The sequence below is a fragment of the uncultured Bradyrhizobium sp. genome (assembly GCF_936943645.1).
Classification (GTDB): domain Bacteria; phylum Pseudomonadota; class Alphaproteobacteria; order Rhizobiales; family Xanthobacteraceae; genus Bradyrhizobium.
Map to the genome: position 1 here is coordinate 1 of NZ_CAKZJO010000103.1, position 56,540 is coordinate 56,540.

Genomic DNA, 56,540 nt, shown 5'->3' on the forward strand with positions numbered 1-56,540 from the left:
GGTTGCCCGCCCTGTCATCATGCGTGTCGCGCCGGCGCTACCGCGTCCACCGCACTCCGGCCCGCATCTCGTGACGATCGCGAAGCGCCCCTTTGGCAAGGCCAGGATGTCGGGTGTATGCCATAAATCCGAAATTCGGTAAAGGAGAATATTTTTGCGGAAAGGACTTGACCCGGTGTTTTGCCCGACGCCTCGCCGGAGGCTAATCATGGCTTTGGCAGCCCTGACCGGATCGGGACCGTTTGCGTTATCCCAATGCGGAGAGCCGCATTTTCGGGAAGACTTGTTGGGTGGGCTTGGCAGATACACCAAAAATTCTGCCCCGAACGGAGGATGACTTTCATGAGAAGACCTGCGAAGACCGAGAGCGAACTGATCGCCATGGCGAAGGCCGAATTGAAGGTCCACGCCGACTGTCCCGATGGAATGATCATTTCCGTCCTGCGCGATGGTCGTTCGTGGGAATTCCGCGCCAGCGCCGATCGGACCACCTCGGACCGGCCGGGCTACCCTGAATGCGTCGCCATGCTGGTGCAGATCGGCGATCATCTCTGCAAGCAGTACGACGTCGAGGGGTAAGCATCCCGTCGCGGGCAGTCCGTTCACGCATCGCGCCGCCGCCAGTCCTGGCAGTCCGACCCGCACTGCGACAATGTTCCAGACGTTGCTGGAGCAGGTCGTCCATTTTCCAGTTGACCCCAAATAGACTGACAGTAAAGGTGCCTTGCTTCACGCGGCGGGCGAGACTGAAGAGGTCTCGCCAAGAACCGACAACAAGAACGGGCGGAAGCATCAGGAGGGTGGACTAGCTCCCGCGCAGAGAATGGCAGGCTGTCGATGCAGCCCCCATGGTGTTGCTCGCTTCGGGAAATAGCACTCAGCGAGCGGGGGAAAAGGCATCGATGCGCCCATTGTTGGCGGTGAGTACGGCTATCGACTGGCTGAACGAAAAAGTCGGCAACGTCTGCAACGTTCTGGTTCTCGCGGCCTGCGTGGTCAGCGCCGTGAATGCGATGATCCGGTATGCCTTCAGCTACAGCTCCAACAGCTGGCTCGAGACGCAGTGGTACATGTTCGCCGTCATCGTGATGTTCGGCTCGTCCTACACCTTCAAACGCAACGAGCATGTCCGAGTCGAAATCCTTTACCTCATGCTGTCCGAGCGCGGCCAGCTCTGGCTCGACCTGATCGGGACATTGGTCTTCCTCGTCCCGGCGTGCCTGCTCCTCAGTTATCTCTCGTGGGGGATGTTCTATAACTCGTTCATCGTCGGCGAGATGTCCAACAATGCCGGCGGTCTGGTGCGGTGGCCGATCAAGTTCGTCCTGACGGCTGGCTTCTTCATGGTGGCCCTGCAAGGCCTCTCGGAGGCAATCAAACGCGCAGCAGCCTTGCGCGGTGAAGTCACCATCGATGCGAAATACGAGCGGCCGACCCAATGATCACGATCGAGATGATGCCGCCGCTGATGTTCGGCGGGCTGGTCCTTGCCATGCTGATCGGATATCCGGTCGCCTTCACGCTTGCCGCCCTCGGGCTTTCGTTCGGCTTTCTCGCGATCCACGAAGGCTTTTTCGGGTTCAGCTTCCTGCAGGCGATCCCCGAGCGCATCTACGGCAGCGTGCTGGCGAACGAGCTGTTGCTGGCGATTCCGTTCTTCACGTTCATGGGGGCGATCCTCGAGAGATGCGGCCTCGCAGAGGACATGCTGGACTCGATGGGGCAGTTGTTCGGCCCCGTTCGCGGCGGTCTCGGCTATTCCGTGATCATCGTCGGCTTCATTCTCGGCGCCATCACGGGCACGGTGGCGGCGCAGGTGATCGCGATGGCGCTGATCTCGATGCCGGTGATGATCCGCTACGGCTACAACATGCGCTACATCACCGGCGTGCTCGCTGCGTCCGGCACCATTACCCAGCTGGTGCCGCCCTCGCTGGTTCTGATCGTGCTCGCGGACCAGCTCGGCAAGTCGGTCGGCGACATGTATCTCGGCGCCTGGGGACCGTCGATCCTCCAGATCGCGCTGTTCGCCGGCTACACGTTTCTCCTGAGCGTGATCAAGCCCGGCCACGTTCCGGCGGTGCCGAAGGAAGCGAGGACGCTCACGGGCTGGGCGCTCTGGCGCAAGTGCCTTCTGGGCATCATCCCGTCCGCCGTTCTGATCTTCGTGGTGCTCGGCACGATGATGCTGGGCCTTGCCACCCCGACCGAAGCGGGCGCGATGGGCGCAGTCGGCGCGATCGTCCTTGCCGTCGTCCACCACAAGGATTTCAGCTCGGCCGGGCACAAGATCCTGCTCGTCGGCGTGGCGGCGGCGGGTGTCGGCACCATCATCGGCATCTACTTCACGCCGAACCTGGTGTTCAAGATCGCCTTCGCGATCGCCTATCTCGCGGTCGCCTGGGTCTGCCTCGAGACGGTCAGGATTCCGGACCTGCGCGACCTGGTCAAGCAAGGCTACCAGACCACCATGCGCATCACCTGCATGGTGACGTTCATCCTGATCGGATCGACCTGCTTCTCGATCGTCTTTCTGGGGTGCAACGGCGGTGTCTGGCTGGAGCACATGCTGACATCGCTGCCGGGAGGCGTCTGGGGCTTCCTGATCTTCATGAACCTGTTCATCTTCTTCATCGCGTTCTTCCTCGACTTCTTCGAGATCGCCTTCATCATCATTCCGATGATCGCGCCGATCGCGCAGAAGCTTCTCGCGCCCGTCGTCGGGGCGGACGCTGCCTTGATCTGGTTCGGGGTCATGCTCTGCGTCAACATGCAGACCTCCTTCCTGCATCCTCCGTTCGGCTTTGCCCTGTTCTACCTGCGGGGCGTGGCGCCGAAGGAGGTCAAGAGCTCGGACATCTATTGGGGCGCGATGCCCTGGATCGGCCTGCAGGCGATCATGGTTGCGGTCGTCATCGCATTCCCGATCACCGTCACCGCGTTGCTGGATGCCCCCAGGAATGTGGACCTCGACAAGATCAAGATCGAGATCCCCGACGTCGAGCTGCCACCACCGATGCTCGATTTCGGCCAGCCGAAGAATTGAGAACGCCTCCGCGCGGCCGCTGCTTTCGAGTTGTGCCGGATGATCCACGCGCGCTACCTTCGCGTTCGTCTTCGCAATCCGGAATCGTATCTCGATGACGCGCATCATCATCGCCGCCAGCCTTCTGCTGTCATCCTCCGCATCTGCCCAGAGCGCCCCGCCGCAGGAGGGGCCCATCACCTGCGCGGCGCCGGTGGCCCCTGACGATACCGAGCGGAGCCTGAAGCAGCGCTACGGCAAGGACGCCGTGGTGCAAAATCTGCCGGGCGCCGAAGGCGAGACCTACAAGGGCATCGTACTATTCCCGAAGGCGAGGGACCGCCGCATCGAGATCGCCTTCACCGACGACAAGGCCGGACGCGCCTCCGGCCTGACCTTGCGCGACGCAGGCAAGACCAGCCTCTGGAATGTCGCCGGCGTCACGATCGGATCAAGCCTCGCCGACGTGCAGAAGGCCAACGGCAAGCCGTTCCGGGTCAGCGGCTTCGAGTGGGACTATGGCGGCTTCGTCACCGACTGGAAGGGCGGCACGCTCGGCCGGCCGCTGCAGGGCGGCTGTCGGGTCACGATCCGTTTCAGTGGCAAGTCCGGTGCGCCGAGATCGCTGTCCGGCGACGGCGTGAAGGTGGCCTCCGACAACGCGGCGCTGGTGAAGTATGCGCCCGTCGTGACCGAGATCGGCGTGAATTTTCCGGACAAGTAGGATTTCGGCGGATTACGCCTTCGGCTAATCCGCCCTACGTAAACCAATCGGTAGGAATTGGTTCGATGCGGTTTTTGCGGATCTGATTTGTTCTTTGAGAACGAAGTGGAGTCAGATGTAGAACGAAAGCTGACGGATGTGATCTGCGAAGATTCGTCTCACATCGTCCGCTCCATCCGTCGCGCGCGATAGGCCTGCGGTGACATCAGGGTGAGCTTCCGGAACGCCTTGCGAAAGCTGCTCTCGTCCTCATAGCCGGTCGTACGCGCGATGGCCTTGATCGGCTGCGTCGTCGTCTCCAGCAGCGTGCGCGCGTGCTCGACGCGGCGGCGCATGATGAAGGCCTGCGGCGGTTCGTGCGTGAGCTCCTGAAATTTCCGGTTCAGCGTACGCTCGCTGAGGCCGAGCGCGCCGGCAAGGCGCTTGACCGTCATCGGGGCCTTGCCGGTACGGCGAACCAGCAGGTCGGCCCTGGTCAGCAGCGGGTCCTGCGACAGCAGATAGCCGACCGGCATGAAGATCGACTGGCTGCGCTGCGCGGTATCGATGACGACGTAGTCCGCGCATAGTTTCGCGATCTCCTTGCTTTCGACCAGCTCGATCAATCGGAGCAGGAGATCGACCCACGACATCGGGCCGGCCGCGCAGACGATGCGGTCCGCAACCGTGACGACGGCGTCGGCGGCGAGGTCGATGGTGGGATGGCGCTGCCGCAGCTCGCTCTGCAGCCACCAGGTGATGGTGGCGCGGCGGTGGTCGAGCAGGCCGGCCCCTGCGAGCAGGAACACGCCGCTGCAGAACGCCCCGATCAGCCGGCCGCTCGCGTGCTGCTGCCGCAGCCAGGCGCCAGCGCGGGCATATTGCGGTTGCAGGCGCTCGGCGGTGACGTGATCGACGAGGTTACCGGGGACCAGGATGGCGTCGAAGCGGGCGCGTTGCCCGACCGCGCCATCGACCCCGACCATCTGGCCGCCGCCGGCGCGTACCGGCTTGCCGTCGAGCGAGAGCGTCTGCCAGCTGAAGCGGGGCTTTGCGCCGCTCTGCTGCATGACGTGATTGGCAAGCGACAGGATGTCGGCGACGCCTGATATCGCCGAATGCATGCAGCCTTCCACGGCCAGAATTGCGAGCTTCATGGGACCTCCAGGCGGGTGCGGCGATCCTAACCGAACGGGCCGGCGGGCGCTTGGCGGAAATTGCCCGATCTCTGTCTTATCCGCCACTGCCGTCGCGGGCTCGTCCAGTCCAATCTTTCGCTGTCGTCACACGACATGATTGGAGAAAGACATGCCTTACGTCACCATTTCCACCGTCCGCGGCATCCTGGATGTCGCGCAGAAGAAGCAGCTGCTCGAACGCGTCACCGACCTGCTGGTCGAGGTCGAAGGGCAGGGCAATGCGGATTTCCGCCGCAACATCTGGGTCCGGATCGAGGAGCAGGATCCCTCGCACTGGTCGCTCGGCGGCATGCAGCCGACAGCCGAGATCATCGCCGGCACGTTCGGCGCGATCGGCGCGGACGGGCTGCGGGTTGCGCGGCCGAAGCCGTAGCGTGGCGTGGCTTAAGTAGAGCGCAGCGAAACCCATCATCGTGCAACAGGCCAGATGATGGGTTTCGCGAGAGCTCTACCCATCCCACGACGCCAAAACGAAAAGGCGCCCCTCGCGGAGCGCCTTTTGCCTGTTGGATAAGGTTCAGGCCGCTTAGCCCGAATAGTACATCTCGAACTCGACCGGGTGCGGGGTCATCTCGAAGCGGGCGACTTCGGTCATCTTCAGCTCGATGTAAGCGTCGATGAAGTCGTCGTCGAACACGCCGCCGGCCTTGAGGAAGCCGCGGTCCTTGTCGAGGTTCTCCAGCGCCTCGCGGAGCGAGCCGCAGACGGTCGGGATCTGCTTCAGCTCTTCCTTCGGCAGGTCGTAGAGGTCCTTGTCCATCGCCGGACCCGGATCGATCTTGTTCTTGATGCCGTCGAGGCCGGCCATCAGCATCGCGGCGAAGCCGAGATAGGGGTTGGCCATCGGATCGGGGAAGCGCACCTCGACGCGCTTGGCCTTCGGCGAAGCGGTGTAGGGGATGCGGCAGGAGGCCGAGCGGTTGCGCGCGGAGTAGGCGAGCAGCACGGGCGCCTCATAGCCCGGGACCAGACGCTTGTAGGAGTTGGTCGAGGGGTTGGTGAAGGCGTTGATCGCCTTGGCGTGCTTGATGATGCCGCCGATGTAGTGCAGGCAGGTCTCCGAGAGGTCGGCATACTTGTTGCCGGCGAACACCGGCTTGCCGTCCTTCCAGATCGACTGGTGCACGTGCATGCCCGAGCCGTTGTCGCCGAAGATCGGCTTCGGCATGAAGGTGGCGGTCTTGCCGTAGATGTGCGCGACCTGGTGGATGCAGTATTTGTAGATCTGCATGTGGTCGGCCATCAGCGTCAGCGTGTCGAACTTCATGCCGAGCTCGTGCTGGGCGGAAGCGACTTCGTGGTGATGCTTCTCGACCTTGACGCCCATCTTGGCCATGGCGCCGAGCATTTCCGAGCGCATGTCCTGCACCGAATCCTGCGGCGGCACCGGGAAGTACCCGCCCTTGGTGCGGATGCGGTGGCCGAGATTGCCGCCTTCATATTCGGTGTCGGAGTTGGTCGGCAGCTCCGAGGAGTCGAGACGGAAGCCGGTCTTGTAGGGCTCGGCCGAATAGCGCACGTCGTCGAACACGAAGAACTCGGCTTCGGGACCGACGAACACGCTGTCGCCCACGCCCATCGACTTCACCATGGCTTCCGCCTTCTTGGCGATGCCGCGGGGGTCGCGGTTGTAGGGCTCGCCGGTGGTCGGCTCGAGCACGTCGCAGGTGATGACCATGGTGGTCTCGGCGAAGAACGGGTCGATCGTCGCGGTGACCGGATCGGGCATCAGGCACATGTCGGACTCGTTGATCGCCTTCCAGCCGGCGATCGAGGAGCCGTCGAACATGGTTCCTTCGGCGAAGATGTCATCGTCGATCATGCTGACGTCGAACGTCACATGCTGCCACTTGCCGCGCGGATCGGTGAAGCGCAGGTCGACGTACTTGACGTCGTTGTCCTTGATCGATTTCAGGACGTCTTTGGCGGTCTTCATGCATACCCCTTTTGGCTCTGCGGGTCGGTTTCCAGATGAGCAAAATTATTCTCGCTCGGGCGAGTTTTGCGCGACCGCACAAACGAAATCAGGCCGCCGAAGCAGCCTTCTTTCTAGTCGGAGTGTCGCAAAATTCGGGATAGCACCCGGCTCAGATAGCGTCCAGCCCGGATTCGCCGGTTCGGATGCGGATCGCCTCTTCGATGTTGGAGACGAAAATCTTACCGTCGCCGATGCGCCCGGTTTGCGCGGCGCGGCGGATCGCGTCGATGGCGCGCTCAACCAGATCGTCGCCGATCACGATCTCGATCTTCACCTTCGGCAGGAAGTCGACGATGTATTCTGCGCCGCGGTAGAGCTCGGCGTGGCCCTTCTGCCGGCCAAAGCCCTTGGCTTCGGTGACGGTGATGCCCTGAAGGCCGACTTCCTGAAGCGCTTCCTTCACCTCGTCGAGCTTGAATGGCTTGATGATGGCTTCGATTTTCTTCACTGCGCGCCTCCCGGCCTTTCGATCAAATAGCAACGTCTTCGTCAGGATGCGCTTTTCTTAACGCACGATCTTGTCTTCGCTATGCCGGAAGTCCTGACCTGACCGGCAACAACGGCCGGCGACACCCTGAAAAATGCCAGTGAGCACGACGAACCGAAGCGGCTTCCTCGAAAGCAGGGTCTATGCCAAATTGCAAAGCCCCTGATTATTGGAGCGTTATCAGCCTTTTAACTGGTCTCTCTGAGTGGTGGCGCCGACTTGCACAAAATACCGAAGACCACGAAATAGGCAAACGGTTCAATTTGTGTGCAGATCGTTGTTCCCCATGGCCGGTCGGCGCGGAAGATGCCTGTTGAAAAGGCGAATGTACTAGGGAAGTGGCATGGAAGTTCTGACCAACGCCGAAATGCAGCGGGCGGACCAGCTCGCCATTGCGGCCGGCACGCCCGGCTTCAAGCTGATGCTGAGCGCGGGCCAGGCAGTCGCCGAGGCCGCTCAGGCCCTGGTGGAGGAGGGGCCGATCCTGATCGTCGCCGGCCCCGGCAACAATGGCGGTGACGGATTTGTCGCAGCCGCCGAGCTCGCCGCGCAGGGGCGCGAGGTCTCGGTGATCCTGATGTGCGAGCGCGATCAGCTCCAGGGCGATGCGGCCTCCGCCGCGCGCGGCTGGAAGCATCCCTTGCTCCCGTTCAATCCGCAGGCGATCGGACGTCCCGCGCTGATCATCGATGCCCTGTTCGGCGCCGGCCTCAGCCGCCCCGTCGACGGCGAGGCGCATGCGATGATCGAGGCGATCAACGCCAACGGTGCTCCCGTGCTCGCAGTCGACCTGCCGAGCGGCATCAACGGCACCAGCGCGGCGGTGATGGGCGCGGCGGTGAACGCCACCGAGACCGTGACCTTCTTCCGCAAGAAGCCGGCACATCTGTTGCTGCCCGGCCGGATGCATTGCGGCCGGGTGCGTGTTGCCGACATCGGCATCGAGGCGCAGGTGCTGGACGAGATCGCGCCGCAGACTTTCGAGAACGATCCGGATGCCTGGGGCACCGCCTTTCCGGTGCCGGGCGTCGACGGCCACAAATACGCGCGCGGGCATGTGCTGGCGGTCTCGGGCGATGCGGCCGCGACCGGCGCTGCGCGGCTCGCCGCGCGCGGCGCGCTGCGGGCAGGGGCGGGCCTCGTCACGCTGGCGAGCCCGCGCGATGCGCTCGCGATCAACGCGGCCGCGCTCACGGCGGTGATGGTTCGGCCCGTCGATACCGCGATCGAGTTCGGCGAGCTGCTCGGCGACAAGCGCTACAACACCTGCATCATCGGCCCCGGCGCGGGCGTCAGTGAGCGCACCTGCGATCTCGTCCACACCGCGCTCACCGCGCAGCGGCATCTGGTGCTCGATGCCGATGCGTTGACGAGCTTTGCCGCAAAGCCCGAGCGGCTATTCGAACAGATCAAGTCGTCGCAGGACAATGCGGTGGTGCTGACACCGCATGAAGGCGAGTTTCCGCGCCTGTTCTCCGACCTCAGCAACAAATTTCCGGGGCGTTCCAAGCTGGAGCGCGTGCGCGCCGCGGCCGAGCGCTCCGGCGCCGTCGTGCTGCTGAAGGGACCCGACACCACCATCGCCGCTCCCGACGGCCGCGCCACCATCGCCGCCAACGCGCCGCGCTGGCTCGCCACCGCCGGTGCCGGCGACGTGCTCTCCGGCATCATCGCAGGGCTCCTGGCGCAGGGCGTGCCGGCGTTCGAAGCGGCCAGTATCGGCGTCTGGATGCATGGCGAGGCGGCAAGCGAAGCGGGGCCGGGGCTGATCGCGGAGGACCTCACCGAGACGCTGCCGGCCGTGCACCGGCGGATCTATGACGCGCTCGGGGTTGAGTACTAGTGCTGAGGCGGCTCGCGCTCGCTGACATGGACGCAGCGGCGCGGGTCCATCGGATCGCATTCGACCAGGCGATGCCCTGGCTCGCCGGGCTGCATACGCCGGACGAGGACCGCTGGTTCTACCGCGAGCGTGTCTTTCCGACGTGCCGCATCTGGGGACGCTTCGACGATGGCGAGTTGATCGGGATCATCGCGTTCCGCGCAGGTTGGGTCGATCAGCTCTACGTGCGTCCCGTAGCCCATGGCCGCGGCATCGGCACCGAACTCCTCGACGTCGCCAAAGCCGCTTGCGATCGACTTGAGCTCTGGACGTTCCAGCGCAACGCGCCGGCGCGACGTTTCTACGAGGCGGGCGGGTTCAGGCTCGTCGAGCGGACTGACGGCGGGCGGAATGAGGAGAGGGAGCCCGATGCTCGGTACTTATGGACGCGTCGAGAACTTGATTCCCGATCGACTGTAGTCTAAAAACTACATGTGGTCGAGCTCAAGCAGACTGAGACTTTTCGGAAGTGGCGATTGCGTCTCCGAGCGGGCCAGAGCGCTGATTGCGTCGCGCCTGGACCGGTTGGCTCAAGGGCACACAGGCGATGTCGAGACGGTCGGCGATGGCGTAAGCGAGCTGCGTATCCACTACGGCCCCGGCTACCGCATCTATTTCCAGAAGCGGGGTAACACGATCATCGTTTTGCTGTGCGGTGGCGACAAGAGTACGCAGGCAAGAGACATCAAGGCCGCCAAGCGCCTTGCCGAGATGTGGAGCGAATGACATGGGCGAGAAGCTGACGACCTACGATCCTGCCGAGGATCTTCAATCCGACGAGGCCATTGCCGTCTTCATGGAAGAAGCGTTCAAGACGGAAAATGCAGCCTATATCGCACATGCGCTTGGCGTCGTTGCACGTGCCAAAGGAATGACACAGATTGCCAAGGATACCGGCCTGTCTCGCGAGCAGCTCTACCGTTCGTTCAGCGCCAATGGCAATCCCACGCTCAAGACGACGATCGCGGTGATGAAGGCGCTTGGAATAGAGCTCACGGCCAAGCCGCACGCCTAGTCGCGGCCTCACTCCACCGCGTACCAGCGCACCAGCCGCGGCGCGGCCCAGTCCGTGACAACCGCCTCGATCAGCCATCGTCCGGGGGAAGTCGCCGCGAAGGCGATGCGCTGGGTCTGGCCGGGCTCGATCGCCAGCGTGTCGAGCCAGTAGGGCTTCCAGCCGTCGTCGAGCCTGTCGAGCAGGCGGAAGGGATGGCCGTGCAGGTGGAAGACGGTCGTGACGGGGGCAGGGTTCTTCAGCGCCAGTACGACGGTGCGGCCGGCCTTGGTGCGGAAGGCGGGGGTGGAGGCCGTGGAGAAGCCGGCCGGCCGGATCCAACCGGCGTCGGGCGCGCCGAGCGCGACATCGAACCGCAGGGCCCTGCGGAGGTCGAGCGTCTCGGGCAAGCCGTTGGACGGGAGAGGCTGTGGCGGCGCCAGCGGTGTGCGCCGCTCCATCCGGTCTGAGATCTTGAGGCTTCCGATCGGACGCGCCTCCTTGCCGTCGTGGAGGAGCAATGGGGCCGATGTGGCCGCATCGACGAACGCGTCAGCGCGTCCTCCTGGGGCCAGCACCAGGGCGCCGTTCCGCGCCGGGAACGGCTCGGCTGGCTGGCCGTCGAGGGCCATCACACGGACGTCGTAACCTTCCAATTTGATTGCGAGAACAGAGCGTTGGGAGCCGTTGATGAAGCGCAGCCGCAGCCGTTGATGGCGCAGGGCTGAGAGCTCGAATGAAGTCTGCCCGTTGATCGTGTAGAGCGGTGTCGTGCCCTTCGGGTCTTGCCCCGGGGGAAGCGCGGTTCCGTCCGGCCGCAGGCGCCATTCCTCGATCAGCAGCACCTCGTCACGGTCGACGACTTCAGGGCTGGTCTCGGCTGCGATGATCGGAAGCGGGCGCGTGGGGTGCTTCATTCCGTCTTCGAACAGGCGAAAGTCGGCCAGCAAGGTTCCTGCATTAGATATTGAAACAATTGATGTTTCGACCGCGTTTGGCGGAGCGGGGGCTCGCCCCCGTAGCGGATCCGTCGCGGCCCCGCTGTGCAGGCCGTACCAGACTGGTGCAAGCGGGACAGGCAGGTCGTTGCGAAACACCACCTGGCAGCGGTCACCGCGCTTGAGACGGACGTCCCCGAGGCGACTTACAGCGGCCAGCTCCCAGATTGGTGTAGCTGGCTGCCCGGACCTGAGAGCCAGGGTGGACGCCTTGGCCTGCAGGGCGAGCTGGGCGGTCACGGGCGGGGTTGCGCCGCCCGCCAACAGCCCGGCCGCGGAAGCGCCGAGGGAAGCAGCAAGGGAAGCGCCGAGCCCGGCCAAAACCTCGCGCCGATCGGGGTCTGAGATCCGCGGTTTCATGGTCCCGATCCGGACCACGCCGCGCTGGATAAGTCCAGCGGTCGTGCCTACTTGAAGCCTGCCTCCATCAGGCCATTTTTTTGCTGCGAACAGTCAGGCGCATGCTATAAGCCCGGCCGCCCGCGGCATCGCGGCCGGTCTTGATGCAAATTCACGCGGGCGTGGCGGAACTGGTAGACGCGCTGGATTTAGGTTCCAGTGACGAAAGTTGTGGGGGTTCGAGTCCCTCCGCCCGCACCAAGCGCTTATCGCGTTTGCACGGATTACGAGACCTGCTTCCGCGCGGATGTCTGTCCGCTGGGAGCCGGTCCGATGAAGCACCGGCAGTGAGGCATTTGCCTCGTGCCGGATCGATTAATGACAGCGTCCCGACGCATGCGCGCCGGGGCCGAACGAGAAGAAGATTGGACGCCATGCAGGTCACAGAGACCCTCTCGGAAGGTTTGAAGCACGAGTTCAAGATCAGCGTTCCCGCGTCTGATCTCGACGCCAAAGCCGGTGCCAAGCTCGTTGACCTCAAGGACAAGGTCCGCATCAACGGCTTCCGTCCCGGCAAGGTGCCGGTCGCGCACCTGAAGAAGGTCTACGGCCGCTCCGTGATGGCCGAGACCATCGACCAGACCATCCGCGACACCAACACGCAGCTGTTCTCCGAGCGCGGCTTCCGCCTTGCGACCGAGCCGAAGATCACCATGCCGAGCGAGCAGGCCGAGGTCGAGGAGCTGCTGAGCGGCAAGACCGACCTGACCTACACGGTCGCGATCGAGGTGGTGCCGGCGATCGCGCTCGCCGACTTCAAGACCTTCCAGGTCGAGAAGCCCGTCGCCGACGTCAGCGAGGCCGACGTCGACGAGGCCATCAAGCGCATCGCCGACACCAACCGCGGCTATGCCGCGAAGGCCGAGGGCGCCAAGGCCGAATCCGGCGACCGCGTCACCATCAACTTCAAGGGCAGCATCAACGGCGAAGTCTTCGAAGGCGGCACCGGTGAGGGCATCCAGGTCGTGATCGGCTCCAACACCTTCATCCCGGGCTTCGAGGAGCAGCTGATCGGCATCGGCGCCGGCGAGACCCGCACGCTGAAAGTGTCGTTCCCGAAGAACTACATGAACGACAAGCTCGCCGGTCAGCCGGCCGAGTTCGAGACCACCGCGACCACGATCGAGGCGCCGCAGGACGTTGCGATCGACGACGAGTTCGCCAAGACGCTCGGCCTGGAATCGCTGGACAAGCTGAAGGAAGCCGCGCGCGAGCGTCTGGTTGCCGAGTTTGCCGGCGCGACGCGCCAGCGCGTCAAGCGCGCACTGCTCGACCGCCTCGACGAGGCGCATCGCTTCGAGGCGCCGCCCTCGCTGGTCGATGAAGAGTTCAATCTGATGTGGAACTCGGTCAACGCGGAGATGGCCTCCGCCGGCAAGACCTTCGCCGACGAGGACACCACCGAAGACAAGGCCAAGGAAGAGTACCGCAAGATCGCCGACCGCCGCGTGCGGCTCGGCCTCGTGCTCTCCGAGATCGGCGAGAAGAACAAGATCACCGTGACCGAGGACGAGGTCGGTCTCGCCGTGATCGAGCGCGCGCGCTCGATGCCCGGCCGCGAGAAGGAGGTCTGGGACTATTACCGCAGCAACGCCCAGGCGCTCGCCCAGCTTCGCGCACCGATCTATGAGGACAAGGTCGTCGACTTCATCCTCGAGCTCGCCAACGTGACCGAGAAGAAGGTTTCGCGCGAGGACCTCTACAAGGACGACGAGGCGGAAAAGACCGCTGCCTGAAGGGTTTGAGGCAGGCATCTATTAAGGATGATCGGCGAAGAGGCCCAGCTAGCCAGATGGCCGGCTGGGCCTCTTTGTGCGAATCAGCTTCAACTGCCCGACGGATTAAGCCTTAATTCGCTGCGCACTTGTCAGAAGCGAATTGGGCTATATCTGTCGGTACGCCCTGTACCCAAGTCTGCGCCTAAAAGTTCTTCCGCCTAAAAGTGCTCTACACCAACAAGTCCTGCATCACGGGACGTCCGTCGGCCTTCCGGCAGATCCAGCCCAGCTGGCAGCCACGACAGGCGATGTCCACGTCCAAAAACCCTAGGTGACTCATGCGCGATCCGGTTGAAACCTACATGAACCTCGTGCCCATGGTGGTCGAGCAGACCAACCGTGGCGAGCGCGCCTACGACATCTTCTCGCGCCTCCTGAAGGAGCGCATCATCTTCGTGACCGGTCCGGTCGAGGACGGCATGTCGACGCTGATCGTCGCGCAGCTGTTGTTCCTCGAGGCGGAAAATCCGAAGAAGGAAATCTCGATGTACATCAACTCGCCGGGCGGCGTGGTGACCTCGGGGCTTGCGATCTACGACACCATGCAGTTCATCCGCCCGCCGGTGTCGACGCTGTGCACGGGGCAGGCCGCCTCGATGGGCTCGCTGCTGCTCTGCGCCGGCGAGAAGGACATGCGCTTCTCGCTGCCGAACGCGCGCATCATGGTGCATCAGCCCTCCGGCGGCTTCCAGGGCCAGGCCACCGACATCATGCTGCACGCCCAGGAAATCCTGAACCTGAAGAAGCGGCTCAACGAGATCTACGTGAAGCACACCGGCCAGACCTACAAGTCGATCGAGGACGCGCTGGAACGCGACAAGTTCCTGACCGCGAACGACGCCAAGGAGTTTGGCCTGGTCGACAAGGTCATCGACAAGCGCGCTGAGGAAGCGACGCCGGCGAAGGCCCCGTAACACTACGGGCGTGCGACGGCGATCCCTCGGCAAATCCTGGGGATCGCCTGTTGCTCCATCAGGGAAGCGTTCACGCTATGGACGCGTGTGCGCGTTGCAAAACGCAGTTTTGCGCCCTGCGACAGGCAGAAAGTTCCGCTTTCGTGCTTGTTTTTCGTGGCAATCCAGCAACGCCGGGGTGATTTCGGTCACTTCGTCCGTGCCAAGGCCGGAAATCACGGTATTGTCACGGGTAGCCGGCGACCCCCGATTAGCGAATTCTTGATAGTCGGGTGACAGCATGGTTGGCTACGAATGATCGGCTATGATCGCGGAGAATCGAGCGACCGTGATTCGCACGGGATGTAATGCGTAGGGTCTTTTTTGGTACGGAATTTGCTCTACTTAAGCTTCATGCTGGCCATCGTGCCGGAATGGAGCGATCGAGCGGAACGGGATCGAACCGCGGACGGAGACATGAATGAGTAAGGTCGGCACGAGCGACTCCAAGAACACGCTATATTGCTCGTTCTGCGGCAAGAGCCAGCACGAAGTCCGCAAACTGATCGCGGGTCCCACGGTCTTCATCTGCGACGAGTGCGTCGAGCTCTGCATGGACATCATCCGCGAGGAGAACAAGTCCTCGCTGGTTAAGTCGCGCGACGGCATTCCGACGCCGAAGGAAATCTGCAAGGTCCTGGACGATTACGTCATCGGCCAGAGCCATGCGAAGAAGGTCCTCTCGGTCGCGGTGCACAACCACTACAAGCGCCTCAACCATCAGACCAAGCACAACGACGTTGAGCTCGCGAAGTCGAACATCCTGCTGATCGGTCCGACCGGTTCGGGCAAGACGCTGCTCGCGCAGACGCTCGCCCGCATCCTGGACGTGCCGTTCACGATGGCGGACGCGACGACGCTGACCGAAGCCGGCTATGTCGGCGAGGACGTCGAGAACATCATCCTGAAGCTGCTCCAGGCCGCCGACTACAACGTCGAGCGCGCCCAGCGCGGCATTGTCTACATCGACGAAATCGACAAGATCAGCCGCAAGTCCGACAATCCCTCGATCACGCGCGACGTGTCGGGCGAGGGCGTGCAGCAGGCGCTGCTGAAGATCATGGAAGGCACGGTGGCTTCGGTCCCGCCGCAGGGCGGCCGCAAGCATCCGCAGCAGGAATTCCTGCAGGTGGACACCACCAACATCCTGTTCATCTGCGGCGGTGCGTTCGCCGGCCTCGAGAAGATCATCTCGGCGCGCGGACGGTCGACCTCGATCGGTTTCGCGGCCCAAGTGATGGCGCCGGAAGACCGCCGGACCGGCGAGATATTCCGTCACGTCGAGCCTGAGGACCTCCTGAAGTACGGCCTCATCCCGGAATTCGTCGGCCGTCTGCCCGTCGTGGCGACGCTCGAGGATCTGGACGAGACCTCGCTGAAGAAGATCCTGACCGAGCCGAAGAACGCGCTGGTGAAACAGTACCAGCGACTGTTCGAGATGGAGAACATCGAGCTGACTTTCGCCGACGAGGCGCTTGGCGCGGTTGCCCGCAAGGCGATCGAGCGCAAGACCGGCGCGCGAGGCCTGCGTTCGATCCTCGAAGCGATCCTGCTCGAGACCATGTTCGACCTGCCGGGCCTGGAAGGTGTGGAAGAAGTCGTGATTTCCCGCGAAGTCGTGGAAGGCACGGCCCGTCCGCTCTACATCTACGCCGATCGGACCGATCGCGCGGTCGAGAACGCCAGCGCCTGACCTTCCGGCGCTGGAACGCTCCAATCGTACCTTTGAGTTGGGGCTGCGGAAATGTTGTTCCGCAGCCGGTGTTGCGTCGCTTATCGCGTTGCGTAAGCGCCTGATGGCGCGCGTTTTTCAATGACTTGACACCCCCCGGGTCGATAGCCACCTAATGTCGGCGGCGAGCAAGAATTCTCTTCAAGATTCGCCTCAGTTCCGATCCGGCAAGGCCGGTCCAACCTTCGACTGGTAGGCCGGTTTCTCGGATCACCTCGGCACCTTGTGGCGGTTGCGCATGAAGACGGCGGACTGCGTGCAAGGGGGCAAAGCAAAAGGAAAAGGCCATGACTAATCCAAAACCGCGGCCAACCATCGTCCATGGCGAGACGCACGCCTATCCCGTGCTGCCGCTGCGCGACATCGTCGTCTTCCCGCACATGATCGTTCCGCTCTTCGTCGGCCGCGAGAAGTCCATTCGCGCGCTCGAAGAGGTGATGAAGAACGACGCGCTGATCATGCTCGCGACGCAGAAGAACGCGTCCGATGATGATCCGGCGCCCGATGCCATTTACGAGACCGGTACGCTTGCCAGCGTGCTGCAGCTCTTGAAGCTCCCTGATGGCACCGTGAAGGTGCTGGTCGAGGGGCTCGAGCGTGCGCGCGTGCAGAAGTACACCGATCGCGCCGACTATTACGAAGCCACCGCAATTGCGCTCGCCGACACCGATGCCAAGTCGGTCGAGGCGGAAGCACTGGCGCGCTCGGTCGTGTCCGACTTCGAGAGCTATGTGAAGCTCAACAAGAAGATCTCGGCCGAGGTCGTCGGCGTCGTGCAGGCGATCACCGATTTCGCCAAGCTCGCCGACACCGTCGCCTCGCATCTCGCGGTCAAGATCGCCGATCGTCAGGGCATCCTGGAGACGCTGTCCGTCACCACGCGCCTGGAGAAGGTGCTGGGCCTGATGGAGAGCGAGATCTCGGTGCTGCAGGTCGAGAAGCGCATCCGCTCGCGTGTCAAGCGCCAGATGGAGAAGACCCAGCGCGAGTATTATCTCAACGAGCAGATGAAGGCGATCCAGAAGGAACTCGGCGACGACGACGGTCGCGACGAGCTCGCCGATCTCGAAGAGAAGATCTCCAAGACCAAGCTCTCCAAGGAAGCGCGCGAAAAGGCGCAGCATGAATTGAAGAAGCTGCGCCAGATGTCGCCGATGTCCGCGGAGGCGACCGTCGTGCGCAACTATCTGGATTGGCTGCTGTCGATTCCGTGGAACAAGAAGTCCAAGGTGAAGAAGGATCTGGAAGCCGCACAGGCCGTGCTGGACTCCGATCACTACGGGCTGGAGAAGGTCAAAGAACGCATCGTCGAGTACCTGGCGGTGCAGTCGCGCGCCAACAAGCTGACGGGCCCGATCCTGTGCCTCGTCGGGCCTCCCGGCGTCGGCAAGACCTCGCTCGGCAAGTCGATCGCGAAGGCGACGGGACGCGAGTTCGTGCGCGTCTCGCTCGGCGGCGTGCGCGACGAGGCCGAGATCCGCGGTCACCGCCGCACCTATATCGGCTCGATGCCCGGCAAGATCATCCAGTCGATGCGGAAGGCGAAGTCGTCCAACCCGCTGTTCCTGCTGGACGAGATCGACAAGATGGGCGCCGACTTCCGCGGCGATCCGTCCTCGGCTTTGCTCGAGGTCCTCGATCCCGAGCAGAACGGGACCTTCAACGACCACTATCTCGAGGTCGACTACGATCTGTCCAACGTGATGTTCATCACCACCGCGAATACGCTCAATATTCCCGGACCGCTGATGGACCGCATGGAGATCATCCGGATCGCGGGCTACACCGAGAACGAGAAGGTCGAGATCGCGCGCAAGCATCTGATCCCGAACGCGGTGTCCAAGCACGGCCTGGACTCCAAGGAGTTCTCGATCGACGACGACGCGCTGCTGCTTCTGATCCGCCGCTACACCCGCGAAGCGGGCGTGCGTAACCTGGAGCGTGAGCTCTCCACACTCGCCCGCAAGGCGGTGAAGGAGCTGATGATCTCCAAGAAGAAGTCGGTCAAGGTCACCGAGAAGACTCTGGAAGAGCTGCTCGGCGTGCCGAAGTACCGCTTCGGCGAGATCGAGAGCGAGCCGCAGGTCGGCATCGTCACCGGCCTTGCCTGGACCGATGTCGGCGGCGAGCTGCTGACCATCGAAGGCGTCATGATGCCTGGCAAGGGCAAGATGACGGTCACGGGCAACCTGCGTGACGTGATGAAGGAGTCGATCTCGGCTGCGGCGTCCTATGTCCGCTCGCGCGCGATCAACTACGGCATCGAGCCGCCGATGTTCGACCGCCGCGACATCCACGTCCACGTGCCTGAGGGCGCAACCCCGAAGGACGGCCCGTCCGCGGGCGTCGCCATGGCCACCGCGATCATCTCGGTCATGACCGGCATCCCGGTTCGCCACGATGTCGCGATGACCGGCGAGATCACGCTGCGCGGCCGCGTGCTGCCGATCGGCGGCCTCAAGGAGAAGCTGCTGGCTGCGGCCCGCGGCGGCATCAAGACGGTGCTGATCCCCGAGGACAACGCCAAGGATCTCACGGAGATTTCCGATGCGATCAAGGGCGGCATGGAGATCATCCCGGTCTCCCGCCTCGACGATGTCATCGCCAAGGCGCTGGTGAAGAAGCCGACGCCGATCGTCTGGGAAGAGGACACCAAGGTGACGGTGAAGCCCGACGGTGACGAAGCCGCCGGCGGCCTGACCGCTCACTGATCTCAAGCAAAAGATGATAAAACGGCGCCTTCGGGCGCCGTTTTTGTTTTGGGGCAGGGAGACGAGGGCGATGCAGATCGACGGGCAATGCCATTGCGGCAAGATCACCTTCGCGGCCGAGGTCGATCCCGAGGCGGTCTCGGTGTGCCACTGCACCGACTGCCAGGCGCTGACCGGCTCGCCGTTCCGGGTGACGGCAATCTGCGCCAAGGCCGATGTCCGCCTGACCGGCGGTACGCCCAAGGTCTATGGCAAGCGCGGCGACAACGGGCGGATGCGCTTCCAGCATTTCTGCGGCGATTGCGGTTCCCCGCTGTTCACCAGCGGCGAGGGCGACCAGGCCGACGATTGGGGCATCCGCTGGGGCTCGATCCGCCAGCGCGACAAATTGCGCCCCGTCAGGCAGATCTGGTGCCAGTCCGCGGCGGTTTGGATCGACGCGGTGCCGCTGCTGCCGGGGCGCCCACAGGACTGAGGTCGGGCTTGTCGGGCCGTAGCTCGCGAAGCGAGCGAAGGCTGGTGGGCGGTCACGGATTCGAACCGCGGACCCTCTCGGTGTAAACGAGATGCTCTAACCAGCTGAGCTAACCGCCCCACGGCGCTCTCTTTAGCCCTCCGGCGGGGGGAGGAGCAAGGGGCGGCAACAGCGCAGATCCGGCTCATTTGACCGCTTGGCTGGTCTCCAACGTGATATGACCGCAAGGCAAAGTTACTGAGGAGCCCAATGCAACAGCCCAGCGGACACGCAGAGAACGCCGACCAGATCGCCTATTGGAACGGCCCCAGCGGGCAGCGCTGGGCCTATCGCCATGCGGCGCAGGAGAGCTTGCTCGGCCCCATTGCCGAGGTGCTGATCGACCGCGCCAAGCCGAAGCCGGGCGAGCGTATCCTCGACGTCGGCTGCGGCTCCGGCGCGACGACGTTCGCGTTTGCGAAGGCAGTGGCGCCTGACGGTTTTGCGCTTGGCCTCGACGTCTCCGAGCCGATGCTGTCGCAGGCACGCACGTTTGCGCCCAAGGGGCTGCCGCTCGATTTCGTGCTGGCGGATGCCACCGTCTACCCATTCGAGCCAGGGAGCTTCGACCTGCTCGCCTCGCGTTTCGGCGTGATGTTCTTTGCCGATCCGATCGCATCCTTCGCCAACCTTCGCCGCGCGCTGAAGCCCTCAGGGCGGCTCGCTTTCGCTTGCTGGCGCGAGCCGAAGGAAAACCCGTGGATGATGGCGCCGCTGATGGCGGTCTACAAGCACGTGCCCAAGATGCCGCCGGTGGGGCCGGAGGAGCCAGGCCCGTTCGCCTTCGCCTCGGAAGAGCGCGTGACGCGCATCCTCAAGGGCGCGGGCTTCGTTGACGTGGCGATGGAGCCGCATAATCTGCCGATGGATGTTGCGATCGGCGGCGGCCTCGACGCGGCGGTCGACGGCGCCCTTCAGATCGGCCCCGCCAGCCGCGCGCTGCAGGGCCATCCGCCGGAGACCTATGCCGCCGCCAAGGCGTCGATCCGCGAGATGCTCGCGCCGTTCCTGAAGGGGCAGAGCGTGGCGCTTCAGGGCGCGATCTGGATCGTGACGGCGAAGGCGAGGTAGGGCGCAGAGTTCTCTCCGCGTCATTGCGAGGAGCACTTGCGACCAAGCAATCCAGAACTGCCTCCGTGGTGGGAGTCTGGATTGCTTCGCTTCGCTCGCAATGGCGGGGGTAGATGCGAGTGTCCCCTCACACCACATCATCCGGCGCCAGCGCGCAGCCGTTGTCGGGATGCGTCTCGACCTGAAGCGTGGTGTGGCCGATGCGGAAGGTCGTCTTCAACAGCTGCGCGGTCTGCATCAGAAAGGCGTCGTCCGTGCTGGCGGGCATCACGAGGTGGCAGGTCAGCGCCGTCTCGGTGGTCGAGATCGGCCAGACATGGAGGTCGTGAATCGCCGAAACGCCGGGACGCGCGAGCAAGAACGTCCTGATCGCGGCAAGGTCGGTGCCCTTGGGCGCCGCGGCCATCGACATGTCGATGGAGCCGCGCAAGAGGCTGGTCGTGCTCCAGAGGATGGTGGCGCAGATGACGAGGCTGGTGATGGGATCGAGCCAGAGCCAGCCGGTCCAGATGATCAGCGCCGCGGAGATCACGACGCCGAGCGAGACCGCGGCGTCGGCGGCCATGTGCAGGTAAGCGCCTTCGATGTTGATGTCGTCCTTGCGCCCGCTCGCAAACAGCATCGCGGCGAAGCCGTTGATGAGGATGCCGATGCCGGCGACCACCATCACGGTGACGCCTGCGATCGGCTCAGGCTCGCGCAGGCGCAGGATCGCCTCCCAGCCGATCGCGCCGGTGGCGACCAGCAGGAACACCGCGTTCGCCAGCGCCGCCAGGATGGTGGAGGCGCGAAAGCCGTAGGTGAAGCGGCCGCTCGGCGCGCGCCGGGCCGCGATCGATGCGCCCCAGGCGATGACGAGGCCGAGCACGTCGGACAGATTATGGCCGGCATCAGCGAGCAGGGCGGTGGAGTTGCCGATATAGCCATAGATCGCCTCAGCCACCACCAGCGCGGTGTTCAGCGTAATGCCGATCGCGAACGCCTTGCCGAAATTCGCGGGGGCATGGACGTGCGCGTGGCCAAGTCCATGATCATGGCTGTGGTCGTGACCATGGCCATGCGCATGGCTGGCATGGTCATGATGGTCGTGACCGTGGTGGTCGTGGCTGCCCAAGTCTAGCGCTCCCCGGAAGCCGCCAAATCAGGCGCCATTGTAGGCGTTTGGTTCGGCGCGTCACGCCGGAACAGCACGTAGAGCGCCGGCAGCACCAGCAAGGTCAGCACGGTCGAGGAGATGATGCCGCCGATCACCACGGTCGCCAGCGGTCGCTGCACCTCGGCGCCGGCGCCGGTGGCGAGCGCCATCGGCACGAAGCCGAGCGAGGCGACCAGCGCCGTCATCAGCACCGGGCGCAGCCGCGTCAGCGCGCCCTCGCGCACGGCCTCCACGAGGGGCCGCCCCTCGCTGCGCAGCCGCTCGATGAAGGCGATGATGACGAGGCCGTTGAGCACGGCGACGCCCGAGAGCGCGATGAAGCCGACGCCCGCGCTGATGGACAGGGGAATGCCGCGCAGCAGCAGCGCCGCGACGCCGCCGGTCAGCGCCAGCGGCACGCCGGAGAACACCAGCGCCGCATCCGCTGCCGATCCCATGCCCATGAACAGCAGCAGGAACACCAGCAGCAGCGCCACCGGCACCACGATGGTCAGCCGCTTGGTGGCGGAGACCAGCTGCTCGAACTGACCGCCCCAGCCGATCCAGTAGCCCGGCGGCAGCTTGACCTTTTCGGCCACGGCAGCCTCGGCTTCCGCGACGAACGAGCCGAGATCGCGCGCGCGGACATTGGCGGTGACGACGATGCGCCGCTTGCCGTTCTCGCGGCTGATCTGGTTTGGGCCGGGCGTCGCGTCGACGGTCGCGACCGAGGACAGCGGCACGTAGCGCATCTGGGCGAGGGGCGAGGCGGCCAGCGCGGTTCGAATGGCTGTGCCGGAGCCGGCATCCTCGCCGGGCGGCAGCGGGATCGGGATGGCCCGGATCGCCTCGAGATTACCGCGCAAATGTTCCGGCAGGCGGACCATGATCTCGAAGCGTCGATCGCCCTCGAACAGCTTGCCGGCCGACTTGCCGCCGACCGCGATCTCCACGATGCCCTGCACCTCACTGATGCTGAGGCCGTAACGGGCGAGCGCCTGGCGATCGAGCCGGACGGTCAGGATCGGCAGGCCCGCGACCTGCTCGATCTTGACGTCGCTGGCGCCGCGGATGCCGCGGATCGCGGCCTCCACCTGTTTTGCCGCGCCTTGCAGGATGTCGAGGTCGTCGCCGAAGATCTTGACGCCGACGTCGCTGCGCACGCCCGAGATCAGTTCGTTGACGCGGAACTGGATCGGCTGGGAGAGCTCATAGGCGCTGCCGGGAATGTCGTCGGCGGCATGGTCGATGGCCTCGATCACCTCCGCCTTCGGCTTGTCCGGGTCGGGCCATTCGGCGCGCGGCTTCAGCATGATGTAGCCGTCGGTCTGCGCCGGCGACATCGGGTCGGTCGCAATCTCGGCGGTGCCGATGCGGGTGAAGAACTCCTTCACCTCCGGAATCTGCATGATGCGCTTTTCAAGTGCCTTCTGCAGGTCGAGCGACTGGGTGAGGCTGGTGCCGGGAATCCGGATCGAGGCCAGCGCGACGTCGCCTTCGTCCAGGCTCGGAATGAACTCGCCGCCCATTCGCGACGCGGCGATTCCGCTTCCGATCACGATGAGCGCGGCCATGATCGCGACCGCGCCCCGGTTGTCGATGGCAAGGCGGAGCAGGGGGAGATAGGCGCGCTTGGCTGCCCGCATGAACAGGTTTTCGTGCTCGGACACCTTGCCGGTGACGAAGATGGCGACGGCCGCCGGCACGAAGGTGATGGAGAACAGCACGGCGGCGCCGAGCGCCATCAGCACGGTCAGCGCCATCGGCGTGAACATCTTGCCCTCGACGCCGGTCAGCGTCAGCACCGGAAGATAGACCACCGCGATGATCAGCGTCCCGAACAGGCTCGGCTTGATGACGTCGCTCGACCCGCGCAGGATCGCGCGCAGCCGCTCCGAGACCGTCAGCAGCCCGCCTTTCTCGCGCTGCGCCTCGGCCAGCATGCGCAGGCAATTCTCGACGATGATCACGGCACCGTCGACGATGATGCCGAAGTCGATCGCACCCAGGCTCATCAGATTGGCGCTGACCTTGGTCTCGACCATGCCGGTGATGGTCATGGCCATGGACAGCGGAATGACGCAGGCCGTCACCAGCGCGGCGCGGATGTTGCCGAGGATCAGGAACAGCACGGCGACCACCAGCGCCGCGCCTTCCAGCAAATTGTTCTTGACGGTGCGGATGGTTGCTTCGACCAGATCGGTGCGGTCGTAGACGGTCCGCGTCACGACGCCGTCGGGCAGCGATTTGGCGATCTCTTCCAGGCGGGCCGCGACGCGGCGCGCGACCGTGCGGCTGTTCTCGCCGATCAGCAGCATGGCGGTGCCGAGCACGGTCTCCTCGCCGTTGCGGGTCGCAGCGCCGGTGCGCAGATCGCGGCCTTCCGTGACGGTTGCGACGTCCCGGATCCTGACCGGATTGCCGCCGCGCGAGCCGATCACGATGTCCTGGATCTCGCCGATATTGCCGACCTGGCCCGGCGAGCGAACCAGATATTGTTCGCCGTTGCGTTCGATATAGCCGGCGCCGACATTGGCATTGTTGGCGGCGAGCGCCGTCATGACGTCGCGGAAGCCGAGCCGATAGGCCATCAGCTTGCCGGGATCCGGCAGCACGTGGAACTGGCGCTCGAAGCCGCCGATGGTGTTGACCTCGATCACCCCCGGCACGTTGCGAAGCTGCGGCCGGATGATCCAGTCCTGCACGGTGCGCAAATCGGTCAGGGAATAGTCGTGGCCGCCTTGCGTCTTCGCGCCCGCCTTGTCGTCCCTCTTGGCCTCGACGGTGTACATGAAGATCTCGCCGAGCCCGGTCGAGACCGGCCCCATCGCGACATCGACGCCGGCCGGAAGCTGGTCCTTCACCTGCTGGATCCGCTCGCCGACGAGCTGACGAGCGAAGAAGATGTCGGTGCCGTCCTTGAAGACGATGGTCACCTGGCTGAGGCCGTAGCGCGATAGCGAGCGGGTGTAGTCGAGCTTGGGCAGGCCGCCCATCGCGGTCTCGACCGGGAAGGTGATGCGTTGCTCGGTTTCCAGCGGCGAATAGCCGGGGGCGCGGGTGTTGATCTGAACCTGGACGTTGGTGATGTCAGGCACGGCGTCGATCGGCAGGCGCTGGAAATTCCAGGCTCCGAACGCGACGGCACCGAGCGCGATCAGCAGCACCAGCCAGCGCTGCTGCAGCGAGACGGCGATGAGGCGCTCAATCATGTTCGGCCTCGCCCTTGCCCATCTCCGCCTTCACGACAAAACTGTTCTCCGCAACGTAGTGCTCGCCGGCGGAGAGGCCCGCCTTGATCTCGACGTGGCGCGGATCGGAATCCCCGAGCTCCACCGGCCGCGCTTCGATCTTGTCGCCGTCCTCGCGGACGAACACGATGGTCTTGTTCTCCAGTGTCTGGATCGCGCTTTTGCGAACGGCGACCGCGACATCGCGCGCCGCGAGGATCAGCCTTGCCGTGACGAACAGGCCGGGGCGCAGCCGTCCGTCGGGATTTTGCAGCACCACGCGGGCCAATGCGGTCTGGGTCTCGCTCGAGCCGATCGGTGCCATGTAGGAGATCGTGCCCTTGATCTCGCCGCGGCCGTCGTCGGGATCAATCAGCACCTCGTCGTTGAGACGGACGCGCCGCAGATCCTGCCGATAGATCGACAGATCGACCCAGATGGTGGAGAGGTCGGCGACCACGAAAGCCGGCTTCTGCTCGGAGGCGTATTCGCCGAGCGAGATCTGCCGCTCGATGATGGTGCCGGCAATGGGCGCCTTCAGCTCGTAGACGGTGAGGCTCTGGTTGCTCTCGATCGCGGCGAGCAGATCGTCCTTGCCGACCTTGTCGCCGATGCGCTTCTGGATCGATTTGGCAAGGCCCGGAAAGCGCGGCGTCACCTGGACCACGGCCTCCTGATTGGCGCGCAGGATGCCGTTGAAGGCGAGCGTCTCGTTCAGTGTCGCGCTCGCAGCCTCCGCCAGCACCACGCCGGCAGCCGCCAGCTTGACGTCGGAGATGCGGATGCGGTCGGCGCCGTGCTCGTCCTGTTCGACATGGTCGTTCGGCTTCTTCGGTTCGGAATGCTCGGCGTGCTCGGTGGGCGCGACCCTGGCGGGGGCGAGCAGGGAATAGGCGCAAGCGCCGAGCGCGGCGGCAACGATGGCGACGAGAAAGGTGGAAGACGTCTTCATCGTGCGCTCCCCCGCGCCAGCGTGAAGGGGTTGCCGACGAGGCCTTCGATGGTCGCAACGCCGGCATGGAAATTCTGCAGCGCCTCCTGCTCGCGCAGCCGGGCCTGGGTGACGCTGGCCTGGGCATCGAGCACCTCGAGCAGGGTGAAGCGGCCCTGGCCGTAGCCCTGCGAGATCGCCTCGGAGGCTTCGACGGCCTTGGGAATGGCGGTCTCGCGCAGCACCGCCAGCTCGCGCAGCGAGCCCTGCAGCGAGTCGTAGGCGCGGCCGGCGATCACGATCAGCGTGTTGCGGTTGGCCTCGCGCTCGGCCTTGGTCTTGGCGAGGCTTTCCTGCGCCGAGAGGATGTTGCCCTGGTTCTGGTCGAACACCGGGATCGGCACCGACAAGGACAGCCGCACCGCATCGTCATTGGTCTCGTTGAAATGGCGCCAGCCGGCAGCAATGCGCACATCCGGGTAGGGCTTGAGCCGCGCCAGCAGCAGTTCGGCGTTGCGCTGGGCATAGACTGCGGTCCAGCGCACCAATTGAGGATTGGCGTCGATGGCGGCGACCACCGACTGGAAGGTCGGCGGCCTGCCCATGAAGTCGAGCCGGCCGGAGACCTCGCCGTATCTGGCGTTGGGATCGCCCATCAGCACCGCGAGCTCGCGCCGGGCGCTCGCCAGGCTCGCCTTGAAGCGCTCGCGGTCGGCTTTCACCAGGGCGGAGGCGACTTCGGCGCGGCCGGTCTCGGCCGGCGAGGAGGCCCCGGCCTCGACGCGGCGGCGCAGCAGCGGCGTCAGGCGGTCGATCGCCGCGATCTGCTCGTCGAGGATCTGGATCCGCCGCTGCGCACCGAGCACGCTGAGGAACGCGATCGCGGTTTCCGACAGCACCTCGAGCCTGGCGGCCTTGCGCTGGATCGCGGCGACTTCGACGCCGGCCGCGCCGGCTGCGATGCGCGCGTCGCGCTTGCCGAACAGCTCGAAGGCCTGGCTGATCTGGAGCGTGGTCTCGGCCGATTTGGTTCCGCGATAGATGCCGGAGCCGAACGAATTGTCCTGTTCATAGGACAGTTCCGGATTGAGCAGGGCGCCCGCCTGGATGCGTTGACCCGTGGCGATGCCGACGTCGCGCTCGGCTGCCGTCAGCCGCGGGCTCGCGGCCAGCGCGCGCGAGAGCGCGCTCCGCATCGTCAAAGTCTGGGCGTGCGACGGCGCAAGCGCCGATCCGACAATCAGACACGTCGCCGCGCACACGAGGCGCGCGGCCTTTCCCCTGCAAAACATGAAACCGACCTGTGGAGGATGAACCTAATGGGCGCAGAACGCCCGACCAATCCGCTCAGGCAATAGGCTTGGGAGGGGGAGAGTCGGTATCGGGGATGATGCCGGCGAGCCGGGGTGCAGGTTGCGGGCTCGTCGCCGACACAAGCGGCGTCGCTATGGTGGATGGCGCCGGCTGTGTCACCGCCAGCGAGAAGCAGCCATGGCAATGATGTCCGCCGATCGCCTTGTGGTCGCTGTGGCCCGTCGCGGCATCGAGGGCCGTGGCGATCTCCGAGCCGCCGCCGGGCGTGGTGACGTCAATGTCGTGCGCGCCGTGCAGCGCGCCCGCGAACAGATACACGATCGCGATCAGCAAAGAGAGCAGCCCGCGCCAGTTGCGCGGACGGCAAGTTCCTCGGGGCTGGCGGTTCGCGAGCACGACGTCACTCTGATTGCGGTCTGCGCCCGGCCTAGCATGGCGGCGGGAACGGTGTCGACCCGCAACATTGTTACGTCCCGGGAACAATTGCCGCAGCAGCGAAGGCGTGGCGATCGATCCACGCGCCGCTCCCCAATCTGGACGTCCACCCCGATCGCATCTTCGATGATCCCGCCGGCTGCGTCGTTAACATACGGCAGGAGCAGGTGCGGCGATTGCAGACACGGAAAGGCCCCAGCCGGGCTGACCGGCTGAGGCCTTGTGCTCACAATCTTCATCCTTGGGACTCCCACAATCAATTCGCAGCTCGTCCGTTCGTTCCCACTGCTCCCTCGAATTTGGAACGTTCCTCATGCCTCGCGATTAGCGACCAGAAGAAACGGAGGAGGATGGACAATGGACGGACTGATTTATCTGATCGGCTTGATCGTCGTCATCATGGCGATCCTGTCGTTCTTCGGCCTGCGTTGAGAGAGCCGCAATGACCATCGAGACTCTCATGCAGGAAGAAATCATCGAGGGCGGCCTGGAGGGTGAAGCCCCCCGCAGCATCCAGTGGAGCTCGGTGTTTGCAGGCGCTCTCGCCGCCGGCGCGATGTCCTTCATCCTGGTCGGCTTTGGCGTCGCCGTCGGTCTCGGCGTCAGCTCGGCGTCGCCGACATGGCGCGATGCCTCTGCAGCGCTGGCGCTGCTCTCAGGGTTTTATCTGATCATCCAGGCGATCATCAGCTTCGGCTTTGGCGGCTATATCGCAGGCCGCACCACGCGCCCGGCGCCGACGCTGGCGACGATCGAAGACGATGGCGAGCGGCGAGACGGCCTGCACGGGCTGACGGCCTGGGCCCTCGCCGTGCTGGCCGGCGCAGCTCTGCTCGCGCTGCTCGGCGCCGCCGCGATTGACCGGTCACCGATGCGCAGCTCGGCCGGCGCTACGTCCTCAGCCGAGCCTCTACTCAGCTACGAGCTCGACAAGCTGTTCCGCGCGCCGCGTCGCGCGCCCAACATCGATTTGCGGGAAGCTCGTGCCGAAGCGGGGCGCATTCTGCTGACCTCGTCCAGTCATAGCGGCGTCAGCGCTGACGACCGGGCCTACCTCGTGCAGCAGGTCGCCGGCCTTTCGGGGCTGCAGGCCCCCGACGCCGAACGGCGCGTCGATGCGCTGATTGTGGACGCGAAGACGGCGATCAACCGGGCGCGGCGCAACTCGATTATCGTGGCGTTCTCGATCGCGGCTGCGACCCTGATCGGCGCCGCGGTGGCCTGGGCGGCAGCCGTGGCCGGCGGACGCCATCGCGATGGTGAGCCGTTGCCGAACTGGATGGCGAGCTCAAACCGCTTCCATCGCAATCCGCGCGCGATGCCGGTGCCGTAAGAACTGAAACAGCGTTCCAAAGCAAAATGGCCGGGCGCAAGCCCGGCCATTACGAATGCCTGCAAGACGCTTCAGGCCTTCTCTTCCCAGATCATCGCAAGGTGCACGATGGTCTCTACCGCCTTTTCCATGTCCTGCCGGCTGACCCATTCGAGCCGCGAGTGGAAGGCGTGCTCGCCGGCGAAGATGTTGGGGCAGGGCAGTCCCATGAAGGACAGGCGCGAGCCGTCGGTGCCGCCGCGGATCGCGGTGCGCATCGGGCGCAGACCGGCGCGGCGGATCGCCTCGATGGCGTATTCCAGCACGTGCGGGTGACGGTCGATCACCTGCTTCATGTTGCGGTACTGCTCCTTCACCTCGAATTTGTAGGTCGAGCGCGGATAGTCCTTCATGACGTCCTTGACGATGCCCTCGAGCAGGGCTTCCTTCTCCTTCAGCCCCTCCTCGGTGAAGTCGCGGACGATGAAGGAGAGCGTCGCCTGCTCCAGCGCGCCCTCGATGCCGATCGGATGCAGGAAGCCTTGCTTGCCCGAGGTGGTCTCCGGAGAGCAGCCTTCCTTCGGGAGGCGCTCGACGATGGCGGAAGCGATCTTGATCGCGTGCTCCATCTTGCCCTTGGCGTAGCCGGGATGGGCGCTGACACCTGATATGGTGATGGTGGCGCCGTCGGCCGAGAAGGTCTCGTCCTCGACGCAGCCGGCACTCTCGCCGTCCATGGTGTAGCCGAAATCGGCACCCAGCTTCTTCAGATCGACATTGTCGACGCCGCGGCCGATCTCCTCGTCCGGCGTGAACAGGATCTTGATGGTGCCGTGCTTCACGTCGGGATTGTTGATGAAGAAATGCGCGGCATCCATGATCTCGGCGACGCCGGCCTTGTTGTCGGCGCCGAGCAGCGTGGTGCCGTCGGTGGTGATGATGTCGTTGCCGATCTGGTTCTTCAGCGCCGGATGCTCGTTGAAGCGGATCACCTGGCTGGTGTCGCCCGGCAGCGTGAGGTCGCCGCCGCGATAGTTCTTCACCAGTTGCGGCTTGACGTCCTTGCCGGTCACGTCGGGCGAGGTGTCCATGTGCGAGCAGAAGCAGATCACCGGCACCTTCTTGTCGGTGTTGGCCGGGATGGTGCCGTAGACATAGCCGTAATCGTCGAGATGCGCGTCGGCGACGCCCATGGCCTTCAGCTCAGCGGCCAGCACGCGGCCGAGATCCTTCTGCTTCTCGGTCGAGGGCGAGCGAGGCGAATCCGGATCGGACTGGGTGTCGATGGTGACGTAGCGCAGGAAGCGCTCGGTCACGGTGTGCGAAAAGGTGAGGGAGGACATTGCTGGTCAAACCGCCGGGTCAGGGGAAGACAGGCGGTATAGCAGAAAGCGGGCCGCGTTGCGGCCGGAACGAGATGAGATCAGGCTTAACGAAAGCTTGACTCATAGCGTTTTCAAGCGAAGTGGATTCCGGTTCGCGTGAAGGAAACGCGTCAAAACGAGAATCTATATCGCCTCTTTCAGTTCCTTCACGGGGCGGAACGTGACCTTCTTGCTGGCCTTGATGTGAATGGCCTCGCCGGTGGCGGGATTGCGGCCGGTGCGGGCGGCGCGCTTGCGCACCTGGAGGATGCCGAGCCCGACGATGCGGACCCGATCGCCCTTCTTCAGGTGCTTGGCGATCAAATCGACCATGTCGGTCAGGACGGCCTCGGCGTGCTTTTTCGACAGATCCTGGCTTTCGGCGATGTCGGCGGCGAGGTGCTTGAGCGTGATGGTGGCGGGGCCGGCTGCCTTCTTGGCCGAATCCTTCTTAGCCGAATCCTTTTTAGCCAAATCCTTTTTAGCCATGACTGGCCTCCTCGATGGTCCAATGACAGGGAATCCCTGGAAAAGCCGAGAACGCGTGGGATCCCTCTAAGTCGTTCCAGGCGTAGACGATTCGGGCGCGGGCTGACTATGCCGCGAGTTCCCGCTGGACACCTGCAACGGCCCGCAGAGCCGCGAAAGACGTCGAGGAATTCGGGCTAAGGCTATGAGGCGATTGCCAAATGGCCTGAGGGATGGGGGCGCGCGGCCTCGGGGGCGGCGGGCCGAAAAACGGCGTCCGGAGAAAGCGGCATGGTCGTCACCACGTGTCGACTGCTTTTCGCGCCGCCGCCGCTCTAATCCCTGATGGCAAGCGCTGTGGACCGGGCTGTCTCCCAGACCTGCTTGGGAACAGATGTTATTGGAGAGACGTTCGGCCGATAGACGCGCTCTATCAGGTCGACCGATGCGCGGTGAACGTCCCTGACCGTAAGCGCTGCCTGCGCCGACCATGCGATCCAAACGACGACGACCAGCCAGCGCAAATCGCGGCTGGACACTGCGATGACAAGCAAAAGGCCATAGGCGAAGGCAGGCAGCGCGAGATGACGATCCCGTGCGTAGGCGTAGGAGAATAGTGCGCAGCCAAAGGCTACGATGAGAAGCATGACGACAGGTCGAGTCCGCTGTTTCCTCAGCAGAAACGCCATCAAGGCGCTCGATGCCAAGATCAGCGGCGTCTCGTAGCGAAGTTCATGAATTGGTTCACCCCATTTGGCGAGGCGCGTCCAAAGCGCGACGATCTGCGAGGCGATGTTGACGACGTAAGCGTGAATGTCGACCGGACTCGCATTGGCAAGACCCATGCCGGAGCCAATCGTCGCGGCCCTGAGGACGAAATATCCGAGGGTAATCGCAGCAAAGATCAGAGTTGCTCTGATCGGTGCGGAAGACGCGAGGAAGGGGTAGAAGACGAGCAGAGCCAGCCCGTTCTCTTTCATCGAGAGGGCTGCGACGAACAGGCCGGAGCACAATGCCAGCTTCGCGGTGTCGCCCCGATCGGAAAATATGACGGCGAGCCCCGCCGCAAAGCAGATCAGCACCACGATGTGAGGCAATTCGCTCAGCCACACGACCGATCCGGATATGAAGGGAGACCCGATCAGGAAGACGGTGAGCAGCGGAAGCGTTGAATTCGGCAATCCCAAGCGCTTCGCGGCGACCGATGACGTCCAGATCAGCAGGAGGAACACACCGAACTGGGCAATTCGATAAGGCAACAAGTGCCAGCCAAAAGCCGAATGAAACAGCTTCAGCATGATCTCTGCGCCCGGCCGATAGAACGGGCTGCCATCCATCCAAGCTGGGCTGAAAGGGATCTCGGCGAGCCGTTGATTGCCGAGCCTGTGAAGCCAAGCCAGGTCGTCGACGTATTCGAATGGCTCGCGTGTCATGACCAAAAGCAGTCCAGCCAGCAGAATGGCTGTGCCGGCCCACATGATCGCTGTGACTCGACGATCGATCGCGTAGGGGTGAGGCTGGTCTGCCGGCAAACTCAAAGCCATCAGCGCGGCCATTTTTTCAGGCCGGACCAGTCAGGCGGCAAATGCTCCATCCGGTTCCTGACGACTCGGTGGCAGGGGATGCGATGCATCCTCCGGCCGGCCATGGCGCCATGCTTTCGTAGAAGATTCATATGACTACGGGCTCCTGAGCCACATGACCAGTATCAGGGCGCCGAGCCCTGTCCAGATTGGTGTGACCAAAAGCAGCGTCTCGCCGGCGGTAATCGACAGGGGAGTCGAGCGCCGCACGGTGATCCAAAACAACATCAGGCCGAGCGGCACGAAAACAAGGAGAGGCGTCATCGGCGCAACCTATCCAGCACAACTTGCCCGCGCAACGTGGCTTTCGGTGGCGGCTGGAATGGGACCGGATGTCGGGGCTGCCACTTGCTTGCAGATGAAGCCAGGTTCCGGCCCGACAGCCCGAGGTCCGTCGCCAGGGATCGACCTCGGCCGGTGGAGCCTTGATGCGGCTGCAGCGATCATCGGCGCACAACCCAAGTGACCGAAAATCTCACGGCGGCGGCCTTCCCGACACTCCGCTGTCGAGGCTCCCCAGACTGTCATGATTAAGTGTATGATATTCCGCCATTAAATGGCGCGAGAGACGGGGCTCGAACCCGCGACCTCCGGCGTGACAGGCCGGCGCTCTAACCAACTGAGCTACTCCCGCGTGGTTCGCTGAAAGCGCGCGGAACGAGGGGGGACTTAAAGGCGGGGCTGAGTGAAGTCAAGGACGTTGCGCTACCTCGGTGAATCTCCGCTAAGCATTGCTCTGGAAAACGAAAAAGGCCGCCCGGAGGCGGCCATCAGCAAGCCCGGAAGGGGACGCTTCAGCGAATCTCCGAGGTCCCGGCGCTTGTCACCACGACCGGCTTGCCGGCCTTGATCACGTGGGTGGACTGGGCGGTCTGGCTGTAATCGGCATTGGTGCGGGCTGCGATCCCGAAGCCGGCCACCATGATGCCGGCCACCAGCGCCATCACCACGATCTTCAGGTGGGTCGCACGATCAGCAGAGTGAATGGAGTGGTTCATCTGAGCCTCCCGACGGACTTTGCCGCCGTCTATGGGCTCATCTTTTAGGGACCATCTGTTTCCGGATGGTTTCGCGGGTTCCGCAAAATGGTTTCATGTTTACGCCCGCTTGGTTTCGCCGGGCTTGCGGGCGGCGCGGCCCAGGGACGCCCGGGCCCGGCCGAGGGACGGAAAATCAGGGCAACAGCAACGTCAGGGGGGGCCTGTGGGCTGGCGCGCTTTCCGTCTCTTACCTGCCGCGTAATCGCGCCGGCGGCCTGACTTGGCCATGATCGTCTCCATCGCCCGCGAATGCCGGGTGGCCGATCTGCAAGGGAGAGATACGATGAACCGCCGCGCCGTCCTCGAAACCACCTTGCTTGGGACCGCTTTTGCGGCGGCGTCGATAGCCGGCGCGCCGGCGGCGGAACAGCAGGGGACGCGATCGCCCTATGTGACCGCCAGGGATGGCACCAGGCTCTTCGTGCAGGATTGGGGACGTGGCCGCGCCGTGCTTCTGCTGTCGGCCTGGACGTTCGACGCCAGTATCTAGGGCAGCCATATCGCCGCGCTGACTGCGAGCGGCTTCCGCTGCGTCGCGCCTGACAGGCGGGGGCACGGCCGCTCCGAGATGCCGTCTGCCGGCTACGATCTGGACACCCTGACCGACGACGTCGCCGCCGTGATCGAGCAGCGCGACCTGCGCGACGTCACACTGGTCGGCTTCTCGATGGGGACGACCGAAGCGGTCAACTTTCTCGCGCGTCACGGATCGGAGCGGATTGCAAGGCTGGTGCTGGTCGCGCCGACCACGCCATACCTCGTCCGGACCGAGGACAATGCGGACGCGATTCCGAAAGCGATGATCGAGGCCGACAACGCGGCCATCGCCTGCGACTTCGCCGGGTGGATCGCCGCGAACGAAGCACCGTTCTTCACCGCCGGGACGCCCGAGATCACGCGGACCTGGATTCGCGAGATGATGCTGAGCGTGCCGGTGCCGGTCGCGCTCGCCTGCCGCAAGACCATCGCATTCGCCGATCTGCGCAAGGCGGCCGCCGGGATCGATCGCCCGACATTGATCGTTCAGGGCGACAAGGATGCCAGCGCGCCGCTGCCGCTGACCGGCGCCAAGACCGCTGGGCTCATCAAGGGCAGCAAGCTGACGGTCTATGAGGGTGCGCCGCATCCGCTGCCGCTCACGCATGGTGAGCGCCTGCTCGCGGATATGTGCGCGTTCATGGGCGCCTGAGGTCAGCCCGCCCGGTCGATGTCGGCGCGGATGCTCCGTGCCGCCCAGATGAAGAGCAGGGCGCCGACGGTGGTCGTGACCGCTGCCGAGAGCAGGGAATAGCGCACGGCTTCAGTGCCGTAGCTACCCTTCAGCGCGTCGTTGACCATGCCGACCGCCAGCGGTCCGACGCCCTGGCCGAAGCAGGTCGCGGTGAGCGCGATCAGCGCGGAGGCGAGCGCCCGCATGCTGGGCTTGGCCACCGTCTGCGCGATCGCGAAGATCGGGCCGAGATGGAAGCCGACCAGGAACGAGGTCAGCGCCAGCATGGCGACCATCATCTTGAAGTCCTGCGTCAGCATGCACAGTGCGAACACCGGGCCCGCAAGGCCGGAGGTGATTGCGGGCGCCCACAGCTTCCAGCGGTCGTCGCGGCGGCTGACCTGCGCCACCGCGAAGCCGCCGAGCAGAGTGCCGGCCATGCCGGCGAGGCCCTTGAAGGTGCCGGCATAGGTGCCGATCTCGGCGCTGGAGAGATGATGCACGCGCGCCAGGAACGGCGGGATCCAGGCCGCGGTGGCGTAGTTCGTGTAAGTCGTGAGGCAGAAGCCGATCAGGACGATGATGAAGCTTCGCTGCGAAGCGAGAAAGCGCAGCGTCGGGCCGAGCGGCTCGGGCACGAAGCTCTCCTGCATCGCGCCGCGCTTCGGCTCGGAGATCGTCAGCCACAGCACGACGGCGAGCAGGATGCCGGGCAGGCCGGCGACGTAGAAGGCCATCCGCCAGCCATAGTGCTGGTTGACGTAGCCGCCGACGAAATAGCCGAGGAAGACGCCGAGATAGGTGCCGATGGCGTAGATCCCGAGCGCGCGCGGGCGCTCGTTCTTGGCGAAGAGATCGGCGACGATGGATTGCGAGGCCGGAGAGCCCGCGGATTCGCCGATGCCGACGCCAATTCTGGCAAGTGCCAATGAGGTCAGGCTGGTGGCCGCGCCGCACAGCGCCGTCATCGCACTCCAGAACGCAAATGCCAGGGCCACGATGTTGCGGCGGTTGAGGCGATCGGCGACGCGCGCGATGGGGATGCCGAGCAGGGAATAGAACAGCGCAAAGCCGAAACCGGCGAGCAGTCCCATCATGGTGTCGCTGAGCTGGAACTCCTTCTTGATCGGCTCGATCAGCACGTTGAAGATCGTGCGGTCGAGGAAGTTCAGCGCGTAGATGATGGTGAGCAGACCCAGCACGTAATAGCGCCGCGCCGAGGGTTTTGCCGCGGCAGCCGTTTGCACCGACATCTGTGACGTCACATCGACCATGCCTTCCCCCAATTTGTCTTTGTTATCGTTGTCGGTCCAGCCTTGAAGCAGAGGCTGGTAGATCAGCCTTCGCGGATGTAGTTCCCCGCTTCGAATTCCACCGGCGGCGCGCTCGCATCGAACGAGACGCCGATCGGGTCGCGGCCTGCGGCGAGCGCGTCGAGCTGGTCGCTCAGCATCCGCCGGATCAGGAGGATGCCGCGGTCGCTCTGGCCAAAGTGCTCTTCGGAATGAACGGTGACCTCGCCCTGGCCGACCTGGGCCTCGTAGTCACCCGGGAATTGCTGGTGCTCTTCCTCGGTCATGTCCCACCAGAACTTGCCGTTGAACTTCGAGCGCATGCGGCTGATGTCGCCGGAGTTCTTGACGCGGCCGGCGACATAGATGCGGAACGAGCCGTCGTCGATCGGAAGCACCCAGCCGATCGACTCGACGCGGGCGAACTGCGCAACGCGCGGGTTCGGTACCACGCGCAAGGTTGGCAGCGCGGCCTCGCTGACGCGATAAAACACCTTGCCGTCGTCCTGCTTGCGCTCGGAGCGGACAAGGACGCCGCGCGGCGATTTCTCGAATTTCACCTCGGGGATCGAGGCCATCATGTTGGTGAATTGCGGCCCCGAGAACGAACCGTGCAGCACCGGCACGTGATAGGGATCGACCACGTTCTCGAAATGCTGCAGCCAGTTGCAGGGGATGATGGCGGGGCCGCCGCCGCCGATCGAGGAATCGTCGGCCTCGACCTGCTCGCCGTCGTCCATCTTTTCCAGGCACTCGTAAGCCGGCAACACGGGGCGTTTCTCGGCCGAACCCATATAGGCGAAGATCAAGCCGTAGCGCTCCTCGACCGGATACCAGGGCTGGCGCACCTTGTCCTTGAACTGACCGCCATCGGGCTCGCAGGGCTGCTCCAGGCAATGGCCCTCGGTGTCGAACTTCCAGCCGTGATAGCAGCAGCGGATGCCGTCTTCCTCGACCTTGCCGTAGTAGAGCGTCGTGCCGCGGTGGCAGCAGCGGGCGTGCAACAGGCCGGCGCGGCCGTGCTTGTCGCGGAACAGCACCAGATCCTCGCCGAGCGCGCGTACCTTTTTCGGTGTGTCGGTGGCGTCGCTGGTCAACCCGACCGGGTGCCAGTAGCGGCGCAGCAGCTCGCCCATCGGTGTGCCGCGCACGACCGAGGTCAGCTCGGTGCGCGTGTGTGCCGGCTTCATCGCATAGGCCGTGCCGAGATCGCGATCCCGCTGGGTGATGGTCATGCTTGTCCTCCCGCTGCTAGCCCGTGGGCGCGCCGCTTCTTGCGTCTTGCCCATAGTGAAAAATAATTCGATGACAATGTCAACGATCTTCCAAATGCCTCTTAGATGCATTTGATGGAACCGCCCGCGGGCTTTGGCAGGCTTGGACTTCGGGGACGTGGACTTGGCAGGCTTGCACTTGGCAGGCTTGCACTTGGCAGGCTTGCACTTGGCAGGCTTGGACTTGGCAGGCTTGGACTTGGCAGGCTTGGGCTTGGCAGGCTTGGGCTTTCTTGGCAGAGGTGGATCATGAGCCAGACCGAGAGCAGGGGCGGGGCGACGTCGCCCGCAGCTGAGGACAGCGAGCCGTCGGCCCCGATCACCGTGATGCTGTCGTCGCGACTGATGGTGCTCGCCAATCTGCTCAAGCGCGGCGCGATCCTGCGCTACAAGCGCCTCACCGGATTGTCCTCGGTCGAGTTCGGTCTCGTCGCCTCGCTCGGCCGCAGGCCGCCGATGAGCGTGGCGCGGCTTGCCGAGGCCGTGGGCCAGGACAAGGGCCAGATCAGTCGCGCGCTGGCCAATCTGGTCTCGCGCAAGCTGATCGCGAAGACGGCGAATCCGAAGGACAGCCGCGAGGTGCTGATCTCGCTGACGACCGCGGGCCTTGCCGCGCATGATGCGATCGTCGACGGCGCGCAGGAGCGCAACCGGCGCCTTTTGGAAGATCTCAGCGAAGCCGAGTTCTTCACGCTGCTGGGTCAGGTCGATCGGCTCACTGCGATCGCCGCCGAGATGCTCGAGAGCGAGAAGAACGCGCGCTGACCTCGCGCCGCTCTCTCGACACGTTGGATCGCTTCACATGCTGGATCGCTTCTAAGAGTCCTTCTAAGATCTATTCAATTAGGGAATTCTCGCGCCCTCACCTAAGCGTCGCCCTTGAGCGCAGGCCGTCCGGGGGACAGGCGGCATGTCGCATCGAACTTGCAGCTTGGGGTGGCGCGTTGAACAGTCTTGGAATGCTGCGGTCGGCCGTGTTGGCGACCGCATCCGCTTTGGTCTTGGTGCCGCAGGCATCGCTCGCACAATCATCCGCGCAAAGTGGTGCGCAAAACCTGCCGTCGGTGACCGTCACCGCGCCGGAAGCGCGCCGACGCGCGGCGACGACGCCGCAGCGCCGTGCGCTGCGAGCGTCGGTGCAGACCGCGAGCAGGAATAAGCCTCAGCCGCAGCGCAATGCCGGCTTTGTCGAGACGCCGCTTGGCCCCGTGAACGGCTATGTCGCCAGCCGCAGCTCGTCCGGCACCAAGACCAACACGCCGATCATCGAGACACCGCAATCGGTGTCCGTCATCGGCGCCGAGCAGATCCGCGACCAGAAGCCGAACAAGCTCGACGAGGTGCTGCGCTATACCGCCGGCGTGCGGGCAGGGACCTTCGGCGCCGACACGCGCAACGACTGGTGGCTGATCCGCGGCTTCAAGTCCGACGACATCGGACTGTTCCTCGACGGCATGCAGCTGTTCTATACCTCCTATGCGAGCTGGAAGCTCCAGACGCCCAACATGGAGCGCGTCGAGGTGCTGCGCGGACCATCCGCGGTGCTCTATGGCGGATCGAGCCCGAGCGGCATCGTCAACGTCATCAGCAAGATGCCGCCGGCCGAGCCGATCCGCTATGTCGAGACCGGCGTCAACAATTTCGGCAATGCCTATGTCGGCTTCGATTTCGGCGGGCCGGTTGCGACGCAGCCGCAGGACGGCAAGCTGTTCTACCGCGTCGTCGGCCAGGTCCAGAACGGCCCGACGCAGGTCAACTTCACGCCCGACAACAACTACTTCATCGCACCGTCCTTCACCTGGAAGCCGGACGCCGACACCACGTTCACGGTGCTGGCGTCGGCCTCGAAGCAGGACACCCGCGGCATCAACTTCCTGCCCTACGTCGGCACGGTGACGAATGCCTCGTACGGCAAGATTCCGACCAGTTTCTTCGGCGGCGATCCCAGCGTGGACAAGTTCACGCGCGAGCAGGAGATGCTCGGCTACCAGTTCGAGCGCCATCTCGCCGACGACCTCACGTTCCGGCAGAACGCGCGGTTTGCGCATGTCGACCTGACCTATCGCGGCTATGTCGGCAACGATGCCAATCAGGCGACCGCCACGCTCAATCGCTACAATTGGTATGCAAAGAACACGGCCAATCAGGCCGATCTCGACAACCAGCTGGAATATCGCTTCAACACCGGCCCGGTCCGGCACACCATGCTGTTCGGCGTCGACCTGAAGGGTTATCAGATCGACGACTACCAGGCCTTCGGGTTCGGGGTACCTTCAATCAGCATCTTCAACCCCGTCTACGGTGCAGCCGAAACTCCGCTGCCGAGCGCGCCGTTCCGCAACTTCCTGATTACGCAGAAACAGGCGGGGACCTATCTCCAGGACCAGATGAAGCTCGGCAATTTCACGCTGGTCCTGAGCGGGCGCAATGATTGGGTCGAGACGACGCAAGACGCTCGCGACACCGGCGCAAGTGTCGACAGCCGCAACGACAGCAGGTTCAGCGGCCGCGCCGGACTGATCTATAATTTTGACAATGGCATCGCTCCTTACGTCTCCTACTCGACGAGCTATAACCCGATCATCGGCCTCAACGCGCAGAACAAGCTGTTCCTGCCGGAAACCGGCAAGCAGGCTGAAATCGGCGTCAAGGTCGCGCCGAAGGGGTTCGACGGCTATTTCACGGTTTCGGCCTTCGACCTGGTCCGTCAGAACGTCGCGACGACATTGCCGGGCAGCGTTCCGGTGCTGCAAAACCAGACGGGTGAAGTAACGTCACGCGGCATCGAACTGGAGGCGGTGGCGAACGCCACCAAGGAGTTGAAGCTGATCGGCGCCTTCACGGCCTATCACCTGTTCAACAGCCGGGATCTCGACCCGGCCCTCGTCGGCAAGACACCGACCAACACGCCCGAGATGCTGGTGTCGGGATGGGCGGACTACACGTTCAAGGACGGCCCGCTCGAGGGCTTCGGTTTCGGCGGCGGCGTGCGTTACATCGGCTCGTCCTGGGCCGACACCGCCAACACCCTCGAAGTTCCATCGGTGGTGCTCGGCGACCTCGCGCTCCATTACGAGTGGCAGAACTGGCGGACGGCCCTCAACGTCATCAACGTGACCGACAAGATCTATGTCGCAAGCTGCGCGTCGGCCACCTCCTGCTTCTACGGCGACCGCCGGCGCGTCACCGCCAGCGTCTCCTACAAATGGTGAGGACGGGGAGGAGGGCGGCAGCTGGGTGCCGCAGATCTTCCTTCAGGAGATAGATGAGCTCCCGGCTATGCCCCCCGGCCTGAAGCTCATCCGAGCGCGGCGCGCGCGACGGGCTTGGACGTCGCCGCCGCCGCGCTCGCGATCGGCCGGACTGCAATATATCACAGGATGACGCCGCTCTCGCAGGCGGCGGGCGGGTCCGGCTGCGATGCATGGCTCGTCTGATTGCCTTGCGCCTGTGGATAGGTGTCTTTGCAGCAACGCCTCCCGCCTCACGACCGCGACCATCAAGGGCGGTTTGGCGGTGCTGCCGGGGGCGGCCTTCGGCAATATGGCGCCGGCGTGACAGCCCAGTGCTCCTGACCGGCGCCATGGCCCGGTTTGGGTGCGCCGCCGCAGCCGAAAATCATGCGTTTTTCACAGGCCAAGCGTGGGCAATTGCGGCCCGGCCTGTGCGCCGCAATCTCCGAGCAGCTGCCCTGCAAAGCCGGTGGCTGCCCTTGCTGGGCCCTGCGATCTGCTCCATACCAGCGCGGGGTGATTCCGGGATTTTCACCGCTCCGGGGGCGGCAAAAGGGCCTAAAACGAGCGTGTCTTGCGCCCATTGGTGCACTGCGCTAAGGCTCAGAACAATTCCAAATCGGACGAATCCGTGGCTGTCCCGAGGCTGCGGGAAAAAGGGCTCGCCAATGAGCGGCATTCTGCAGAACTATCTTCCACTTGTCGTCTTTATAGCGGTAGCGGGCCTCATCGGCCTCGTGCTGCTGATCGCGCCCTTCATCGTGGCGTTCCAGCAGCCGGATCCGGAAAAGCTGTCGGCGTATGAGTGCGGTTTCAACGCCTTCGACGACGCGCGCATGAAGTTCGACGTCCGCTTCTACCTGGTCGCCATCCTCTTCATCATCTTCGACCTCGAGGTGGCGTTCCTGTTTCCCTGGGCGGTGGCGTTCGGCAAGCTTGGCGCGACCGGCTTCTGGTCCATGGTGGTGTTCCTCGCCGTGCTGACGGTCGGGTTTGCCTATGAATGGAAGAAGGGAGCACTCGAATGGGATTGAACCCTGCACCGTCCGCCGGTCCGGTTGTTGCGCCGGCCGCCAGGGGCATCCTCGACCCCTCGACCGGCAAGCCGGTCGGGGCCAATGATCCGTTCTTCCTCGAGGTCAATTCCGAGCTGTCCGACAAGGGCTTCTTCGTGGCCGCGACCGACGATCTCATCACCTGGGCCCGCACCGGCTCGTTGATGTGGATGACCTTCGGTCTCGCCTGCTGCGCGGTCGAGATGATGCAGGTGTCGATGCCGCGCTACGACGTCGAGCGCTTCGGCTTCGCGCCGCGCGCCTCGCCGCGCCAGTCCGACGTGATGATCGTCGCCGGAACGCTGACCAACAAGATGGCGCCCGCGCTGCGCAAGGTCTACGACCAGATGCCGGAGCCGCGCTACGTCATCTCGATGGGCTCCTGCGCCAATGGCGGCGGCTACTATCACTATTCCTACTCGGTCGTGCGCGGCTGCGACCGCATCGTGCCGATCGACATCTACGTGCCGGGCTGCCCGCCCACGGCGGAAGCGCTGCTCTACGGCGTGCTGCTGCTGCAGAAGAAGATCCGGCGCACCGGCACCATCGAACGCTAAGGTTTTACGTCATGGACGACGCCAAGCTCGACGCCCTGGGGCAGACGATCGTTAGCGCGCTTCCGGGCGCCGCCACCGGTCATTCGGTGGCCTTCAACCAGCTGACGGTTGATGTCGAGGCCAGCAAGATTGTCGAGGTGGTCAAGTACCTCCGCGACGATCCGAACTGCCGCTTCATCAACTTCACCGACATCACGGCCGCGGACTATCCGTCGCGCGAAAAGCGCTTCGACGTGATCTATCACTTCCTGTCACCGACCCTGAACACGCGCATCCGGCTCAAGGCCCAGGCCGACGAGACCACGCAGGTGCCGTCGCTGATCGAGGTGTTCCCCGGCGCCGACTGGTTCGAGCGCGAGGCCTACGACCTCTACGGCGTGTTCTTCGTCGGCCATCCCGACATGCGCCGCATCCTCACCGACTACGGCTTCGAGGGCCATCCGCTGCGCAAGGATTTCCCGACCACCGGTTTCGTCGAGGTCCGCTACGACGACCAGGAGAAGCGGGTGGTGTACGAGCCCGTCAGGCTCAACCAGGAATTCCGCAAGTTCGATTTCCTCTCGCCATGGGAAGGCGCGGACTATCCGGTCCTCCCGGGGGATGAAAAAGCGGGGCCGAAGGTCTGATCATGAACGAGCAACCCGAACAGCTTCGCAATTTTACGATCAACTTCGGACCGCAACATCCGGCGGCGCACGGCGTTCTGCGCCTCGTGCTCGAATTGGACGGTGAGGTCGTCGCGCGCGTCGATCCGCATATTGGTCTCTTGCATCGCGGCACCGAGAAGCTGATCGAGCAGAAGACGTATCTGCAGGCGATCCCGTATTTCGATCGGCTCGACTATGTCGCGCCGATGAACCAGGAGCATGCCTTCTGCCTCGCCGCCGAGAAGCTGCTCGGCATCGAGGTGCCGCGCCGCGGCCAGCTGATCCGCGTGCTCTATTGCGAGATCGGTCGCATCCTGTCGCATCTTCTGAACGTCACCACGCAGGCGATGGACGTCGGCGCGCTGACCCCGCCGCTGTGGGGCTTCGAAGAGCGCGAGAAGCTGATGGTGTTCTACGAGCGCGCCTCGGGCAGCCGTATGCACGCAGCCTTCTTCCGCGTCGGCGGCGTGCATCAGGACCTGCCGCAGAAGCTGGTCGACGACATCGAGGCCTGGTGCGATCCGTTCCTGAAGGTCGTCGACGACCTCGACCGGCTGCTCACCGCCAACCGCATTTTCAAGCAGCGCAACGTCGACATCGGCGTGGTGCCGCTGAAGGAAGCCTGGGAGTGGGGCTTCTCCGGCGTGATGGTGCGCGGCTCGGGCGCGGCCTGGGACCTGCGCAAATCGCAGCCCTACGAGTGCTACGCCGAGATGGATTTCGACATTCCGATCGGCAAGAACGGCGACTGCTACGACCGCTATCTGATCCGCATGGAAGAGATGCGCCAATCCGTGCGCATCATGAAGCAGTGCATCCAGAAGCTGAACGCGCCCGACGGCAAGGGCCCGGTCGTCGTCGAAGACAACAAGGTCGCGCCGCCGCGCCGTGGCGAGATGAAGCGCTCGATGGAAGCCCTCATCCATCACTTCAAGCTCTACACCGAAGGCGTTCACGTGCCGGCCGGTGAGGTCTACGCCGCGGTCGAGGCGCCCAAGGGCGAGTTCGGCGTCTATCTGATCTCCGACGGCACCAACAAGCCCTACAAGTGCAAGATCCGTGCGCCGGGCTTTGCGCATCTGCAGGCGATGGACCACATCTGCCGCGGCCATCTGCTCGCCGACGTCTCCGCCATCCTCGGCTCGCTCGACATCGTGTTCGGAGAGGTCGATCGGTGATGGGGCAGCAGGCGCCAATCCAGTTCGACCGCGCCTCGGGGGCCCTTGAAGGGGCCAACCTGTGGGAGCGGACGGCTGCCTTGGCGCTGGTGACGGGATCGAAGATCTCCTCGCACTTCTCGCATATGGGCTACATCGCCTGTGCGAATTTGCTGGCGAAGACGCTGCCCAGGCGCAACATCGCGATCAAGCTCAATGCCGACGCGGTGTTCGAATTTCCCTATGGCGACGGCTATTGGAGCAAGCTGCTCAACCGCTCCTACAATTACGAAGACGAGCTCGAGCTGCTGTTCGCCGATAGCATCGACGTCGACTACACGCTGCTCGATTGCGGTGCGAATTACGGCTACTGGTCGGTGCTGGTGTCGAGCAAGCCGTTCGGCTCGCACAAGGCGATCGCGATCGAGCCGTCGGGCCAGAACTATCCGAAGCTCGCCAACAATGCCCGCGTCAACGGCAATCGCTTCGACACCATGAAGTGCGCGATCGGCGCCACTCGCGGCACCGCGCGTCTGTCGGGCACCAAGCACGAAGCCTTCAGCATCGCCGGCGATCCCTCGGCGGGCGGCGAGGAGGTGCCGGTGATCTCGCTCGACAATCTCATCGACGACGGCAAGGTGGCAGCCAGCGGCAAGTACCTGATCAAGCTCGACGTCGAGGGCGTCGAGATCGAGGCGATCAAGGGTGGGGCCCGGCTGCTCCAGGCCGACAGCGTCATCATGTGCGAGGAGCACGGCAGCGACCGCTCGCATGCGGTGTCGCGCTACATCCTCGAGCAGACCCCGCTGAAGCTGATCGTGTTCGATCCGCGCAGCAACCGGATGGAGACCGTGACCGAGCTGTCGATCCTCGACCGCATCAAGGTCTCGACCCATGTCGGCTACAACGTTTTCGGCACCGCAAGCGCATTCTGGCAGGACAGGATTGAAGCCCTGAATGCGAAAACCGCGCGCCGCATGCAGTGAGAGATAACAGATGTCCGTTCGCCGATTAGCACCGAAGGAAGTCCAGCCCGCGAGCTTTGCGTTCACGGACGAGAACCTCGCGTTCGCGAAGCAGCAGATCGCGAAATATCCGGCAGGACGTCAGGCCTCGGCGGTGATCGCCATTCTCTGGCGCGCGCAGGAGCAGCACGACGGCTGGGTCTCGGAAGCCGCGATCCGCGTCATCGCCGACATGCTCGACATGCCCTATATCCGCGTGCTGGAAGTCGCGACCTTCTACACGATGTTCCAGCTCGCTCCCGTCGGCAAGAAGGCCCACGTCCAGGTTTGCGGCACCACGCCGTGCCGGCTGCGCGGCGCCGAGGATCTGATCCACGTCTGCGAGCACCGCATCCATCACGAGCCCTTCCATCTCTCCAAGGACGGCAATTTCAGCTGGGAGGAGGTCGAGTGCCTCGGGGCCTGCGTGAACGCGCCGATGGTGCTGATCGGCAAGGACACCTATGAGGACCTGACCAAGGAGAGCTTCGGCAAGGTGCTCGACGGCTTCGCTTCGGGCAATCCGCCCAAGCCCGGTCCGCAGAACGGCCGCCAGTTCTCGGCGCCGATAACGGGGCCGACCACGCTGAAGGAGATCACCTGATGCGTGAACTCTCGCAGCCCTCGGCGCAGGGGAGTGGTGCCATGAAGAAGTGGGGCTTCATCGCGATGCATGCCGCCGTGGCGGCCGCCTTCATCTTCCTGCTGCAGCGCTTCGGCCTGAGCGCCTCGCTGGAATCCAGTCTGCTCTGGGCGCTGACCTTCGCCGTCTGCGCCGCCGGACTTGCCTACAAGCAGACCATTCGTTGATCGGAAAGCACTGATATGCTCGAGGACAAGGACCGCATCTTCAAGAACCTCTACGGCCTCCACGACTGGGGGCTCGAGGGTGCGCGGCGTCGCGGCGCCTGGGACGGCACCAAGAACATCATCGACAAGGGCCGCGACTGGATCATCAACGAGATGAAGGCGTCGGGCCTGCGCGGCCGCGGCGGCGCCGGCTTCCCGACCGGTCTGAAATGGTCCTTCATGCCGAAGGAATCGACCGACGGGCGGCCGAGCTATCTGGTCGTCAACGCCGACGAATCCGAGCCCGGCACCTGCAAGGATCGCGAGATCATGCGGCACGATCCGCATCTCCTGATCGAGGGCTGCCTGATCGCGAGCTGCGCGATGAACGCGCATGCCTGCTACATCTATGTCCGCGGCGAGTTCATCAGGGAGCGCGAGCATCTGCAGGCCGCGATCGACCAGGCCTACGAGGCCAAGCTGGTCGGCAAGGACAACGTCAACGGCTGGCCGTTCGACATCTACGTCGCGCACGGCGCCGGCGCCTATATCTGCGGCGAGGAAACCGCGCTGCTCGAAAGCCTCGAAGGCAAGAAAGGCCAGCCGCGCCTGAAGCCGCCGTTCCCGGCCAATGTCGGCCTGTTCGGCTGCCCGACCACCGTGAACAACGTCGAGTCGATCGCGGTTGCGCCTGATATCCTGCGCCGCGGCGCGGCGTGGTTCGCCGGTATCGGCCGTCCGAACAATGTCGGCACCAAGCTGTTCTGCATCTCCGGCCATGTCGAGCGGCCCTGCAACGTCGAAGAGGCCATGGGCATTCCGTTCCGTGAGCTGATCGACAAGCATTGCGGCGGCATCCGCGGCGGCTGGGACAACCTCAAGGCCGTGATCCCCGGCGGCTCGTCGGTGCGCATGGTGCCGGCCGAGCAGATCATCGACACGCCCATGGATTTCGACAGCTTGAGCAAGCTGCGCTCGGGCCTCGGCACCGCGGCCGTGATCGTGATGGACAAGTCCACCGACCTGATCCGCGCCATCGCCCGCATCTCCTATTTCTACAAGCATGAGAGCTGCGGCCAGTGCACGCCGTGCCGCGAGGGCACCGGCTGGATGTGGCGGGTGCTCACCCGCATGGCCGAAGGCCGCGCCCACAAGCGCGAGATCGACATGCTGCTCGAAGTGACGAAGCAGGTCGAAGGCCACACCATCTGCGCGCTCGGCGACGCGGCGGCATGGCCGATCCAGGGCCTGATCGCGCATTTCCGTCACGAGATCGAAGCGCGCATCGACGAATATTCGCACAAGGCCGACATCGACGATGCCGGCGTCCGCGATCCCGTGAACATGGTCGCGGCGGAGTAAGAGACATGACCAAGCTCATCATCGACGGCAAAGAGATCGATGTGCCCGCCGAATACACGCTGCTTCAGGCGTGCGAGGCGGCCGGCGCCGAGATTCCGCGCTTCTGCTACCACGAGCGGCTGTCGATCGCCGGCAATTGCCGCATGTGTCTCGTCGAGGTGAAGGGCGGCCCGAAGCCGGTCGCGAGCTGCGCCTGGGGCGTGCGCGACTGCCGTCCGGGCCCGAAGGGCGAGCCGCCGGAAATCTCCACGCGGTCGCCGATGGTGAAGAAGGCACGCGAAGGCGTGATGGAATTCCTTCTGATCAACCATCCCTTGGACTGCCCGATCTGCGACCAGGGCGGCGAGTGCGACCTGCAGGACCAGGCGATGGGCTATGGCGTCGACACCAGCCGCTTCGCCGAGAACAAGCGCGCGGTCGAGGACAAGTACCTCGGCGCGCTGGTCAAGACCTCGATGAACCGCTGCATCCAGTGCACGCGCTGCGTCCGCTTCTCGGCGGAAGTCGCCGGCGCGCCCGAAATGGGCGCCACGGGCCGCGGCGAGGACATGGAGATCACGACCTATCTCCAGCACGCCCTGACCTCGGAACTGCAGGGCAATCTCGTCGACATCTGCCCGGTCGGCGCGCTGACCTCGAAGCCTTATGCCTTCGCGGCGCGTCCGTGGGAGCTCGGCAAGACCCAGTCGATCGACGTCATGGACGGCGTGGGATCGGCGATCCGCGTCGACACCCGCGGCCGCGAGGTGATGCGCGTGCTGCCGCGCATCAACGAGGCCGTGAACGAGGAGTGGATCTCCGACAAGACCCGCCACATCGTCGACGGCCTGCGCACCCAGCGCCTCGACCGGCCCTATATCCGCGAGGCCGGCAAGCTGCGTGCGGCGAGCTGGCAGGAAGCCTTTGCCGCGATCGCCGCGAAAGCGGCGCGCACCGACGGCAAGCGCATCGGCGCGATCGCCGGCGACCTTGCCGGTGTCGAGGAGATGTTCGCGCTGAAGGACCTGCTCGCCAAGTTCGGCTCGGGCAATCTGGCGGTGCAGGGCGGCGACGCCTTCGATCCAGCGCTCGGCCGCGGCTCCTACATCTTCAATCCGACGCTGGCAGGCGTCGAGCAGGCCGATGCGCTGCTGATCATCGGCGCCAATCCGCGCAAGGAAGCGGCCGTGTTCAACGCCCGCATCCGCAAGCGCTGGCGCGCCGGTGGCTTCAAGGTCGGCGTGATCGGCGCCAAGGCCGATCTGACCTACGATTACGACCACCTCGGCGCGGGCACCGAGACGCTCGGTGAGCTCGCGGCCGGCAAGCACTCCTTCATGGACGTGCTAAAGAACGCCAAGAATCCGATCATCCTGGTCGGCGCGGGCGCGGCCTCGCGCCACGATGGCGCGGCCATCCTCGCGGCCGCCGCCAAGCTGGCGCTCGATGTCGGCGCGCTCAAGGACGGCTGGACCGGCTTTGGCGTGTTGCACGAGAGCGCCTCGCGCGTCGGTGCGCTCGACATCGGCTTCTCCGCAACCGGCGGCGGGCTGAATGCCGCGCAGATGACGACGTTCGGCACGCTGGACCTTCTGTTCCTGCTTGGCGCCGACGAGATCAACGCGCCCGACGGCACCTTCGTCGTCTATATCGGCACCCATGGCGACCGCGGCGCGCATCGCGCCGACGTGATCCTGCCGGCGGCCGCCTACACCGAAAAGTCCGCGATCTACGTCAACACCGAAGGCCGCGTGCAGATGACGGGCCGTGCCGCATTCCCGCCGGGCGAAGCCCGCGAGGATTGGGCGATCGTCCGCGCACTGTCGGAAGCGCTCGGCAAGAAGCTCGGCTACGACTCGCTGGCTTCGCTGCGCCAGGCGATCTTCAAGGCCGTGCCGCATCTCATCCGTCTCGACCAGATCGAGGCCGGCTCCGCCGACCAGGTCAAGAAGCTGGCGGGGAAGGGCGGCTCGCCCGAGAAGGCGCCGTTCAAGCCGCTGGTCGAGGACTTCTATTTGACCAACCCAATCGCGCGTGCGTCCGCCGTGATGGCGGAGTGCTCGCGGCTTGCCTCCGGGCAGATGCTGACCGCAGCGGAGTGAGCTGATGGAATTTTTCGAAAGCGCATTCTGGACCGGCTTCCTCTGGCCGCTGATCATCATGATCGCGGAGAGCGTGCTGGTGCTCGTCGTCCTGCTGGTGGCGATCGCTTACATCCTGCTCGCCGACCGCAAGATCTGGGCGGCGGTGCAGATCCGTCGCGGCCCGAACGTGGTCGGGCCGTGGGGCCTGCTGCAATCCTTCGCGGACTTGCTGAAGTTCGTGCTGAAGGAGCCGATCATTCCGGCCGGCGCCAACAAGGGCGTCTTTCTGCTGGCGCCGCTGGTGTCCTGCGTGCTCGCGCTCGCGGCCTGGGCGGTGATCCCGACCAATCTCGGCTGGGTGATCGCCGACATCAATGTCGGCATCCTCTTCATCTTCGCGATCTCGTCGCTGTCGATCTACGGCATCATCATGGCCGGCTGGTCATCGAACTCGAAGTACCCGTTCCTGGCGGCGCTGCGCTCGGCGGCGCAGATGGTGTCCTATGAAGTCTCGATCGGCTTCGTCATCATTACGGTGCTGCTCTGCGCCGGCACGCTGAACCTCTCGGCCGTGGTCGAGGCCCAGCATGTGCGGGGCCTCGCCAGCCTGATCGGGCTGCCGCAGCTCACGATCCTGAATTGGTACGTCTGGCCGCTGTTCCCGATGTTCGTGGTGTTCTACGTCTCGGCGCTGGCGGAAACCAACCGTCCGCCCTTCGACCTCGTCGAAGCCGAGTCCGAGCTCGTCGCCGGCTTCATGGTCGAGTATGGCTCGACGCCGTATCTCCTGTTCATGCTCGGCGAGTACGTCGCGATCGTCACGATGTGCGCGATGGCCACGATCCTGTTCCTCGGGGGCTGGCTGCCGCCGGTGGACCTGCCGCCCTTCAACTGGGTGCCGGGGATCATCTGGTTCTCGCTGAAGCTGTTCTTCATGTTCTTCCTGTTCGCGATGGCAAAGGCGATCGTGCCGCGCTACCGCTACGACCAACTGATGCGCCTCGGCTGGAAGGTGTTCCTGCCGCTGTCGCTGGCGATGGTGATCGTGGTGGCCGGCGTGCTGCAGTTCGCCGGCATCGCGCCGAAGTGAGGGCTGTCATGGGTATCAACGTCAACGCCACTGCACGCTCGCTTTTGTTGTCGGAATTCGTCTCGGCGTTCTTCCTCGCCATGCGTTATTTCTTCCAGCCGAAGCCGACGCTGAACTATCCGTTCGAGAAGGGCCCGATCTCGCCGCGCTTCCGCGGCGAGCATGCGCTGCGCCGTTATCCGAACGGCGAGGAGCGCTGCATCGCCTGCAAGCTGTGCGAGGCGGTCTGCCCGGCGCAGGCCATCACCATCGAGGCCGGCCCGCGCCGCAACGACGGCACCCGCCGCACCGTGCGCTACGACATCGACATGGTGAAGTGCATCTATTGCGGCCTCTGCCAGGAGGCCTGTCCTGTCGACGCCATCGTCGAAGGTCCGAATTTCGAGTTCGCGACCGAGACCCGCGAGGAACTGTTCTATGACAAGGCCAAGCTGCTCGCCAATGGCGACCGCTGGGAACGCGAGATCGCGAAAGCGATCGAGCTCGACGCGCCGTACCGGTGAGGTGAGGGCATGATCCTTCCCGCGCTGTTCTTCTATCTCTTCGCCGGCGTCTGCGTCGCCTCGGCCGTGATGGTGATTGTCTCGCGCAATCCCGTGCACTCCGTGCTGTACCTGATCCTGGCCTTCGTTAACGCTTCGGGCCTGTTCGTGCTGATGGGCGCCGAGTTCCTCGGCATGATGCTGATTGTCGTCTATGTCGGCGCGGTCGCGGTGCTGTTCCTGTTCGTGATCATGATGCTCGACGTCGACTTCCTCGAGCTGCGCGAAGGCTTCATCGAGTACCTGCCGGTCGGCCTGGTGATCGGCGGCATCTTCCTGTTCGAGCTGCTGCTCACCGTCGGCTTCTGGGTCATCAACCCCGGCGTCTCCAAGACGATCACGGCGGCGATCCCGACCAATGTCAGCAACACCGAGGCGCTCGGCCTCGTGCTCTATACGAAGTACATCCACTACTTCCAGCTCTCGGGCATGGTGCTTCTGGTCGCCATGATCGGCGCCATCGTGCTGACGCTGCGCCACAAGGCGAGCGTGAAGCGGCAGGACATCAACGTTCAGAACGCGCGCACGCCCGACATGGCGATGGCGATGCGCAAGGTGGCGCCGGGGCAGGGGCTCTCGGATGCCGATGCGGCGGAGTGGGTGAAATGACGATCGGGCTCGGACATTACCTGGCGGTCGGCGCGATCCTGTTCACGCTCGGGATCCTCGGCATCTTCCTGAACCGCAAGAACATCATCGTCATCCTGATGTCGATCGAGCTGATCCTGCTCTCGGTCAATATCAACCTCGTGGCGTTCTCGACCTTCCTCGGCGATATCGTCGGCCAGGTCTTCGCGCTGCTGGTGCTGACGGTTGCGGCTGCGGAAGCCGCGATCGGTCTCGCCATCCTGGTGGTCTATTTCCGCAACCGCGGCTCGATCGCGGTTGAGGACGTCAATCTGATGAAGGGCTGAGCTCGGTCATGGTTCAGGCAATCGTTTTCCTGCCTCTGCTGGGCGCCATTCTGGCCGGGCTCATTGCCCTCGCCGGTGCACATGCCCGCAACCCCTCGGGCGACGAGCTCGATCATCACGGCGACCACGGCCATGGCGACGCGCACGCCTCAGTGGCCCACGACGCCCATGGACATGATGCGCATGGACATGACGACCACGGTCACGACGATCACGGCCACGGGCCGACCGAGCCCCCCGCGGCCGGCTCACGTGCTGCCGAGCTGATCACGACGGGACTGCTGTTCGTCTCGGCCGCGCTGTCCTGGATGACGCTGGTCGATGTCGGCTTCATGCACCACGACACCCGGATCCAGCTGCTGCCTTTCATCTTCTCCGGCGACCTACAGGTCTGGTGGACGCTGCGCGTCGACACGCTCACCGCCGTGATGCTGGTGGTGGTGACGACCGTGTCCTCGCTCGTGCACCTCTATTCCATCGGCTACATGGATGAGGACCCGAACCGGCCGCGCTTCTTCGGCTATCTCTCGCTGTTCACCTTCGCCATGCTGATGCTGGTGACGGCGGACAACCTCGTGCAGCTGTTCTTCGGCTGGGAAGGCGTGGGTCTTGCCAGCTATCTCTTGATCGGCTTCTGGTACCAGAAGCCGTCGGCGAACGCCGCCGCCATCAAGGCCTTCGTCGTCAACCGCGTCGGCGACTTCGGCTTCGCGCTCGGCATTTTCGCGATCTTCCTGCTGACCAGCTCGACCGATTTCGAGACGATCTTCCACGCGGCGCCCGGCCTGACCGGCAAGACCATCAACTTCCTCGGGTGGCATGCCGATGCACTGACCCTGACCTGCCTCCTGCTGTTCATGGGCGCGATGGGCAAGTCGGCGCAGTTCCTGCTGCACACCTGGTTGCCGGACGCGATGGAAGGCCCGACCCCGGTGTCGGCGCTGATCCACGCCGCGACCATGGTCACCGCGGGCGTCTTCATGGTGGCGCGCCTGTCGCCGCTGTTCGAGCTCGCCCCGAACGCGCAGGCCGTCGTGATGTTCTTCGGCGCGACCACGGCGTTCTTCGCGGCCACGATCGGCCTCGTCCAGAACGACATCAAGCGCATCGTCGCCTACTCGACCTGTTCGCAGCTCGGCTACATGTTCGTGGCGATGGGGGCAGGGGCCTATTCGGTCGGCATGTTCCACCTGTTCACGCACGCCTTCTTCAAGGCCCTGCTGTTCCTGGGCTCCGGCTCGGTGATCTACGCGATGCACCACGAGCAGGACATCCGCAACATGGGCGGGCTCTGGAAGAAGATCCCGTACACCTATGCGGTGATGGTGGTCGGCACGCTGGCCCTGACCGGCTTCCCGCTCACGGCCGGCTACTTCTCCAAGGACGCGATCATCGAAGCGGCCTACGCCTCGCACAATCCGTTTGCGGTGTACGGCTTCCTGATGACGATCGTCGCAGCAGGCCTGACCTCGTTCTACTCCTGGCGCCTGATCTTCAAGACCTTCCACGGCGAGCCGCATGACGAGCATCACTACGAGGCCGCGCATGAGGCTCCGCTCTGGATCCTGATCCCGATCGGCGTGCTCGCAGTCGGCTCGTTCGTTGCCGGCTTGCCGTTCAAGGAGCTGTTCGCCGGTCACGGCGTCGAGGAGTTCTTCCGCGAGTCCGTGAAGATGAACCCGCACATCATCGAGGAGATGCACCACATCCCCGAGACCATCGCCTTCCTGCCGACGGTGATGATGGTGCTGGGCTTCCTCGTCTCGTACCTGTTCTACATCCGCCGGCCCTATCTGCCGGTCGAGCTCGCGAACACGCAGCCGATGCTGTACCAGTTCCTGCTCAACAAATGGTACTTCGACGAGCTCTACGACATCATCTTCGTCCGTCCGGCGAAGTGGATCGGCTACCAGCTCTGGAAGAAGGGCGACGGCTTCATCATCGACGGCTTCGGCCCCGACGGCGTCTCCGCCCGCGTGCTGGACGTCACCCGCAACGTCGTGAAGATCCAGACCGGCTATCTCTATCACTACGCATTCGCCATGCTGATCGGTGCCGCCGGCCTGATCACCTGGTTCATGTTCGGCTTTGGAGGCCAGTAAATGACAACCTGGCCCATTCTCTCGGTCACGACGTTCCTGCCGCTGGTCGGCGCGCTGATCGTCTATCTCAGCCGCGGCGACGACGAGGCGGCCAAGCGCAATTCGCGCTGGATCGCGCTTTGGACCACGCTGATCACCTTCGCGGTGTCGGTGATCCTGGTCATGCGCTTCGACCCGACCAATCCGGACTTCCAGTTCGTCGAGAAGGCGAACTGGCTCGCCACCGGCATCACCTACCACATGGGTGTCGACGGCATTTCGCTGCCGCTGGTGATCCTCACCACCGCGGTCATGCCGTTCTGCATCATCGCAAGCTGGAAGGCGATTACCAACCGCGTCCGCGAATACATGATGGCGTTCCTGATCCTGGAAACGCTGATGATCGGCACCTTCTCGGCGCTCGATCTCGTGCTGTTCTACCTGTTCTTCGAGGGCGGCCTGATCCCGATGTTCCTGATCATCGGCGTCTGGGGCGGTCCGCGCCGGGTCTATGCGTCGTTCAAGTTCTTCCTCTACACGCTGCTCGGCTCAGTCCTGATGCTGCTCGCCATCATGGCGCTGTACTGGAACGGCGGCACCACCGACATCCCGACCCTGATGCACACCGCCGTGCCGCGGTCCTTGCAGACCTGGGCGTGGCTGGCCTTCTTCGCCTCGTTCGCGGTGAAGATGCCGATGTGGCCCGTGCACACCTGGCTCCCCGACGCGCACGTCGAGGCGCCCACGGCCGGCTCGGTGGTCCTCGCCGCGATCCTGCTGAAGATGGGCGGCTATGGCTTCCTGCGCTTCTCGCTGCCGATGTTCCCGCTGGCCTCGCACGACTTCGCGCCGTTCGTGTTCACCCTCTCGGCCATCGCCATCATCTACACCTCGCTGGTGGCGTTGATGCAGGAGGACATGAAGAAGCTGATCGCGTACTCGTCCGTCGCGCATATGGGCTTCGTCACCATGGGCATCTTCGCCGGCACCATGCAGGGCGTCGCCGGCGGCATGTTCCAGATGATCTCGCACGGCATCGTCTCGGGCGCGCTGTTCCTCTGCGTCGGCGTCGTCTACGACCGCCTGCACACCCGCGAGATCGCCGCGTATGGCGGCCTCGTGAACCGGATGCCGCTCTACGCGATGACCTTCATGGTCTTCACCATGGCCAATGTCGGTCTGCCCGGCACCAGCGGCTTCGTCGGTGAGTTCATGACGCTGCTCGGCACCTTCAAGGTCTCGATCCCGACCGCGTTCTTCGCCACCTTCGGCGTGATCCTGTCGGCCGGCTATGCGCTGTGGCTCTACCGCAAGGTCGTGTTCGGGGCGCTGGTCAAGCCGTCGCTGGCGAGCATGAAGGATCTCACCTTCCGTGAGTGCCTGACGCTGTTCCCGATGATCGCGCTGACGATCCTGTTCGGCGTCTGGCCCAAGCCGGTGCTCGACATGTCGGCCGCCTCGGTCCAGCAACTCGTCAACAACTACAACACCGCTGTGACGGCCGTGAAGGCCGCCGCACTGCTCCAGTGATCGGGCAGGTCAGGATATCGCCATGAGCTTTGAGACTGCAGGTTATCAACTGGCGCCGGTGCTGCCCGAGATCGTGCTCGCGATCGGCGCGATGGCGCTTCTGATGCTCGGCGCCTATCGCGGGCAGGGGACGACCGGCGCGGTCACCTCGCTGGCGGTGGTGTTGCTGGTCGTGGTCGGCGTGCTCGAATACATGCTGCCCGCGGGCAAGCATGTCACCTTCGGCGGCAGCTTCATCGTCGACGATTTCGCCCGCTTCATGAAGATCCTGGCCCTGATCGGCTCGGCGGTGACGCTGGTGCTGTCGACCGAGTTCCTGTCCGATCCCTCGCGGCGCATCTTCGAATACGCCATCCTGGTGCTGCTCTCGACGCTCGGCATGATGGTGCTGATCTCGGCCGGCGATTTGATCTCGCTCTATCTCGGCCTCGAACTGATGTCGCTCGCGCTCTATGTCGTCGCAGCCTCGAACCGCGACAACGCCAAGTCGACCGAAGCCGGCCTGAAGTACTTCGTGCTCGGCGCGCTGTCCTCGGGCATGCTGCTCTACGGCTCCTCGCTGGTCTATGGCTTCACCGGCACCGTCAGCTTCACCGGCATCGCGGCGGCTGCGACCATCTCCAACGTCGGCCTGGTGTTCGGCCTGGTCTTCCTGCTCGCCGGCCTCTGCTTCAAGGTCTCGGCCGTGCCGTTCCACATGTGGACGCCTGATGTGTATGAGGGCGCGCCGACCCCGGTGACCGCCTTCTTTGCTTCCGCACCGAAAGTGGCCGCGCTCGCCGTGTTCACCCGCGTCACGCTCACCGCTTTCCCGGGCATCGTCTCGCAGTGGCAGCAGATCCTGGTGTTCGTGTCGATCGCCTCGATGGCGCTCGGCTCCTTCGCGGCGATCGGCCAGACCAACATCAAGCGCCTGATGGCATATTCCTCGATCGGCCATATGGGCTTCGCCCTGGTCGGCCTTGCCTCCGGCACGGTCGAGGGCGCGCAGGGCGTGCTGATGTATATCGTGATCTATGTCGCGATGACGCTCGGCTCGTTCTCGGTCATCCTCGCCATGAAGCGCAACGGCCAGGCCGTGGAGAAGATCAGCGATTTCGCCGGTCTGTCGCGGACCAACCCGCTGCTCGCCTTCATGTTCGCGATGCTGCTGTTCTCGCTCGCCGGCATTCCGCCGCTCGCCGGCTTCTTCGCCAAATGGTACGTGTTCGTCGCGGCCATCAAGGCGAATTTGTTCACGCTCGCCGTCATCGGCGTGCTCTCCAGCGTGGTCGGCGCCTACTACTATCTCGCCATCGTCAAGACGATGTATTTCGACGAGCCGGCCGGTCAGGTCGATCCGATGCGCGTCGAGGTGAAGACGGTGCTGGCGGTTTCGGGCCTGTTCACCATCCTGTTCGCGCTGTTCGCGGGGCCCGTCGTGAGCGTCGCCTCCGCCGCGGCAAAGTCGCTGTTCTAGGATGGGGTTCGCGCTCGGTCCTCGCGCACAGGCCGCGGGCTTTGG

General features: G+C 64.3%; 52 protein-coding genes, 3 tRNA genes and 2 pseudogenes (1 of these 57 running past the window's edge). 38 read left to right on the forward strand and 19 right to left on the reverse strand.

The annotated features are described in order from the left end of the window. Positions 1-342: 342 nt before the first annotated feature. From Q0743_RS29890 to Q0743_RS29905, 4 genes are all read left to right on the forward strand, one after another. Positions 343-579 carry a hypothetical protein gene (locus Q0743_RS29890; RefSeq protein ID WP_298245037.1) on the forward strand — a complete coding sequence of 79 codons (237 nt, stop codon included), beginning with the start codon at positions 343-345 and terminating at the stop codon, positions 577-579. Between the two features lie 323 nt (positions 580-902). Beyond that, positions 903-1,442 (forward strand): TRAP transporter small permease subunit, encoded by a 540-nt coding sequence (locus Q0743_RS29895; protein ID WP_298245113.1) that lies wholly within the window; start codon positions 903-905, stop codon positions 1,440-1,442. Beyond that, positions 1,439-3,046 (forward strand): TRAP transporter large permease subunit, encoded by a 1,608-nt coding sequence (locus Q0743_RS29900; RefSeq protein ID WP_298245038.1) that lies wholly within the window; start codon positions 1,439-1,441, stop codon positions 3,044-3,046. Before Q0743_RS29895 ends, Q0743_RS29900 begins: the two co-directional genes overlap by 4 nt. A gap of 94 nt (positions 3,047-3,140) precedes the next feature. Beyond that, positions 3,141-3,749 (forward strand): hypothetical protein, encoded by a 609-nt coding sequence (locus Q0743_RS29905; protein WP_298245039.1) that lies wholly within the window; start codon positions 3,141-3,143, stop codon positions 3,747-3,749. A 158-nt stretch (positions 3,750-3,907) separates the two neighbouring features. On the opposite strand, the gene Q0743_RS29910 is transcribed toward Q0743_RS29905, so the two are convergent. Further along, the gene (locus Q0743_RS29910) at positions 3,908-4,885 is read right to left on the reverse strand and encodes a GlxA family transcriptional regulator (RefSeq protein ID WP_298245040.1); all 978 of its coding nucleotides are present in this window, start codon (positions 4,883-4,885) and stop codon (positions 3,908-3,910) included. Between the two features lie 151 nt (positions 4,886-5,036). On the opposite strand from Q0743_RS29910, the gene Q0743_RS29915 reads away from it, so the two are divergent. Next, on the forward strand, positions 5,037-5,300 hold the full coding sequence (locus Q0743_RS29915; protein ID WP_298245041.1) for a tautomerase family protein: 264 nt from the start codon (positions 5,037-5,039) through the stop codon (positions 5,298-5,300). Positions 5,301-5,453: 153 nt separating this feature from the next. Here the strand turns inward: Q0743_RS29915 and glnA are convergent, their stop codons facing one another. Further along, complete coding sequence (gene glnA / locus Q0743_RS29920) at positions 5,454-6,863, reverse strand: type I glutamate--ammonia ligase (protein ID WP_018320110.1); 1,410 nt, start codon at positions 6,861-6,863, stop codon at positions 5,454-5,456. Positions 6,864-7,014: 151 nt separating this feature from the next. Beyond that, positions 7,015-7,353 (reverse strand): P-II family nitrogen regulator, encoded by a 339-nt coding sequence (locus Q0743_RS29925; protein WP_007603495.1) that lies wholly within the window; start codon positions 7,351-7,353, stop codon positions 7,015-7,017. Between the two features lie 382 nt (positions 7,354-7,735). Between Q0743_RS29925 and Q0743_RS29930 the strand changes: the two genes are divergently transcribed. From Q0743_RS29930 to Q0743_RS29945, 4 genes and pseudogenes are all read left to right on the forward strand, one after another. Continuing rightward, positions 7,736-9,235, forward strand: coding sequence for an NAD(P)H-hydrate dehydratase (locus Q0743_RS29930; RefSeq protein WP_298245042.1), 1,500 nt, complete (start codon positions 7,736-7,738; stop codon positions 9,233-9,235). Next, positions 9,235-9,699, forward strand: coding sequence for a GNAT family N-acetyltransferase (locus tag Q0743_RS29935; protein ID WP_298245043.1), 465 nt, complete (start codon positions 9,235-9,237; stop codon positions 9,697-9,699). Before Q0743_RS29930 ends, Q0743_RS29935 begins: the two co-directional genes overlap by 1 nt. A gap of 9 nt (positions 9,700-9,708) precedes the next feature. Further along, positions 9,709-10,000, forward strand: a pseudogene (locus tag Q0743_RS29940) (type II toxin-antitoxin system RelE/ParE family toxin). Position 10,001: 1 nt separating this feature from the next. Next, positions 10,002-10,289, forward strand: a complete 288-nt coding sequence (locus Q0743_RS29945; protein WP_298245044.1) for an addiction module antidote protein — start codon at positions 10,002-10,004, stop codon at positions 10,287-10,289. A gap of 8 nt (positions 10,290-10,297) precedes the next feature. On the opposite strand, the gene Q0743_RS29950 is transcribed toward Q0743_RS29945, so the two are convergent. Continuing rightward, positions 10,298-11,626, reverse strand: a complete 1,329-nt coding sequence (locus tag Q0743_RS29950) for a multicopper oxidase family protein (protein WP_298245045.1) — start codon at positions 11,624-11,626, stop codon at positions 10,298-10,300. Between the two features lie 155 nt (positions 11,627-11,781). On the opposite strand from Q0743_RS29950, the gene Q0743_RS29955 reads away from it, so the two are divergent. The 6 genes from Q0743_RS29955 to Q0743_RS29980 all read left to right on the forward strand — a co-directional run bounded on the left by Q0743_RS29955 (position 11,782) and on the right by Q0743_RS29980 (position 19,314). Beyond that, positions 11,782-11,866 (forward strand) — tRNA-Leu (locus tag Q0743_RS29955). A 173-nt stretch (positions 11,867-12,039) separates the two neighbouring features. Continuing rightward, positions 12,040-13,401: a trigger factor gene (gene tig, locus Q0743_RS29960; RefSeq protein ID WP_298245046.1), complete on the forward strand. Its 1,362-nt coding sequence runs from the start codon at positions 12,040-12,042 to the stop codon at positions 13,399-13,401. A gap of 320 nt (positions 13,402-13,721) precedes the next feature. After that, the gene (locus Q0743_RS29965) at positions 13,722-14,357 is read left to right on the forward strand and encodes an ATP-dependent Clp protease proteolytic subunit (protein ID WP_298245047.1); all 636 of its coding nucleotides are present in this window, start codon (positions 13,722-13,724) and stop codon (positions 14,355-14,357) included. Positions 14,358-14,817: 460 nt separating this feature from the next. Beyond that, the gene (clpX, locus tag Q0743_RS29970) at positions 14,818-16,089 is read left to right on the forward strand and encodes an ATP-dependent Clp protease ATP-binding subunit ClpX (protein WP_018642420.1); all 1,272 of its coding nucleotides are present in this window, start codon (positions 14,818-14,820) and stop codon (positions 16,087-16,089) included. A 326-nt stretch (positions 16,090-16,415) separates the two neighbouring features. Next, entirely contained in the window at positions 16,416-18,839 is a 2,424-nt protein-coding gene (gene lon / locus Q0743_RS29975; protein ID WP_298245048.1) for an endopeptidase La, read from the forward strand. A gap of 70 nt (positions 18,840-18,909) precedes the next feature. Then, the gene (locus Q0743_RS29980) at positions 18,910-19,314 is read left to right on the forward strand and encodes a GFA family protein (RefSeq protein WP_298245049.1); all 405 of its coding nucleotides are present in this window, start codon (positions 18,910-18,912) and stop codon (positions 19,312-19,314) included. 42 nt (positions 19,315-19,356) lie between these two features. On the opposite strand, the gene Q0743_RS29985 is transcribed toward Q0743_RS29980, so the two are convergent. Further along, positions 19,357-19,433 (reverse strand) — tRNA-Val (locus Q0743_RS29985). 130 nt (positions 19,434-19,563) lie between these two features. Between Q0743_RS29985 and Q0743_RS29990 the strand changes: the two genes are divergently transcribed. After that, positions 19,564-20,424, forward strand: coding sequence for a class I SAM-dependent methyltransferase (locus Q0743_RS29990; RefSeq protein WP_298245050.1), 861 nt, complete (start codon positions 19,564-19,566; stop codon positions 20,422-20,424). A 127-nt stretch (positions 20,425-20,551) separates the two neighbouring features. Here Q0743_RS29990 and Q0743_RS29995 read toward each other — a convergent pair whose 3' ends face one another. The 5 genes from Q0743_RS29995 to Q0743_RS30015 are packed head-to-tail and all read right to left on the reverse strand — an operon-like array spanning position 20,552 to position 27,430. Beyond that, positions 20,552-21,538 (reverse strand): cation diffusion facilitator family transporter, encoded by a 987-nt coding sequence (locus tag Q0743_RS29995; protein ID WP_298245051.1) that lies wholly within the window; start codon positions 21,536-21,538, stop codon positions 20,552-20,554. Between the two features lie 2 nt (positions 21,539-21,540). Continuing rightward, on the reverse strand, positions 21,541-24,771 hold the full coding sequence (locus Q0743_RS30000) for a CusA/CzcA family heavy metal efflux RND transporter (RefSeq protein WP_298245052.1): 3,231 nt from the start codon (positions 24,769-24,771) through the stop codon (positions 21,541-21,543). Beyond that, entirely contained in the window at positions 24,764-25,741 is a 978-nt protein-coding gene (ihpB, locus tag Q0743_RS30005) for a divalent metal ion exporter adaptor subunit IhpB (RefSeq protein WP_298245053.1), read from the reverse strand. Before ihpB ends, Q0743_RS30000 begins: the two co-directional genes overlap by 8 nt. Next, complete coding sequence (gene ihpA / locus Q0743_RS30010) at positions 25,738-27,012, reverse strand: divalent metal ion exporter subunit IhpA (protein WP_298245054.1); 1,275 nt, start codon at positions 27,010-27,012, stop codon at positions 25,738-25,740. Before ihpA ends, ihpB begins: the two co-directional genes overlap by 4 nt. A 55-nt stretch (positions 27,013-27,067) precedes the next feature. Next, entirely contained in the window at positions 27,068-27,430 is a 363-nt protein-coding gene (locus Q0743_RS30015; protein ID WP_298245055.1) for a hypothetical protein, read from the reverse strand. Positions 27,431-27,911: 481 nt separating this feature from the next. Between Q0743_RS30015 and Q0743_RS30020 the strand changes: the two genes are divergently transcribed. Further along, positions 27,912-28,802 carry a hypothetical protein gene (locus Q0743_RS30020; protein WP_298245056.1) on the forward strand — a complete coding sequence of 297 codons (891 nt, stop codon included), beginning with the start codon at positions 27,912-27,914 and terminating at the stop codon, positions 28,800-28,802. A 71-nt stretch (positions 28,803-28,873) separates the two neighbouring features. Here the strand turns inward: Q0743_RS30020 and pepT are convergent, their stop codons facing one another. The 6 genes from pepT to Q0743_RS30050 all read right to left on the reverse strand — a co-directional run bounded on the left by pepT (position 28,874) and on the right by Q0743_RS30050 (position 33,194). Then, entirely contained in the window at positions 28,874-30,124 is a 1,251-nt protein-coding gene (pepT, locus tag Q0743_RS30025; protein ID WP_298245057.1) for a peptidase T, read from the reverse strand. A 165-nt stretch (positions 30,125-30,289) separates the two neighbouring features. Further along, on the reverse strand, positions 30,290-30,634 hold the full coding sequence (locus tag Q0743_RS30030) for an HU family DNA-binding protein (RefSeq protein WP_298245058.1): 345 nt from the start codon (positions 30,632-30,634) through the stop codon (positions 30,290-30,292). 314 nt (positions 30,635-30,948) lie between these two features. Then, positions 30,949-32,169 (reverse strand): hypothetical protein, encoded by a 1,221-nt coding sequence (locus Q0743_RS30035; RefSeq protein ID WP_298245059.1) that lies wholly within the window; start codon positions 32,167-32,169, stop codon positions 30,949-30,951. A 123-nt stretch (positions 32,170-32,292) separates the two neighbouring features. Further along, positions 32,293-32,460: a hypothetical protein gene (locus Q0743_RS30040; protein WP_298245060.1), complete on the reverse strand. Its 168-nt coding sequence runs from the start codon at positions 32,458-32,460 to the stop codon at positions 32,293-32,295. A 293-nt stretch (positions 32,461-32,753) separates the two neighbouring features. Continuing rightward, positions 32,754-32,830 (reverse strand) — tRNA-Asp (locus Q0743_RS30045). A gap of 160 nt (positions 32,831-32,990) precedes the next feature. Next, positions 32,991-33,194: a hypothetical protein gene (locus Q0743_RS30050; RefSeq protein ID WP_298245061.1), complete on the reverse strand. Its 204-nt coding sequence runs from the start codon at positions 33,192-33,194 to the stop codon at positions 32,991-32,993. 262 nt (positions 33,195-33,456) lie between these two features. On the opposite strand from Q0743_RS30050, the gene Q0743_RS30055 reads away from it, so the two are divergent. Both Q0743_RS30055 and Q0743_RS30060 read left to right on the forward strand, forming a co-directional pair. Next, positions 33,457-33,726, forward strand: a complete 270-nt coding sequence (locus Q0743_RS30055; protein WP_298245062.1) for a hypothetical protein — start codon at positions 33,457-33,459, stop codon at positions 33,724-33,726. Positions 33,727-33,744: 18 nt separating this feature from the next. After that, positions 33,745-34,425: an alpha/beta hydrolase gene (locus Q0743_RS30060; RefSeq protein ID WP_298245114.1), complete on the forward strand. Its 681-nt coding sequence runs from the start codon at positions 33,745-33,747 to the stop codon at positions 34,423-34,425. Between the two features lie 2 nt (positions 34,426-34,427). Here the strand turns inward: Q0743_RS30060 and Q0743_RS30065 are convergent, their stop codons facing one another. The 3 genes and pseudogenes from Q0743_RS30065 to Q0743_RS34325 form a co-directional block, all read right to left on the reverse strand. Continuing rightward, positions 34,428-35,720 (reverse strand): MFS transporter, encoded by a 1,293-nt coding sequence (locus Q0743_RS30065; RefSeq protein WP_298245063.1) that lies wholly within the window; start codon positions 35,718-35,720, stop codon positions 34,428-34,430. Between the two features lie 62 nt (positions 35,721-35,782). After that, positions 35,783-36,973: an aromatic ring-hydroxylating dioxygenase subunit alpha gene (locus tag Q0743_RS30070; protein WP_298245064.1), complete on the reverse strand. Its 1,191-nt coding sequence runs from the start codon at positions 36,971-36,973 to the stop codon at positions 35,783-35,785. 79 nt (positions 36,974-37,052) lie between these two features. Then, a pseudogene (locus tag Q0743_RS34325) lies at positions 37,053-37,229 on the reverse strand (hypothetical protein); the annotation flags it as partial. Positions 37,230-37,261: 32 nt separating this feature from the next. Between Q0743_RS34325 and Q0743_RS30075 the strand changes: the two are divergent. From Q0743_RS30075 to Q0743_RS30165, 19 genes are all read left to right on the forward strand, one after another. Then, positions 37,262-37,777: a MarR family transcriptional regulator gene (locus Q0743_RS30075; protein ID WP_298245065.1), complete on the forward strand. Its 516-nt coding sequence runs from the start codon at positions 37,262-37,264 to the stop codon at positions 37,775-37,777. 194 nt (positions 37,778-37,971) lie between these two features. Further along, on the forward strand, positions 37,972-40,224 hold the full coding sequence (locus Q0743_RS30080) for a TonB-dependent siderophore receptor (RefSeq protein WP_298245066.1): 2,253 nt from the start codon (positions 37,972-37,974) through the stop codon (positions 40,222-40,224). Positions 40,225-40,913: 689 nt separating this feature from the next. Next, the gene (locus Q0743_RS30085; RefSeq protein WP_100179679.1) at positions 40,914-41,279 is read left to right on the forward strand and encodes an NADH-quinone oxidoreductase subunit A; all 366 of its coding nucleotides are present in this window, start codon (positions 40,914-40,916) and stop codon (positions 41,277-41,279) included. After that, positions 41,270-41,857: an NADH-quinone oxidoreductase subunit B family protein gene (locus tag Q0743_RS30090; RefSeq protein ID WP_298245067.1), complete on the forward strand. Its 588-nt coding sequence runs from the start codon at positions 41,270-41,272 to the stop codon at positions 41,855-41,857. The genes Q0743_RS30085 and Q0743_RS30090 overlap by 10 nt, the downstream gene beginning before the upstream one ends. Positions 41,858-41,868: 11 nt before the next feature. Then, positions 41,869-42,483, forward strand: coding sequence for an NADH-quinone oxidoreductase subunit C (locus Q0743_RS30095; protein WP_097662521.1), 615 nt, complete (start codon positions 41,869-41,871; stop codon positions 42,481-42,483). Positions 42,484-42,485: 2 nt separating this feature from the next. Then, positions 42,486-43,682, forward strand: coding sequence for an NADH-quinone oxidoreductase subunit D (locus Q0743_RS30100; RefSeq protein ID WP_298245068.1), 1,197 nt, complete (start codon positions 42,486-42,488; stop codon positions 43,680-43,682). Beyond that, positions 43,682-44,647 (forward strand): FkbM family methyltransferase, encoded by a 966-nt coding sequence (locus Q0743_RS30105; RefSeq protein ID WP_298245115.1) that lies wholly within the window; start codon positions 43,682-43,684, stop codon positions 44,645-44,647. The genes Q0743_RS30100 and Q0743_RS30105 overlap by 1 nt, the downstream gene beginning before the upstream one ends. 10 nt (positions 44,648-44,657) lie before the next feature. Further along, positions 44,658-45,269: an NADH-quinone oxidoreductase subunit NuoE gene (gene nuoE, locus Q0743_RS30110; RefSeq protein WP_298245069.1), complete on the forward strand. Its 612-nt coding sequence runs from the start codon at positions 44,658-44,660 to the stop codon at positions 45,267-45,269. Continuing rightward, a complete protein-coding gene (locus tag Q0743_RS30115) occupies positions 45,269-45,475 on the forward strand; it encodes a hypothetical protein (protein WP_298245070.1) in 207 nt (68 codons plus the stop codon). The genes nuoE and Q0743_RS30115 overlap by 1 nt, the downstream gene beginning before the upstream one ends. Before the next feature lie 15 nt (positions 45,476-45,490). Then, positions 45,491-46,816, forward strand: a complete 1,326-nt coding sequence (gene nuoF / locus Q0743_RS30120; protein WP_298245071.1) for an NADH-quinone oxidoreductase subunit NuoF — start codon at positions 45,491-45,493, stop codon at positions 46,814-46,816. Between the two features lie 5 nt (positions 46,817-46,821). Continuing rightward, a complete protein-coding gene (nuoG, locus tag Q0743_RS30125) occupies positions 46,822-48,897 on the forward strand; it encodes an NADH-quinone oxidoreductase subunit NuoG (RefSeq protein WP_298245072.1) in 2,076 nt (691 codons plus the stop codon). 4 nt (positions 48,898-48,901) lie between these two features. Further along, a complete protein-coding gene (gene nuoH / locus Q0743_RS30130) occupies positions 48,902-49,969 on the forward strand; it encodes an NADH-quinone oxidoreductase subunit NuoH (protein ID WP_298245073.1) in 1,068 nt (355 codons plus the stop codon). Positions 49,970-49,983: 14 nt separating this feature from the next. Continuing rightward, positions 49,984-50,472, forward strand: coding sequence for an NADH-quinone oxidoreductase subunit NuoI (gene nuoI, locus Q0743_RS30135; protein WP_026202312.1), 489 nt, complete (start codon positions 49,984-49,986; stop codon positions 50,470-50,472). Positions 50,473-50,481: 9 nt separating this feature from the next. Next, on the forward strand, positions 50,482-51,120 hold the full coding sequence (locus Q0743_RS30140; protein WP_097662515.1) for an NADH-quinone oxidoreductase subunit J: 639 nt from the start codon (positions 50,482-50,484) through the stop codon (positions 51,118-51,120). Further along, entirely contained in the window at positions 51,117-51,425 is a 309-nt protein-coding gene (gene nuoK, locus Q0743_RS30145; RefSeq protein ID WP_008547737.1) for an NADH-quinone oxidoreductase subunit NuoK, read from the forward strand. The genes Q0743_RS30140 and nuoK overlap by 4 nt, the downstream gene beginning before the upstream one ends. A gap of 8 nt (positions 51,426-51,433) precedes the next feature. Continuing rightward, positions 51,434-53,527: an NADH-quinone oxidoreductase subunit L gene (gene nuoL, locus Q0743_RS30150; RefSeq protein ID WP_298245074.1), complete on the forward strand. Its 2,094-nt coding sequence runs from the start codon at positions 51,434-51,436 to the stop codon at positions 53,525-53,527. Next, a complete protein-coding gene (locus tag Q0743_RS30155; protein WP_298245075.1) occupies positions 53,528-55,036 on the forward strand; it encodes an NADH-quinone oxidoreductase subunit M in 1,509 nt (502 codons plus the stop codon). Between the two features lie 22 nt (positions 55,037-55,058). Next, on the forward strand, positions 55,059-56,495 hold the full coding sequence (gene nuoN, locus Q0743_RS30160; protein WP_298245076.1) for an NADH-quinone oxidoreductase subunit NuoN: 1,437 nt from the start codon (positions 55,059-55,061) through the stop codon (positions 56,493-56,495). 1 nt (position 56,496) lies between these two features. Further along, on the forward strand, positions 56,497-56,540 hold the start of the coding sequence (locus tag Q0743_RS30165) for a biotin--[acetyl-CoA-carboxylase] ligase (protein ID WP_298245077.1). 763 nt of this gene lie beyond the right edge of the window; only the first 44 of its 807 coding nucleotides appear in the window; it begins with the start codon at positions 56,497-56,499; its stop codon lies beyond the right edge, outside the window.

Coding starts and splice junctions, on each gene's coding strand:
- Q0743_RS29890 (WP_298245037.1), top strand. CDS start 343: ATGAGAAGACCTGCGAAGACCGAGAGCGAACTGATCGCCATGGCGAAG.
- Q0743_RS29895 (WP_298245113.1), top strand. CDS start 903: ATGCGCCCATTGTTGGCGGTGAGTACGGCTATCGACTGGCTGAACGAA.
- Q0743_RS29900 (WP_298245038.1), top strand. CDS start 1,439: ATGATCACGATCGAGATGATGCCGCCGCTGATGTTCGGCGGGCTGGTC.
- Q0743_RS29905 (WP_298245039.1), top strand. CDS start 3,141: ATGACGCGCATCATCATCGCCGCCAGCCTTCTGCTGTCATCCTCCGCA.
- Q0743_RS29910 (WP_298245040.1), bottom strand. CDS start 4,885: ATGAAGCTCGCAATTCTGGCCGTGGAAGGCTGCATGCATTCGGCGATA.
- Q0743_RS29915 (WP_298245041.1), top strand. CDS start 5,037: ATGCCTTACGTCACCATTTCCACCGTCCGCGGCATCCTGGATGTCGCG.
- glnA (WP_018320110.1), bottom strand. CDS start 6,863: ATGAAGACCGCCAAAGACGTCCTGAAATCGATCAAGGACAACGACGTC.
- Q0743_RS29930 (WP_298245042.1), top strand. CDS start 7,736: ATGGAAGTTCTGACCAACGCCGAAATGCAGCGGGCGGACCAGCTCGCC.
- Q0743_RS29945 (WP_298245044.1), top strand. CDS start 10,002: ATGGGCGAGAAGCTGACGACCTACGATCCTGCCGAGGATCTTCAATCC.
- Q0743_RS29950 (WP_298245045.1), bottom strand. CDS start 11,626: ATGAAACCGCGGATCTCAGACCCCGATCGGCGCGAGGTTTTGGCCGGG.
- tig (WP_298245046.1), top strand. CDS start 12,040: ATGCAGGTCACAGAGACCCTCTCGGAAGGTTTGAAGCACGAGTTCAAG.
- Q0743_RS29965 (WP_298245047.1), top strand. CDS start 13,722: ATGCGCGATCCGGTTGAAACCTACATGAACCTCGTGCCCATGGTGGTC.
- clpX (WP_018642420.1), top strand. CDS start 14,818: ATGAGTAAGGTCGGCACGAGCGACTCCAAGAACACGCTATATTGCTCG.
- lon (WP_298245048.1), top strand. CDS start 16,416: ATGACTAATCCAAAACCGCGGCCAACCATCGTCCATGGCGAGACGCAC.
- Q0743_RS29980 (WP_298245049.1), top strand. CDS start 18,910: ATGCAGATCGACGGGCAATGCCATTGCGGCAAGATCACCTTCGCGGCC.
- Q0743_RS29990 (WP_298245050.1), top strand. CDS start 19,564: ATGCAACAGCCCAGCGGACACGCAGAGAACGCCGACCAGATCGCCTAT.
- Q0743_RS30000 (WP_298245052.1), bottom strand. CDS start 24,771: ATGATTGAGCGCCTCATCGCCGTCTCGCTGCAGCAGCGCTGGCTGGTG.
- ihpB (WP_298245053.1), bottom strand. CDS start 25,741: ATGAAGACGTCTTCCACCTTTCTCGTCGCCATCGTTGCCGCCGCGCTC.
- ihpA (WP_298245054.1), bottom strand. CDS start 27,012: ATGTTTTGCAGGGGAAAGGCCGCGCGCCTCGTGTGCGCGGCGACGTGT.
- Q0743_RS30020 (WP_298245056.1), top strand. CDS start 27,912: ATGACCATCGAGACTCTCATGCAGGAAGAAATCATCGAGGGCGGCCTG.
- pepT (WP_298245057.1), bottom strand. CDS start 30,124: ATGTCCTCCCTCACCTTTTCGCACACCGTGACCGAGCGCTTCCTGCGC.
- Q0743_RS30030 (WP_298245058.1), bottom strand. CDS start 30,634: ATGGCTAAAAAGGATTTGGCTAAAAAGGATTCGGCTAAGAAGGATTCG.
- Q0743_RS30035 (WP_298245059.1), bottom strand. CDS start 32,169: ATGGCCGCGCTGATGGCTTTGAGTTTGCCGGCAGACCAGCCTCACCCC.
- Q0743_RS30040 (WP_298245060.1), bottom strand. CDS start 32,460: ATGACGCCTCTCCTTGTTTTCGTGCCGCTCGGCCTGATGTTGTTTTGG.
- Q0743_RS30050 (WP_298245061.1), bottom strand. CDS start 33,194: ATGAACCACTCCATTCACTCTGCTGATCGTGCGACCCACCTGAAGATC.
- Q0743_RS30065 (WP_298245063.1), bottom strand. CDS start 35,720: ATGGTCGATGTGACGTCACAGATGTCGGTGCAAACGGCTGCCGCGGCA.
- Q0743_RS30070 (WP_298245064.1), bottom strand. CDS start 36,973: ATGACCATCACCCAGCGGGATCGCGATCTCGGCACGGCCTATGCGATG.
- Q0743_RS30075 (WP_298245065.1), top strand. CDS start 37,262: ATGAGCCAGACCGAGAGCAGGGGCGGGGCGACGTCGCCCGCAGCTGAG.
- Q0743_RS30080 (WP_298245066.1), top strand. CDS start 37,972: ATGCTGCGGTCGGCCGTGTTGGCGACCGCATCCGCTTTGGTCTTGGTG.
- Q0743_RS30085 (WP_100179679.1), top strand. CDS start 40,914: ATGAGCGGCATTCTGCAGAACTATCTTCCACTTGTCGTCTTTATAGCG.
- Q0743_RS30090 (WP_298245067.1), top strand. CDS start 41,270: ATGGGATTGAACCCTGCACCGTCCGCCGGTCCGGTTGTTGCGCCGGCC.
- Q0743_RS30095 (WP_097662521.1), top strand. CDS start 41,869: ATGGACGACGCCAAGCTCGACGCCCTGGGGCAGACGATCGTTAGCGCG.
- Q0743_RS30100 (WP_298245068.1), top strand. CDS start 42,486: ATGAACGAGCAACCCGAACAGCTTCGCAATTTTACGATCAACTTCGGA.
- Q0743_RS30105 (WP_298245115.1), top strand. CDS start 43,682: ATGGGGCAGCAGGCGCCAATCCAGTTCGACCGCGCCTCGGGGGCCCTT.
- nuoE (WP_298245069.1), top strand. CDS start 44,658: ATGTCCGTTCGCCGATTAGCACCGAAGGAAGTCCAGCCCGCGAGCTTT.
- Q0743_RS30115 (WP_298245070.1), top strand. CDS start 45,269: ATGCGTGAACTCTCGCAGCCCTCGGCGCAGGGGAGTGGTGCCATGAAG.
- nuoF (WP_298245071.1), top strand. CDS start 45,491: ATGCTCGAGGACAAGGACCGCATCTTCAAGAACCTCTACGGCCTCCAC.
- nuoG (WP_298245072.1), top strand. CDS start 46,822: ATGACCAAGCTCATCATCGACGGCAAAGAGATCGATGTGCCCGCCGAA.
- nuoH (WP_298245073.1), top strand. CDS start 48,902: ATGGAATTTTTCGAAAGCGCATTCTGGACCGGCTTCCTCTGGCCGCTG.
- Q0743_RS30140 (WP_097662515.1), top strand. CDS start 50,482: ATGATCCTTCCCGCGCTGTTCTTCTATCTCTTCGCCGGCGTCTGCGTC.
- nuoK (WP_008547737.1), top strand. CDS start 51,117: ATGACGATCGGGCTCGGACATTACCTGGCGGTCGGCGCGATCCTGTTC.
- nuoL (WP_298245074.1), top strand. CDS start 51,434: ATGGTTCAGGCAATCGTTTTCCTGCCTCTGCTGGGCGCCATTCTGGCC.
- Q0743_RS30155 (WP_298245075.1), top strand. CDS start 53,528: ATGACAACCTGGCCCATTCTCTCGGTCACGACGTTCCTGCCGCTGGTC.
- nuoN (WP_298245076.1), top strand. CDS start 55,059: ATGAGCTTTGAGACTGCAGGTTATCAACTGGCGCCGGTGCTGCCCGAG.